47 protein-coding genes and 2 pseudogenes (1 of these 49 cut by a window edge) are annotated in these 52,474 nt (G+C 57.1%); 24 read left to right on the forward strand and 25 right to left on the reverse strand.

Annotation, left to right across the window (positions count from 1 at the left end; genetic code table 11):
- Positions 1 to 983: the 3' portion of a complex I NDUFA9 subunit family protein gene (locus tag ACG74X_RS03865; protein WP_411232816.1), read on the forward strand. It extends 10 nt beyond the left edge of the window; 983 of the gene's 993 nt are visible here — the last part of the coding sequence; the start codon falls outside the window, past its left edge; it ends in the stop codon at positions 981 to 983.
- A gap of 24 nt (positions 984 to 1,007) precedes the next feature.
- On the opposite strand, the gene ACG74X_RS03870 is transcribed toward ACG74X_RS03865, so the two are convergent.
- From ACG74X_RS03870 to ACG74X_RS03880, 3 genes are all read right to left on the reverse strand, one after another.
- Positions 1,008 to 1,274 (reverse strand): DUF6455 family protein, encoded by a 267-nt coding sequence (locus ACG74X_RS03870; protein ID WP_411232817.1) that lies wholly within the window; start codon positions 1,272 to 1,274, stop codon positions 1,008 to 1,010.
- 270 nt (positions 1,275 to 1,544) lie between these two features.
- Positions 1,545 to 1,796, reverse strand: coding sequence for a DUF6455 family protein (locus tag ACG74X_RS03875; RefSeq protein WP_411232818.1), 252 nt, complete (start codon positions 1,794 to 1,796; stop codon positions 1,545 to 1,547).
- A gap of 77 nt (positions 1,797 to 1,873) precedes the next feature.
- A complete protein-coding gene (locus tag ACG74X_RS03880; RefSeq protein WP_411232819.1) occupies positions 1,874 to 2,593 on the reverse strand; it encodes a M48 family metallopeptidase in 720 nt (239 codons plus the stop codon).
- A gap of 131 nt (positions 2,594 to 2,724) precedes the next feature.
- Here ACG74X_RS03880 and ACG74X_RS03885 point away from each other — a divergent pair, with 131 nt between their 5' ends.
- Positions 2,725 to 2,973, forward strand: coding sequence for a hypothetical protein (locus ACG74X_RS03885; protein ID WP_411232820.1), 249 nt, complete (start codon positions 2,725 to 2,727; stop codon positions 2,971 to 2,973).
- On the opposite strand, the gene ACG74X_RS03890 is transcribed toward ACG74X_RS03885, so the two are convergent.
- A complete protein-coding gene (locus ACG74X_RS03890; RefSeq protein WP_411232821.1) occupies positions 2,961 to 3,215 on the reverse strand; it encodes a DUF167 domain-containing protein in 255 nt (84 codons plus the stop codon). The two genes, ACG74X_RS03885 and ACG74X_RS03890, sit on opposite strands and share 13 nt — an antisense overlap.
- Before the next feature lie 79 nt (positions 3,216 to 3,294).
- On the opposite strand from ACG74X_RS03890, the gene ACG74X_RS03895 reads away from it, so the two are divergent.
- Positions 3,295 to 3,873, forward strand: coding sequence for a nitroreductase (locus ACG74X_RS03895; RefSeq protein WP_411232822.1), 579 nt, complete (start codon positions 3,295 to 3,297; stop codon positions 3,871 to 3,873).
- Positions 3,870 to 4,571 carry an EI24 domain-containing protein gene (locus ACG74X_RS03900; protein ID WP_411232823.1) on the forward strand — a complete coding sequence of 234 codons (702 nt, stop codon included), beginning with the start codon at positions 3,870 to 3,872 and terminating at the stop codon, positions 4,569 to 4,571. The genes ACG74X_RS03895 and ACG74X_RS03900 overlap by 4 nt, the downstream gene beginning before the upstream one ends.
- Here ACG74X_RS03900 and ACG74X_RS03905 read toward each other — a convergent pair.
- A complete protein-coding gene (locus ACG74X_RS03905; RefSeq protein WP_411232824.1) occupies positions 4,525 to 4,821 on the reverse strand; it encodes a DUF1467 family protein in 297 nt (98 codons plus the stop codon). The genes ACG74X_RS03900 and ACG74X_RS03905 overlap by 47 nt on opposite strands.
- A 35-nt stretch (positions 4,822 to 4,856) precedes the next feature.
- Positions 4,857 to 5,261 carry a methylmalonyl-CoA epimerase gene (gene mce / locus ACG74X_RS03910; RefSeq protein ID WP_411232825.1) on the reverse strand — a complete coding sequence of 135 codons (405 nt, stop codon included), beginning with the start codon at positions 5,259 to 5,261 and terminating at the stop codon, positions 4,857 to 4,859.
- A gap of 129 nt (positions 5,262 to 5,390) precedes the next feature.
- Between mce and ACG74X_RS03915 the strand changes: the two genes are divergently transcribed.
- Positions 5,391 to 6,104: a response regulator gene (locus ACG74X_RS03915; RefSeq protein WP_411232826.1), complete on the forward strand. Its 714-nt coding sequence runs from the start codon at positions 5,391 to 5,393 to the stop codon at positions 6,102 to 6,104.
- Between the two features lie 116 nt (positions 6,105 to 6,220).
- Here the strand turns inward: ACG74X_RS03915 and aspS are convergent, their stop codons facing one another.
- Positions 6,221 to 7,999, reverse strand: coding sequence for an aspartate--tRNA ligase (gene aspS / locus ACG74X_RS03920; protein ID WP_411232827.1), 1,779 nt, complete (start codon positions 7,997 to 7,999; stop codon positions 6,221 to 6,223).
- Between the two features lie 174 nt (positions 8,000 to 8,173).
- Here aspS and carB point away from each other — a divergent pair, with 174 nt between their 5' ends.
- Positions 8,174 to 11,506 (forward strand): carbamoyl-phosphate synthase large subunit, encoded by a 3,333-nt coding sequence (gene carB, locus ACG74X_RS03925; RefSeq protein WP_411232828.1) that lies wholly within the window; start codon positions 8,174 to 8,176, stop codon positions 11,504 to 11,506.
- Positions 11,507 to 11,655: 149 nt separating this feature from the next.
- Here the strand turns inward: carB and ACG74X_RS03930 are convergent, their stop codons facing one another.
- Together ACG74X_RS03930 and ACG74X_RS03935 are read right to left on the reverse strand one after the other, a co-directional pair.
- Entirely contained in the window at positions 11,656 to 12,291 is a 636-nt protein-coding gene (locus tag ACG74X_RS03930) for a flagellar hook assembly protein FlgD (protein WP_411232829.1), read from the reverse strand.
- A gap of 8 nt (positions 12,292 to 12,299) precedes the next feature.
- Positions 12,300 to 13,631, reverse strand: a complete 1,332-nt coding sequence (locus ACG74X_RS03935) for a hypothetical protein (protein ID WP_411232830.1) — start codon at positions 13,629 to 13,631, stop codon at positions 12,300 to 12,302.
- Between the two features lie 277 nt (positions 13,632 to 13,908).
- Between ACG74X_RS03935 and ACG74X_RS03940 the strand changes: the two genes are divergently transcribed.
- From ACG74X_RS03940 to ACG74X_RS03960, 5 genes and pseudogenes are all read left to right on the forward strand, one after another.
- Positions 13,909 to 15,180, forward strand: coding sequence for a flagellin (locus ACG74X_RS03940; protein WP_411232831.1), 1,272 nt, complete (start codon positions 13,909 to 13,911; stop codon positions 15,178 to 15,180).
- Between the two features lie 62 nt (positions 15,181 to 15,242).
- Positions 15,243 to 15,608, forward strand: a complete 366-nt coding sequence (gene flaF / locus ACG74X_RS03945) for a flagellar biosynthesis regulator FlaF (protein WP_411232832.1) — start codon at positions 15,243 to 15,245, stop codon at positions 15,606 to 15,608.
- Positions 15,605 to 16,009 carry a flagellar biosynthesis repressor FlbT gene (locus ACG74X_RS03950; protein ID WP_411232833.1) on the forward strand — a complete coding sequence of 135 codons (405 nt, stop codon included), beginning with the start codon at positions 15,605 to 15,607 and terminating at the stop codon, positions 16,007 to 16,009. The genes flaF and ACG74X_RS03950 overlap by 4 nt, the downstream gene beginning before the upstream one ends.
- Before the next feature lie 368 nt (positions 16,010 to 16,377).
- On the forward strand, positions 16,378 to 16,500 hold the full coding sequence (locus ACG74X_RS03955; protein WP_411232834.1) for a hypothetical protein: 123 nt from the start codon (positions 16,378 to 16,380) through the stop codon (positions 16,498 to 16,500).
- Between the two features lie 99 nt (positions 16,501 to 16,599).
- A pseudogene (locus ACG74X_RS03960) lies at positions 16,600 to 16,767 on the forward strand (integrase core domain-containing protein); the annotation flags it as partial.
- A gap of 682 nt (positions 16,768 to 17,449) precedes the next feature.
- On the opposite strand, the gene ACG74X_RS03965 reads toward ACG74X_RS03960, so the two are convergent.
- The 6 genes from ACG74X_RS03965 to ACG74X_RS03990 all read right to left on the reverse strand — a co-directional run bounded on the left by ACG74X_RS03965 (position 17,450) and on the right by ACG74X_RS03990 (position 23,669).
- On the reverse strand, positions 17,450 to 18,115 hold the full coding sequence (locus tag ACG74X_RS03965; protein ID WP_411232835.1) for a class II aldolase/adducin family protein: 666 nt from the start codon (positions 18,113 to 18,115) through the stop codon (positions 17,450 to 17,452).
- A 12-nt stretch (positions 18,116 to 18,127) separates the two neighbouring features.
- Positions 18,128 to 19,249 (reverse strand): Tm-1-like ATP-binding domain-containing protein, encoded by a 1,122-nt coding sequence (locus tag ACG74X_RS03970; protein ID WP_411232836.1) that lies wholly within the window; start codon positions 19,247 to 19,249, stop codon positions 18,128 to 18,130.
- Between the two features lie 3 nt (positions 19,250 to 19,252).
- Positions 19,253 to 20,188, reverse strand: coding sequence for a carbohydrate ABC transporter permease (locus ACG74X_RS03975; RefSeq protein ID WP_411232837.1), 936 nt, complete (start codon positions 20,186 to 20,188; stop codon positions 19,253 to 19,255).
- A 4-nt stretch (positions 20,189 to 20,192) separates the two neighbouring features.
- Entirely contained in the window at positions 20,193 to 21,107 is a 915-nt protein-coding gene (locus ACG74X_RS03980) for a carbohydrate ABC transporter permease (protein WP_411232838.1), read from the reverse strand.
- Between the two features lie 114 nt (positions 21,108 to 21,221).
- A complete protein-coding gene (locus tag ACG74X_RS03985) occupies positions 21,222 to 22,550 on the reverse strand; it encodes an ABC transporter substrate-binding protein (protein WP_411232839.1) in 1,329 nt (442 codons plus the stop codon).
- A 30-nt stretch (positions 22,551 to 22,580) separates the two neighbouring features.
- Positions 22,581 to 23,669: an ABC transporter ATP-binding protein gene (locus ACG74X_RS03990; protein WP_411232840.1), complete on the reverse strand. Its 1,089-nt coding sequence runs from the start codon at positions 23,667 to 23,669 to the stop codon at positions 22,581 to 22,583.
- 117 nt (positions 23,670 to 23,786) lie between these two features.
- On the opposite strand from ACG74X_RS03990, the gene ACG74X_RS03995 reads away from it, so the two are divergent.
- Genes ACG74X_RS03995 through ACG74X_RS04015 form a run of 5 tightly spaced genes read left to right on the forward strand, consistent with a single transcriptional unit; the run spans position 23,787 to position 28,576 of the window.
- Entirely contained in the window at positions 23,787 to 24,443 is a 657-nt protein-coding gene (locus tag ACG74X_RS03995; protein ID WP_411232841.1) for a GntR family transcriptional regulator, read from the forward strand.
- A gap of 60 nt (positions 24,444 to 24,503) precedes the next feature.
- Positions 24,504 to 25,466, forward strand: a complete 963-nt coding sequence (locus tag ACG74X_RS04000) for an N-acyl homoserine lactonase family protein (protein WP_411232842.1) — start codon at positions 24,504 to 24,506, stop codon at positions 25,464 to 25,466.
- Positions 25,467 to 25,470: 4 nt separating this feature from the next.
- Complete coding sequence (locus ACG74X_RS04005; RefSeq protein ID WP_411232843.1) at positions 25,471 to 26,319, forward strand: TIGR01459 family HAD-type hydrolase; 849 nt, start codon at positions 25,471 to 25,473, stop codon at positions 26,317 to 26,319.
- A 2-nt stretch (positions 26,320 to 26,321) separates the two neighbouring features.
- The gene (locus ACG74X_RS04010) at positions 26,322 to 27,290 is read left to right on the forward strand and encodes a class II aldolase/adducin family protein (RefSeq protein WP_411232844.1); all 969 of its coding nucleotides are present in this window, start codon (positions 26,322 to 26,324) and stop codon (positions 27,288 to 27,290) included.
- Positions 27,287 to 28,576 carry an FGGY-family carbohydrate kinase gene (locus tag ACG74X_RS04015; RefSeq protein ID WP_411232845.1) on the forward strand — a complete coding sequence of 430 codons (1,290 nt, stop codon included), beginning with the start codon at positions 27,287 to 27,289 and terminating at the stop codon, positions 28,574 to 28,576. The genes ACG74X_RS04010 and ACG74X_RS04015 overlap by 4 nt, the downstream gene beginning before the upstream one ends.
- A gap of 37 nt (positions 28,577 to 28,613) precedes the next feature.
- Here ACG74X_RS04015 and ACG74X_RS04020 read toward each other — a convergent pair whose 3' ends face one another.
- On the reverse strand, positions 28,614 to 28,907 hold the full coding sequence (locus tag ACG74X_RS04020) for a hypothetical protein (protein ID WP_411232846.1): 294 nt from the start codon (positions 28,905 to 28,907) through the stop codon (positions 28,614 to 28,616).
- Here ACG74X_RS04020 and ACG74X_RS04025 point away from each other — a divergent pair.
- Positions 28,863 to 29,434, forward strand: a pseudogene (locus tag ACG74X_RS04025) (IS6 family transposase). The gene ACG74X_RS04020 and the pseudogene ACG74X_RS04025 overlap by 45 nt on opposite strands.
- Positions 29,435 to 29,609: 175 nt before the next feature.
- A complete protein-coding gene (locus ACG74X_RS04030) occupies positions 29,610 to 35,483 on the forward strand; it encodes a DUF4347 domain-containing protein (RefSeq protein ID WP_411232847.1) in 5,874 nt (1,957 codons plus the stop codon).
- A gap of 92 nt (positions 35,484 to 35,575) precedes the next feature.
- On the opposite strand, the gene ACG74X_RS04035 is transcribed toward ACG74X_RS04030, so the two are convergent.
- The 3 genes from ACG74X_RS04035 to ACG74X_RS04045 all read right to left on the reverse strand — a co-directional run bounded on the left by ACG74X_RS04035 (position 35,576) and on the right by ACG74X_RS04045 (position 38,470).
- Positions 35,576 to 36,913 carry a TRAP transporter large permease gene (locus ACG74X_RS04035; protein WP_411232848.1) on the reverse strand — a complete coding sequence of 446 codons (1,338 nt, stop codon included), beginning with the start codon at positions 36,911 to 36,913 and terminating at the stop codon, positions 35,576 to 35,578.
- On the reverse strand, positions 36,906 to 37,391 hold the full coding sequence (locus tag ACG74X_RS04040) for a TRAP transporter small permease (RefSeq protein WP_411232849.1): 486 nt from the start codon (positions 37,389 to 37,391) through the stop codon (positions 36,906 to 36,908). Before ACG74X_RS04040 ends, ACG74X_RS04035 begins: the two co-directional genes overlap by 8 nt.
- 74 nt (positions 37,392 to 37,465) lie before the next feature.
- Positions 37,466 to 38,470 carry a DctP family TRAP transporter solute-binding subunit gene (locus tag ACG74X_RS04045; protein ID WP_411232850.1) on the reverse strand — a complete coding sequence of 335 codons (1,005 nt, stop codon included), beginning with the start codon at positions 38,468 to 38,470 and terminating at the stop codon, positions 37,466 to 37,468.
- A gap of 181 nt (positions 38,471 to 38,651) precedes the next feature.
- Here ACG74X_RS04045 and ACG74X_RS04050 point away from each other — a divergent pair, with 181 nt between their 5' ends.
- The 4 genes from ACG74X_RS04050 to ACG74X_RS04065 are packed head-to-tail and all read left to right on the forward strand — an operon-like array spanning position 38,652 to position 43,142.
- Entirely contained in the window at positions 38,652 to 39,524 is an 873-nt protein-coding gene (locus tag ACG74X_RS04050) for an IclR family transcriptional regulator (protein ID WP_411232851.1), read from the forward strand.
- Positions 39,521 to 40,690 carry an acetyl-CoA acetyltransferase gene (locus ACG74X_RS04055; RefSeq protein ID WP_411232852.1) on the forward strand — a complete coding sequence of 390 codons (1,170 nt, stop codon included), beginning with the start codon at positions 39,521 to 39,523 and terminating at the stop codon, positions 40,688 to 40,690. Before ACG74X_RS04050 ends, ACG74X_RS04055 begins: the two co-directional genes overlap by 4 nt.
- Positions 40,690 to 42,297, forward strand: a complete 1,608-nt coding sequence (locus ACG74X_RS04060) for an acyl-CoA synthetase (RefSeq protein WP_411232853.1) — start codon at positions 40,690 to 40,692, stop codon at positions 42,295 to 42,297. Before ACG74X_RS04055 ends, ACG74X_RS04060 begins: the two co-directional genes overlap by 1 nt.
- Positions 42,297 to 43,142 (forward strand): hypothetical protein, encoded by an 846-nt coding sequence (locus tag ACG74X_RS04065; RefSeq protein ID WP_411232854.1) that lies wholly within the window; start codon positions 42,297 to 42,299, stop codon positions 43,140 to 43,142. The genes ACG74X_RS04060 and ACG74X_RS04065 overlap by 1 nt, the downstream gene beginning before the upstream one ends.
- Positions 43,143 to 43,256: 114 nt before the next feature.
- On the opposite strand, the gene ACG74X_RS04070 is transcribed toward ACG74X_RS04065, so the two are convergent.
- From ACG74X_RS04070 to ACG74X_RS04095, 6 genes are all read right to left on the reverse strand, one after another.
- Positions 43,257 to 44,585: a TRAP transporter large permease gene (locus tag ACG74X_RS04070; RefSeq protein WP_411232855.1), complete on the reverse strand. Its 1,329-nt coding sequence runs from the start codon at positions 44,583 to 44,585 to the stop codon at positions 43,257 to 43,259.
- Positions 44,582 to 45,148 carry a TRAP transporter small permease subunit gene (locus tag ACG74X_RS04075; protein ID WP_411232856.1) on the reverse strand — a complete coding sequence of 189 codons (567 nt, stop codon included), beginning with the start codon at positions 45,146 to 45,148 and terminating at the stop codon, positions 44,582 to 44,584. The genes ACG74X_RS04070 and ACG74X_RS04075 overlap by 4 nt, the downstream gene beginning before the upstream one ends.
- Before the next feature lie 82 nt (positions 45,149 to 45,230).
- A complete protein-coding gene (locus ACG74X_RS04080; RefSeq protein ID WP_411232857.1) occupies positions 45,231 to 46,283 on the reverse strand; it encodes a C4-dicarboxylate TRAP transporter substrate-binding protein in 1,053 nt (350 codons plus the stop codon).
- A gap of 45 nt (positions 46,284 to 46,328) precedes the next feature.
- A complete protein-coding gene (locus tag ACG74X_RS04085) occupies positions 46,329 to 48,710 on the reverse strand; it encodes a xanthine dehydrogenase family protein molybdopterin-binding subunit (RefSeq protein WP_411232858.1) in 2,382 nt (793 codons plus the stop codon).
- Positions 48,707 to 49,207, reverse strand: a complete 501-nt coding sequence (locus ACG74X_RS04090) for a (2Fe-2S)-binding protein (protein ID WP_411232859.1) — start codon at positions 49,205 to 49,207, stop codon at positions 48,707 to 48,709. The genes ACG74X_RS04085 and ACG74X_RS04090 overlap by 4 nt, the downstream gene beginning before the upstream one ends.
- The gene (locus tag ACG74X_RS04095) at positions 49,204 to 50,037 is read right to left on the reverse strand and encodes an FAD binding domain-containing protein (protein ID WP_411232860.1); all 834 of its coding nucleotides are present in this window, start codon (positions 50,035 to 50,037) and stop codon (positions 49,204 to 49,206) included. The genes ACG74X_RS04090 and ACG74X_RS04095 overlap by 4 nt, the downstream gene beginning before the upstream one ends.
- Positions 50,038 to 50,163: 126 nt before the next feature.
- Between ACG74X_RS04095 and ACG74X_RS04100 the strand changes: the two genes are divergently transcribed.
- Together ACG74X_RS04100 and ACG74X_RS04105 are read left to right on the forward strand one after the other, a co-directional pair.
- Positions 50,164 to 50,811 carry a TetR/AcrR family transcriptional regulator gene (locus ACG74X_RS04100; RefSeq protein ID WP_411232861.1) on the forward strand — a complete coding sequence of 216 codons (648 nt, stop codon included), beginning with the start codon at positions 50,164 to 50,166 and terminating at the stop codon, positions 50,809 to 50,811.
- A 395-nt stretch (positions 50,812 to 51,206) separates the two neighbouring features.
- Positions 51,207 to 52,474: type VI secretion system Vgr family protein (locus tag ACG74X_RS04105; protein ID WP_411232862.1), on the forward strand; the 1,268-nt coding region annotated here is incomplete at its 3' end.

Here is a 52,474-nt window from a genome sequence, read left to right on the forward strand (position 1 = left end):
TCGTCACAATTTACGGCGGTTCGGGGTTTATCGGCCGTTATATCGCCCGGCGTTTGGCGAAAGCCGGATGGCGTATTCGTGTTGCGGTCAGACGCCCGAACGAGGCGATCTTTGTAAAGCCGTATGGGGTTGTTGGTCAGGTTGAGCCGATTCTCTGCAACATTCGGGATGATCAGAGTGTCCGTGCCGCCATGCAAGGAGCGGATGCGGTTGTGAACTGTGTTGGCATTTTGGCCGAAGCGGGCAAAAACACCTTTGACGCTGTTCAGTCTGAGGGGGCTGCCCGGATTGCCCGGATTGCGGCGTCTGAAGGTATTGAAACTTTCGTGCATATTTCCGCCATTGGCGCGGATGCAGACGCCGACAGTGCGTATCAGCGCAGCAAAGCCAAAGGCGAAGCGGCGATTCTTGAACACATGCCGAACGCCACAATTCTGCGTCCGTCGATTGTGTTTGGAGCAGAAGACGCCTTCTTTAACCGGTTTGCTGGCATGACACGCTTTGGACCGATTTTGCCAGTGGTCGGGGCCGACACCAGGTTTCAGCCCGTGTATGTTGACGATGTTGCCAAGGCGGCCTGCATGGCGCTGGAGGGTGATGCCGAAGGCGGGATCTATGAGTTGGGCGGACCCGAGGTGAATACCTTCCGCGAGCTTATGGAGCAAATGCTGACAATTATCCGCCGGCGGCGGCTGATCATGAACATTCCGTTTTTTATGGCAAGCATTATGGGGGCCGTATCGGATCTTGTGAACAAGATCAGCTTTAGTCTGATACCCAGTATGATAACCCGGGATCAGGTTAAAAACCTGCGCAATGACAATGTCGTGTCAGGGCAGGTCAAAACATTTGAGACCTTGGGAATTCAGCCTGTCACCCTTGAATCGGTGCTTCCTGAATATCTGTGGCGGTTCCGTCCATCTGGCCAGTATTCAGAAATCAAGGAAAGCGCCAAGAACCTGCGCAGCTCTGATAAGGCGTGATCGGGGGAACTGGCCTGACCGCGTTCAATGCGGACGTGCGAGGATTTCGAGTGTTTTGGCGTTGATGCACCCCGGAGGCGCTGACTTTGCCACGTTTGCCTGATCGCCAAGCCACCCCTTACAAGTTTCAACAAGAGCACATCCCCGGCATTCTGTGACAAGGCCTGCATAGTCTTGCGGCGTTAACCGATCATTGGCCATCGCCTCTGAAAGACTGACCCCCATCGCGCGTGCAACGCTTCGGGTGAGCCAAAAGTGTAATTCAGCATCTCCTAGGTTCTGAGCCATCATTATGTCCGTCCTTCTCTCATCTTTTCAGGGCTTTCTGCGGGCACACATTTCAAAATGGCACCGCACCAAAGCCGGTGTTTCCCCTGTTTGAATACCGGTGGGGTCGGCTTGTTTGATCCGCACTGACCACGTGGTCCTGGCACATTATGCCAAGGCTTGCGGTCTTTGGCGGTGCTGGCGCGGCGTGACTGTGCCGTATCGTTCACCAGCTTGTCTGTTTGTTGGCTTGCCCGTGCAAAAGCGGACGTCATGGCCCGCTGACGGTCATCGCTATGATTTCAGAGACGCGAACACATCGCCGTTTCTGCAATAGTCTGGCAGGCTGACATTGCTTTCTTCGCTGTCCAGTAATTTGCGGCATGCGTCGGGGTGTGTGCAGCCGACACACCTGTCTATCGCGTCGTCCAGTTGTTCCTCTGAGAATTCGGCCCGCATGAACAGGTCCGTCAAATCAAGATTTTGACGGTCCGCCATATCAAGAACGAGTTTCGTATGTTGGGCACGTTTGTATTCTGTATGCATGACAAAGCTCCCTTTGTGATGTCCTCAGGGTAGGGAGTGACTGGAGTTTGAGCTTTGATGCAGGTCAACCGGGCGGATTAGAGCCCGGCGGCCGTTCGCCGAACGGTTTCCATACGCGCAGCGTTGGGGGGGTGGGTTCCAAGGAAGCGATTTCCAGGATCGGGAATTCTGTTAAAGAATTCAGCGCCCCGAACGGGATTATAACCCGCGCGTGCGGTAATTATCGTCCCCAGTTCATCTGCTTCGAGTTCGAAATTTTTTGAGTAACGCCGTGCGCCGAGTGTCGCGCCAATCTGCTCTGCAGATTCAACCGCGGCCGAATCTGCGCCGCCCAAGGCAGCCAGACCTGACAAAATGACAGCCCCAACCGCCGCGTTTTGCTGGGTGCGGCCCAGATGCCCCAAAATGTGATGCGCGGCTTCATGGCCCATGACAAACGCAAGCTCGTCAGCATTGCTTACCGATGCGATCAGGGCAAGGTTGAAGGCGAGGATCGGACGGCCATTGCGATCTACCGTTTGAAATGCGTTGGGTGGTTGATTGGGTCGATCATCCACAACGATCTGAAAATCACAATTGGCACGGGGGATACGCCGACGACATTCGCGTTCGGCAACCGGTTCGACCGTTTCGACCACGGTGACGAACTGGCGCGCTGCTGCGCCAGCGCGTGCGCGCACTGTCCGGTCATCAAGGGCGGGTTGGGTCGTGGTCGGGCGTTGCGGTACGGGCGCGGATACGGGCGCAATATCGCATGCCACAAGGGCGGTGCATGCCAATACAAGTAGCCAGCGCATAAACGTCTTCCCCGAATAGATCGGCTATCAAATAGGGCGATCCGGCCAGACCTGCCAGTCCCGATTTCGGACCGGTGGATTTTCGCAGATGCGGCTTGGCAAGGCCCCGAACCGCGCGGTACGCTCTGCCAATGTTTAGCATCGAACACGAATTTGACTCGACCGTTGTCACACTGGTCGATGAAGGCACTGCCCCGCTGCAAGAAGACGTTGTTGTGAATGGCTTCGAGGAATGTATCACCGTCGAACAATACGACCCGCGCACGGATCGGATGAACAAAATCACCTTTTCTATATCGCAAATGCGGGATCTTGCCGCTGCGCTGTCCTTGCCAGAAGGAGTGTATCTGCGTCGGGCTGACGACGATCAATCAAGCTGAAACACCTTGTACCGGCTTTTGTGGCCACGTTTTAATGTGAGCCGCGATTTCGCGACGCCCAATACCTTTGCCAGAGTTTGAACCACTGCTTTGTTCGCGCTGCCATTTTGTGCCGGGGCGGTCACACTGATCTTGATTGTCTCTGCGTCCATCTCCACCTGTGTGCGACGGGCGTTCGGAGTTACATAGACCTGATAGCGGGCACCTGGTTGGGCACGGGACGCAAGACTGTTCTTTGACATCCCAAATCCCTATCACGCAAGACACTGTATCCAAAGCTGTGCGGCGGATACGCAAAGTCAGATCACGAGAGGAGGCGTCATGCCTGAGGCCAATGCAGCCGTTCTGGAATTTTTGCAAACCCGCCGATCCCGTCCGGCCAAGCTTCTTCGCGGGCCAGCCCCGGACCGCGAGGCGCTTTTGCCGTTGCTGACAGCGGCAGGGCGCACGCCGGATCATGGCAAACTGGAGCCTTGGCGATTTCTGGTCTTGGAAAAGCCGGCACTAAAGCGCATCGCCGAAGCCGTGGACAGCCGCGCAGTTGCGAAAAATATGCCAGCCGATGACATTGCCAAGGCGCGCAGCCAATTTGACGACACCCCGTTATGCGTCGGTGTCATCGAAGTGCAAAAACCGTCAGAGAAAATACCGGCAATCGAACAGACCTATTCGGCAGGCGCGGTTTGCCTGGCCTTGTTAAATGCGGCTTTGGCATCGGGATGGGGTGCGAATTGGCTAAGCGGGTGGCCTGCGCATGACCAAGCGTTCTGCAAAGAGCATCTTGGGCTGGCCGATCACGAACGCGTCGCGGGGTTCATACATATCGGTACGGCATCCTCTGCTCCCCCAGAGCGCCCCCGCCCGAACATCGCAGATATCACAACCTGGGTTGATGCATGATCCTGCGCAGCCTTCTTCTTACCATGGGTCAATTGGGTGATGCGCGGTTCCGCCGCGTCCTGTTTCTTGGGGTTGGATTGGGCTTTGTCCTGCTTGTTGTGTTCTTCGCCGCGCTTTTGTGGGGCGTGAATGCGTTTCTTGGCCCCGAGGCGACATTGCCTTTCATTGGTGAAGTGACCTGGCTTGACGATTTGATCAGCTGGACTGCGTTTATTTCCATGATCATTCTGTCGGTTTTCCTGATGGTGCCCGTGGCCTCTGCCATGACATCCCTGTTTCTCGATGATGTGGCAGATGCCGTCGAAGACAGGCACTATCCGCATCTTTCGCAGGCACCGCGCGTGTCTTGGGGCGATGGTCTGCGCGACACGGTGAATTTTCTGGGCGTTCTGATTGGCGCAAATATTTTGGCGCTTGTTCTTTACGTCCTGTTTCCGCCTTTTGCGCTTTTTATCTTTTGGGGGTTGAACGGATTCCTGCTTGGGCGGGAATATTTCACACTGGCCGCCATGCGCCGGGAAGGGCGCGCCGGGGCGCGCGCCTTGCGAAAACGTCATATGGGGAAGATCTGGTTGGCGGGTGTTCTGATGGCGATGCCATTGTCACTGCCTTTGGTGAATCTGGTGATCCCAATTCTTGGGGCCGCAACCTTTACCCACCTGTACCACCAAATTCAGGCGCAGGCCCCATCCGGTTGAAGAAGTCGATGTCGCGGACCGTGATCCAGCCAGACAGGATGATCCCTGCAATCACAACCCACAGAGCCAAGCCAACCCAGGTGGTGATCCATGCCTTGCGCTTGAGGTTATGCACCTCTGGCGAGCCCGCATGGGTGCCGGGAACAATTTTACCGACGTCCCCCTGTGTCTGAAGCCGAACCGGGATCACAATGAGAAATACCATAAACCAAATGACGGCATATAGAACGAGCGCGGACGTAATAGACATGCAGGTACTCCTTTAGACCCCTATGTGGGGCATGGTTACACTTGTTCCAGTTCGACAAGGCAGCCATTGAAATCTTTTGGATGTAAAAACAGCACGGGTTTGCCATGCGCGCCGATTTTCGGAGTACCATCACCCAAAACCCGCGCCCCGGTGGCTTTCAAATGATCCCGCGCGGCCAGAATATCATCTACCTCGTAACAGACATGGTGAATCCCGCCTGATGGATTTTTTTCAAGAAACCCATTGATCGGGCTGTCTTTGCCCAGTGGATAAAGCAATTCGATTTTTGTGTTGGGCAATTCAATAAAGACAACGGTGACACCGTGATCTGGTTCGTCCTGCGGGTCTCCAACCTTGGCCCCCAAAGCGGTGCGGTATTGGGCGGCGGCTGCCTCAAGGTCCGGCACGGCAATAGCCACGTGATTCAAACGTCCGATCATCTGCGTCTCTCCAACAAGAACTGTGCGCCGTTTATCCCCCGAGCAGACAAAGCAGACAAGAGGTCTGGCGATGTTAACGACCTGTTAGCCAACCCATCGCAAAGTAAAGCGACTCACGGAGGGCGAACGATGGATGAACACGCATTGGACCAGTTTCACAAACCAACAGTCACGCGACCGTTGTTGGGGCTCACGCTCCTCGCGGTTGAGGACAGCCGATACGCATGTGACGCGCTTAGGCTTATGTGTGTTCATAGCGGTGCCCGACTGCGACGTGCAGATTGTCTGAAATCCGCGCGACGTCATCTACAGGTATACCGCCCTTCTGTTGTTATCGTGGATATGGGGCTGCCTGACGGGAGCGGTGCAGACCTGATTTCGGAACTGTCGAGCTGTTTGCCACGGGTGTCGGTCCTTTTGGGAACAAGTGGAGACAGTTTTTCCGAAGATGTGGCGTACGCCGCCGGGGCGGATGGGTTCCTGGCCAAGCCGGTTTCCAACCTTGGCGTTTTTCAGAACGCGATCCTGCAACATCTTCCGCAAGAAAGGCAGCCAAGTGGTTTGCGCGCGGTTCATAGCGAGCCAATTCAACCCGATCCCATCGCATTCCGGGAAGATATGGCACATATGGCCGAAATTCTTGATGGGCCGGTGGACGACCGCACCGTCGATTATGTCGCCTTGTTTTTGCGTGGTGTTGCACGCGCCGCCGAAGACAATGTGTTGGAATCTGCGGCAACTGATCTGGCCCGCGCCCGAGCGCAGGGTGTTCCTTTGCGGGGACAGGTCATGCGGATCACCGGCCTGGTCGAGGCGCGATTGAGTGATGCGATCGCTGTCTGATCACGGTGGAACGATGCCCCAGAATCTTCTTTTCATAAATATGCTGAGGGGTTTGGGGGGCCAGCCCCCCAATGCATCGGCTTGTTTTACAGTGATCGCTTCACTGTAAAGCTGTCTCAGTCGTCCTCTGGTATCACGCGCAGCCGCAGTTCCATCAACTGGTCCGAGCTCGGCTCAGACGGGGCGTCCATCATCAAATCCTCAGCGCGCTGGTTCATCGGGAACATGATCACTTCGCGAATGTTCGCAGTGTCGGCAAGCAACATCACCATCCGGTCGATTCCGGCAGCACACCCACCGTGGGGCGGTGCGCCAAAGCGGAATGCATTGACCATGCCGCCAAAGCGTTTGCGCACTTCGTCTTCCCCATAGCCGGCAAGTTCAAACGCTTTGAACATAATCTCGGGTTTGTGGTTCCGGATGGCCCCAGACACCAGTTCATACCCGTTGCAGGCCAGATCATATTGATAGCCCAGCACATCCAAAGGATCGCCCTGCAAAGCATCCATACCGCCTTGTGGCATCGAAAACGGGTTGTGGCTGAAATCGATTTTACCAGTTTCCTCGTCGGCTTCGTACATCGGGAAGTCAACAACCCAGCAGAAGGCAAACCGATCAGTTTCGGTGAGACCAAGTTCATCGCCAATGGCAACGCGTGCTTTGCCAGCAATTGTTTCAAAGTTGGACGGTTTGCCACCCAGGAAAAACGCCGCATCGCCGACGCCCAGACCCAATTGCTGACGGATGGCTTCTGTACGTTCCGGGCCAATGTTCTTGGCCAAGGGACCAGCGGCTTCCATGCCGTTGCCCTGATCGCGCCAGAAAATATATCCCATTCCGGGCAAGCCTTCTTTCTGTGCAAACGCATTCATGCGGTCACAGAATTTGCGGCTGCCGCCACCCGGTGCGGGAATAGCGCGGATTTCGGTGCCGTCCTGTTCCAACAGCTTGGCAAAAATCGCAAAGCCAGAGCCGCGGAAATGCTCGGAACAGTCCTGCATCTTGATCGGGTTGCGAAGGTCGGGCTTGTCCGTGCCGTACCAAAGCGCCGCATCGCGATACGAGATCTGAGGCCACACAGCATCGACTTTTTTGCCGTTGCTGAATTCCTCGAACACACCTTGCATCACAGGCTGGATCGTGTCGAAGACATCCTGTTGCGTGACAAATGACATTTCCAGGTCAAGCTGATAAAAATCAGTCGGCGACCGGTCTGCGCGTGGATCTTCATCGCGGAAACATGGGGCGATCTGGAAATACTTGTCAAAGCCTGACACCATAATCAGCTGTTTGAACTGCTGTGGTGCCTGCGGCAATGCGTAGAATTTGCCCGGATGCAATCGAGACGGCACCAGGAAGTCGCGCGCACCTTCGGGAGAGGATGCCGTGATGATCGGGGTCTGATATTCACGAAAGCTCTGATCCCACATGCGCTTGCGGATAGAGGCCACCACATCCGAGCGGAGCGTCATGTTGTTTTGCATTGCCTCGCGGCGCAAATCCAGAAAACGATACCGAAGACGGGTTTCTTCCGGATATTCCTGATCGCCGAATACGATCAAAGGCAGCTCTTCCGCCGCCCCGAGCACTTCCATGTCGCGCACGAAGACTTCGATCTCGCCGGTTGGCAACTTGGGGTTTACCAGCCCTTCATCCCGTGCCTTCACTTCGCCGTCGATGCGGATACACCATTCTGAGCGAACCTTCTCGACCTGGGAAAAAACCGGGCTGTCGGGATCACACAGAACTTGCGTCACGCCGTAATGGTCGCGCAAGTCTATGAACAATATGCCTCCATGGTCCCGCACGCGGTGGACCCATCCCGACAAGCGGACGGTTTCTCCGACGTTTTTCGCCGTAAGATCGGCGCAGGTGTGAGAGCGAAAGGCGTGCATGATAGGTATCCTCGGGCGGAGAAATTTGGCCCGATACACCCTCTACGCCTTGGGAAGTCAAGCCGTGCCCCGGTTGCGTGCCCCGATGCAGTGCAGAAAAAACAAATGTAGCCTGCTTGCAGTCGCCCACGCCATGCCTATAACGCATCCAGTTTGCATAGTGAGGGCCATCCAATGCCAAAACGCGACGATATCAAATCTATCATGATCATCGGAGCCGGGCCCATTGTCATTGGCCAGGCCTGTGAATTTGACTACTCGGGCGCGCAAGCGTGCAAAGCGCTGCGTGAAGAGGGGTATCGGGTCATTTTGGTGAATTCGAACCCGGCTACGATCATGACAGACCCCGAATTGGCAGACGCAACTTATATAGAGCCGATCACACCCGAAATTGTCGCCAAAATCATCGAAAAAGAGCGCCCGGACGCTCTTTTGCCGACAATGGGTGGGCAAACCGGGCTGAACACCTCTCTGGCCCTGGAAGAGATGGGCGTACTGGACAAATTTGGTGTCGAGATGATTGGCGCAAAGCGCGAGGCCATTGAAATGGCCGAGGACCGTAAACTGTTCCGCGAGGCCATGGATCGCATCGGTCTGGAAAACCCCAAAGCGACGATCATCACGGCACCAAAAAATGATGACGGTGTCACAGATCTTGATGCCGGTGTTCAATTGGCCTTGAACGAACTTGAAGATATTGGACTGCCAGCCATCATTCGCCCGGCGTTTACCCTTGGTGGGACGGGCGGTGGTGTTGCCTATAATCGCGAAGATTTTGTGCATTTTTGCCGGTCCGGTATGGATGCGTCTCCGGTCAACCAGATCCTTGTTGATCAATCTCTTTTGGGTTGGAAAGAGTTTGAAATGGAGGTTGTTCGCGACAAAGCGGATAATGCGATCATCGTCTGTGCCATTGAAAACGTCGATCCGATGGGGGTGCATACCGGCGATTCGATCACAGTTGCACCTGCGCTGACCCTGACGGACAAAGAGTACCAAATCATGCGCAACGGATCGATCGCCGTTCTGCGCGAGATTGGTGTCGAAACCGGCGGATCGAACGTCCAATGGGCGATCAACCCCGAAGATGGCCGGATGGTTGTGATCGAAATGAACCCCCGCGTCAGCCGATCTTCGGCACTGGCCTCTAAAGCGACGGGATTTCCGATTGCGAAAATCGCCGCAAAGCTGGCTGTCGGCTATACACTGGACGAGCTTGACAATGATATCACCAAAGTGACGCCCGCGTCATTTGAGCCGACAATTGACTATGTTGTCACGAAAATACCAAAATTTGCGTTCGAGAAATTTCCGGGATCAGAACCGCATCTGACCACCGCAATGAAGTCGGTTGGCGAAGCCATGGCGATTGGCCGAACCATCCACGAATCCTTGCAAAAGGCGCTCGCCTCAATGGAATCCGGTTTGACCGGTTTTGACGAGGTTCACATCGAAGGTGCCCCGGAAAAGTCTGCGGTGATCAAGGCCATCAGCCAGCAAACACCTGATCGGATGCGCACCATCGCACAAGCGATGCGACATGGTTTGAGCGATGATGAAATTCATGCCACAACTATGTTCGACCCCTGGTTTCTGGCCAGAATCCGCGAAATCGTTGATGCGGAGGAAGACTTGCGGGCCAATGGCCTGCCGTCAGACGAAGCATCCATGCGCGCTATCAAGATGCTTGGCTTTACCGATGCCCGTTTGGGTCTTTTGACCAACCAATCCGAAAAAGCCGTGCGCGCGCAAAGGCTTGGGTTGAACGTCAAAGCAAGTTTCAAGAGGATTGATACATGTGCCGCGGAATTCGAGGCCCAGACGCCATACATGTACTCGACCTACGAAGCCCCAATGATGGGAGACGTGGAATGCGAGGCGCGGCCGTCGGATCGCAAGAAAGTTGTTATTCTTGGCGGTGGCCCCAACCGTATCGGACAGGGAATCGAGTTTGACTATTGCTGCTGTCACGCCTGTTTTGCACTGACTGATGCCGGGTATGAGACCATCATGGTCAATTGCAACCCCGAGACAGTTTCAACAGATTACGACACGTCAGACCGCCTTTATTTCGAGCCTTTAACATTTGAGCACGTTCTTGAGATCCTGCGTGTTGAGCAGGACAACGGAACCTTGCACGGTGTGATCGTCCAGTTTGGTGGTCAAACGCCCTTGAAATTGGCCAACGCGCTTGAAGCTGAAGGCATCCCGATCCTTGGAACAACGCCAGACGCAATTGACCTTGCCGAAGATAGAGAGCGTTTCCAAGCCCTTGTGAATGAGTTGGGTTTGAAGCAACCGCATAACGGCATCGCGTCGAGCGATGAGGCAGCTTTGGCGATCGCAGAGGATATCGGTTTTCCACTTGTGATCCGCCCTTCCTATGTTTTGGGCGGGCGCGCCATGGAAATTGTTCGCGATATGTCCCAGCTTGAGCGATATATTAAAGAAGCGGTCGTTGTCTCCGGTGACAGCCCTGTTTTGCTCGACAGCTATCTGTCTGGCGCGACCGAGTTAGACGTGGATGCGCTATGCGATGGGACGCAGGTGCATGTGGCGGGTATCATGCAACATATTGAGGAAGCTGGCGTCCATTCGGGTGACAGTGCCTGTTCCCTTCCGCCTTATTCTTTGTCGGATGAGCTGTTGGCAGAGGTTAAACGCCAAACAGAGGCTTTGGCTCTGGCCCTCAACGTGCGGGGCCTTATGAATGTACAATTTGCGATTAAAGATAACGAGATTTATCTGATCGAGGTTAATCCACGGGCGTCTCGAACCGTACCGTTTGTGGCCAAGGCCACTGATTCAGCCATCGCCAGCATAGCAGCGCGGGTTATGGCGGGCGAACCCCTAACCAATTTCCCTTTGCGCGCACCCTATCCGGTGAATGCCGATTACGACACAGATTTGCCACTCGCCGATCCAATGACATTGGCTGATCCTAAGATGCCTTGGTTTTCGGTCAAAGAAGCCGTCCTACCATTTGCGCGGTTTCCCGGCGTTGACACAATATTGGGACCAGAAATGCGTTCAACCGGAGAAGTTATGGGGTGGGATCGGTCGTTTCCGCGTGCATTTCTTAAAGCGCAACTGGGTGCCGGGACACATTTGCCGACGAGTGGAACCGTTTTCTTTTCTATCAAAGACGATGACAAAACACCGCAATTGGTCGAAACTGCGAAAATTCTAACCGATCTTGGTTTCGCCATTGTCGCCACTGCTGGAACCGCAGTGTTTTTATCTGAACATGGCCTTGCCTGTGAAACCATCAAAAAGGTGTATGAGGGACGTCCGAATGTCGTCGACCTGATGAAAGACGGCGGTATTGATCTGGTGATGAATACGACAGAAGATGCCGCCGCAGTCACAGATAGCCGAGAGATCCGGTCCGTCGCGCTTTTTGATAAGATACCGTATTTCACCACTGCCGCTGGTGCCCATGCCGCGGCCCAGGCTATGCAAGCACGAGAAGATGGAGATCTTGTGGTGAAATCGCTTCAGGCCTGACATCATCGTAGGTGTTCCCTATCCTGGATCGGTTTCTTTCGATGTGCTGTAAACTGTTGCATCAATGTAACGTCGGCTCTTTTGTCTCGTTATGTCACAACGCTGTTATCCTTACCGGATTGGTAGACTCTGATACGATCAGCATTACACTATCGCAGCCTTGCAATGCTGGTTTCCGGGATTATCGTGCCATCTGACAGCAACAGTTCCGGTGCCCCTTCACCAAAGCGTACTTCTTCCACTGAACCAGATGTAAAAACGGGGACATGCAGCGGTTGCGCATCAGAGCTACTCTGCAATTGGGCCGAATACTGCCCTATCTCAAGTGTCGCGCCCTCGTTACTTAATCCGTCCCAAATAAGTTTGTGAGCGCCCCCAGTGCCGTCCAATTCGCGGACTGTGCGCCCGTTTTGATCACTTATGATCAGCTTGGTATCGCTGTTTAAAGGGTCTTCGACCTCAAACTCTATTGGTGCGCCTAAAAATTGAAATGAGTCCGTATGGAGAACTTGACGCCCAATCATGTTAGCCGAACTGAATGCCTGACTGTTCGCGAGCGCATCAACCAGAGAGTTCAGCTTTTGATTGGCTAGAGTCTGTTGCTCTACCATGGAAAATTGTGCCAGTTGACTTGCAAAAGCCTCCGACTCCATCGGGCTGAGGGGATCTTGATTTTGAATCTGCGTTGTCAACATGCGTAGAAAGGTCTCAAAATCACCTTGGACTCCAAGGTTTTGGGTTTTTGGCGGATTTGATTCTAAAGTTGGAGTTGGTTCAATTTGCATGGTAGTTCCTATATTCTAATATCAACGTTGTTATCCTTTTGATCTAATTTGCTTATGTCGACACTGCTATTTTTATCGATATCAGAGTAAGTAATCTCATGATCATTGGACCTTTTGGAATTTTCTTCCGCATTCGGCCGATGGCCATGAAATGAGAAGGATAGATCAGACAGACCAATAGAATTCATCTCTGATGCCAGCTGCTTATCGTGCTTTTCCAAAGCATCAAGTACGGCTGTGTTTGCCGAATAAAATCTAAGGTCCAGATCGTTACCAGAAGAAAATGCATCAATGAGGATATTTGAATTAAAGGTATTGTGAGGCTTTTGGGTGCTGTCAAAAGCGCGATTTGCAAAAAGACCAAGACTTGCGTGTGGAGTAGAAATGTTTTTAAGGTTTAACGAAATATTCTGCAGACTCTGAAGTATTGTTGTACGCTCGAGACTTTCAGGGGGCTGTATCGTTTGTAATAACGAATTTGCGATCTCCTGTCTTCCAGCCAATGAAAATCTTTCTCCTTCAGTATTAGCAAGCCTGTTCAAAATACGCTGTGTGTAGTTTTGAGTAAAGCTATCTATTGTTTCAGAGTTCTCTAATGTTATGGAAGGTGAATTCATTAAATCAAAATGCAGCTTAGTAGAAGAACGTATGTTCGGGCGCTGAGTTATATTGACTAACTCTAACAAGCTAGAGTTGTCGAAATTTTCCGCTCCATACGTCTGCGTGATATTTTTTGCTATAATACCTTCCGTCTTTATGTGGTTGTTCTTTATTTCGATGCTTTCTAATGGCATAGCGCTAAGGGGGTTAAAGCCCTGATGTATGTTTACTTTAAAATTGTAAGAAGCTGAACCTTCGGATTGACTAGCTAATACTAAAACTGATTTCAGATTTTTTTGACTCTCATTAAATATATCTAAAGTATTGCTAATTTGGTACGCGTAATTATGAAAATAGGGAATCAGTTCATTAGAAGTTTTGGTTATCAACTCGTCGTTGATTGGCTTTGAGCCGAGGGTATTTCCATTAAATTCAGATTTATTAGAAGTATCTATATTGGTATGAGTGCAAGATTGCCTTAAATTCGGAGAAGTATGATTTTGTTTTTCTTCTTCTTTATCTTCTCTAAATTGAGACTTGTCAGATTCTTGAGTGATTTGATTTGAATCTTGAGGGTTAATAGCAATACTTGATTGATATATTTTGAAAAAAATGGAATTCACGCAATCATTTTGGTACCTGCTTACGGCTGGTGCTGCACTTTCCATGCCAATGTTCTGTCTATCGAACGATTTTGCCATACTGCAATGATCCATGAGTCCGTTTGTAGAGCCAGCCATGCCCGGTAAGTACATGTTTATCTTCCCATTACTTGCCAAAATATTCTTGCGGCTAGGTGTTTATTATAAGCTAAGATGTGATAAAAAGTTCCGATAATTTTATTAATTAAGTCGCTCACGTTAATATACTTTTCATGATTTTCTTTCAAGGTCGAATGGCACTTTCAAAGTGGCGCGGCGTTAATGTCAGCAAGAGCCAGTACGGCCATTTAATCCGGACAATGATACAGTCGTATCTTGTTGAAATATTGTGCAAAGCACATCAGAAAGGAATACGATGTCAAGTATTTTGACAAATAATGGCGCTATGGTTGCATTGCAGACCTTAAAATCGATCAACTCGCAGCTTGGGGCCACGCAGAATCAAATCTCTACTGGTAAATCCGTTGCGAACGCTAAGGATAATGCAGCGGTTTGGTCGATTTCGAAGGTGATGGAATCCGATGTAAAAGGTTTCCAAGGCATATCTGATAGCTTAAATCTTGGTGAATCTACCGTCGCTGTTGCCCGCAATGGTGCAGAAACTGTTACAGATTTGCTGACAGACATGAAGGGAAAAATCGTTGCTTCGCAGGAGCAAAATGTTGATCGTGCAAAGATTCAGACTGATATTGTCGCACTGCGCGATCAAATCAATGCTGTTGTCGGCGCGGCCCAATTTAATGGTTTGAACCTGCTATCGAATAGGGAAGTTGACGCTGGCTCGGGGAGTGTAAATGTATTAGCATCGCTTGATCGATCTTCTACAGGAGTCGCAGCCAGTGATATTTCAATTGCAAAGAAAGACTTAGGTACTGACGCGAGTTCGGTGGTTGGCGGAACTGTAGCGAATCTAACTGGCGCTGCAACACTCAATGGCACACAAACCGCAAGCCTTGTAGTTACGGCACCTGCATCAGCCGGGCAGGTTTATAGCCTTGGTATTCTTGGCACCGACGCAAACGCGAGTAACTTTACTCCCGCCGATTACACAACTGGTACAGCAGCGGCTGACGCGCAGAAAATTATGTATATTGCCAGAGACGGTGATACTGCAGGTGATGTGGCTAAAGGCCTAGCCCAAGCCTATGCCATTTATGCTCTCGAGGAGGGACTTGATACCGACGTTTTTAACGTATCAGCGTCGGGTGAAACACTTAATATAAGTTCGACGGTGACTGACGCAACTGATACCATTGCGGCACGTATTGACACATTAACATCACCAACCAGCGTGACAATAGGTGGGGGTTTGGAAAAGCTCAATGATATTGACGTCACAACTGATGCAGGGGCAGATGCTGCTCTTGTGTCAATTGAATTTATGATTCAAAATGCTATTGATTCCGCAGCATCTTTTGGATCTGCGCAAGGACGTATTGAAACGCAAGCGAACTTCATTTCGAGTTTAACGGATTCCCTTAAGTCGGGTATCGGCACAATGGTGGATGCTGATATGGAAGAAGCGTCAGCGCGTTTGCAAGCGTTACAAGTCCAGCAACAGCTGGGTGTGCAGGCGCTATCTATTGCAAATCAGGCTCCACAATCACTTCTATCGCTTTTTAGATAAAAAGAGCTGGGGTCGCTACGGCGACCCCTCCTAAATTTTATGAAATAAATTGAGGCTTTTCTATGACCGCGACTCAAGCTACTTTGGATGCATATAAAACTGTCAGAGTTGATAAAGATGTTGAAAGTGCAGCGATACTAGAAGTTACGAGACGGCTTAAAACGGCCTATTTGAATAGAGTAAAAGATTTTCCAGCTTTTGTTGATGCGCTACATGAGAATTGTCGTTTGTGGATCGTTCTTTCATCGGATGTAGCTCTTAAGGAGAACGGACTATCTCCGGATTTGAAGTCGAAAATATTTTATCTAGGTGAGTTTGTTCGACAGCATACAAAAGAAGTGCGTAACGGTCTTGAAGACTGTCAAGTTTTGATTGATATTAATTTATCTATTTACTGTGGGCTTTCTATGAAGGATGCATCAAAATGAGTGGATTGGTCCTCAAGCTGTCACCCAAAGAGAGAGTATTGATAAATGGCGCAGTGATTGAAAATGGAAGTCGTCGCTCAACAATTACAATTATGAGTCGAAACTCAAAAATTCTCAGGTTGAAGGATGCTATACATCCGGATGATATCAATACACCAATTCGACGTGCATGTTATCTTGCTCAGTTACTATTGACCGGTGAAGGCAATTTGATAAAAATAAAGGAAAAGCTGTTGGGTGAACTCAATGAGCTTGATCATGTTTTCAAAAATACAGCTTACTTGGAAGTATTAAGAAGCTCGCAAGTTTTTCTGGAAGACGAAAATTATTATCTGTGTCTCAAGTCGCTTCGAAAACTGCTTTTGGTTGAACCGGAAATGTTACTAGCTGTCCGCAACTGAATTTACTTTGGTCGCTATTGGCTTCCCCTGTGATCAAGGCCGGTTTGATCTGGGATCTTCGCGATTGCGTTTAAGTGTTTAGACTTTGCACTTCGGTAACGGGGCCGTTTGTGTCAAGGGATTTTGGGCAAAGGAGTTAAACCGCCAAAGCGGAGCTTTTTGTTCGTCTTGTCTGTTGTGCTTTATCTTGCGGCTTTCGGTGAAGGTTTGAGCTAATGGGATGAACTGTGAGCTACCCCCCGAAATTCGTACACTGACGTAAGCTACGCTTCGCCGTCTGCTGATCTTCAACGAGAAGGAGATCACAGATGTTGAAACGCAAGTAGCACACGCCCGAGCTGGCGAGCCGGTCCGGGGTACATCCGAGGATGATCCTCCATTGGAAAGGTCCGTTTCTGGAGGGCGCGTCCGCGGTGTTCGAGGGCGGGGGCCGCAAGAAACCCGAGATCGACAGGGAGTCGGCAAAGGAACTCGACGCCAAGATCGGGTGAATTGGCGGGTGAACGCCATCGGTCAGAGAGTCCGCCAATGCGGTGGCCAACTCTTCTTTGGAACGAAAGCTCAAGCCCTTGCCCTGGGGCGTGAAGTGATCCGGCGTGCGCGTCTCAATGGATGGAAAAGGCCGGTTCCTCGACAACATCTTCATCGAGCGGCTGTGGCGGATGCTGAGATAAGAATGCGTTTACCTACATGCCCAAGTGACGGAATCGGAGGCAAAGGCTGGGATTCGAAAATGGATGTGCTTTTACGACCATCAGTAGCCGCACTCCGCACTTGGCGGCAGGCCACCAGCCATCGTCTATTGGCAGCAAAATGAAACTACCAACCCCGATCAGCAGGGGCAAAGAGTAGCTTGAAAAGCGCCAGATCCTGTCCAACAATTGCAGAGTAGCTCAGGAGGCTTGCAACGCGGAGCGCTGGACTGCGTTGTGGCGCGCTTCAGGTGGAACGGGTTTTGGCGCGGCGGCACTGTCATGGTGCGCCGAGGCGACGGCCGTTGAGGTCTGGGACCTTTGGCGCGCAGCGGACCCACCACTGGTGCGGACAGCGGACTTCATCCGTCCCACGCTGCTTCTGTCGCCACACGTCGCTCCATCAAGCACGATGCTATCAGATCTGGCTCAATTCGCTGAAGACGAGGGACTCGTCCTTTGTGTTCAGGTGATGGCGGTTGGCCCCGCGATCGAGCTCGATCTGCCAGAGCAGCAACCGCGATCTGCAGATCCCCAGATCGCTGATTTCCTCAGAACCGCGGTAGGTATACAGCAATGGCCGTCACAAAAGAAGGCGTCGCTACACAAGTTCTGGAGCGCACGTCAAATCGAATACAAGATGGTAGTTCGATGACAGTGAAACCACTTAAGGTGTGCGGTGTAGCATCCGAGCAGCATAACCCCACGGTTTTGAACGATCCCGTAACAACATCAGTCTCGTTTTGATTTATCCTGAAGCAGCCCTCGCATCAGCGGCCGTGCCATAGCTTGGCAAATCGGCTGCGGTTTTGCCATGTGCGGCCATCAGAGTGTCGCGGACATATGCAACATGCGCCGTTTCCTCAATGATTTCAGAGAGGTACTGCGCAGCCATCAGCGTCTTTCCCACTCCGATGGTCCCGTGATTGGCCAGCACAGCGGCGCGGATATTCGTGTCTTGAAACACAGGGCTGATCTCAACCTCGGTCTGCGGACCACCGTTTGACGACAGCGGGATCAGCGGCATGCGACCGATCTTTTCGATGGTCTGGACTGTGAGGCACGGGATTTCGATACCGGCACTGGCATACCCCGTGGCCCAAGGGCTATGGCAGTGAACGATGGCGTTGATGTCGTCGCGGATGCGGTAAAGGTCGAGGTGAAAGCTCAAATCCTTGGATGGCTTCAGACCTTCAGCACAGGGCAGGATGGTTCCATCAAGCTGAACAACTTGCAGGTTGTCCCGCGTGCATTCATTGAACCCCACGCCGGACGGTTTGATGACAATGGCATCGCCTGCATCAAGACGCACAGACAGGTTGCCGCCCGCATTGGTTTGCAAACGCCCGTCAAAGCATCGTTGTGCCATGGCAATCAGGGCATCTTTCTTTTCGTTCAGATCGGCATGGGTCATGGGACTGGTCCTTCAAAGGTGATCGCGCAGGGCGGCAACAGCGGCCTTGGCAGTGTTTGGGTCATTGATGTGATCGGGAAGCTGCGTGACGGTGTAGGCGCGGGCCTGTTCGTTCAGGATCTCGGCGGTGATGGCACGCAGTTCGCTGTCTTCTATGGCACCGCCGGGGCGGTCTTCGTGGCTGAAACCGCCCATGGGGATCAGGACGTGACAGGGTGCGATGCTGTCGTTCAGAATTGCGGCTAAGCGCTTTGCCTGTTCAGACATCTCGTCTTTGGTCAGCTTTATATGCGTGAACTGTTGCGTATGGCAGTAGTGCGGGCGCTTAAGGTGCGCATTGCTAACCGTCTCTAACGCACTTAAGCCAAGGAAGTTCAGCGCGCCGGGCAGCACCACGCGGGGGAGCGACGCCGCAGAGGAGAACCGGGTCGGCATGGACACATGGGCTCCCGCAAGATGAATGCGGCCCAGTTCATGCACGTTCATGTCGATCACGCCCTGGACGTGGCCTTCCTCAACGAACCGAGAAAATGCGGCGCCGCCGTAGCCGTTGGCGTGAAAGACCGTTGGCTCAAGGTTGGCCTCGGTCAGCACGCGCGCGATGTTGGCCCCTGCGGCCCCTGTCGCGCCCAAAGTGGTCACGGCAACGGTCTTGCGGTCGTCCCTGACGATCGGCTGCGCTTTGGTGAGGCCTGCGATGGCGGCGGCGGCGTTTTCGAACACCTGGCGCAGTTGCGTGTTCAGACCTTCGATATCGCACAGCGTCGGAATGATCGTAATGGCGCTATCGGCAAGGGCAGGCCGGGGGTCAAACGCCAAGGTGGTGATCAGGATCTTGGGATAGGTGGCAGGTAGGGCCTTCATCGCAGCCAGGACAATCTCACCTCCGGTGCCCCCGCCAACGCCGATAGCGACCTGACAATCCGTGCAGTGCGCCCCAACATCGGTAGCCGCGGCTTGCGCCTTTTCCGTCATACGCGCCAGCTTTTCCTTCCCGGACCAGACCGCGCCTTTCGAGCCAAGTGAGACGTCCAGCATAGCAACATCCAGCCCGTATCGGCCCAATGCGTCGCGTAGATAGCCTAGCTCGGCTTGCTTGGTCTCTAATGTCCCGATCAGCAAAACACGCGCCATGGGTCAGCCCTTTACCGCCCCGGCAGTCATACCCGTGATGATTTGGCGGGACGCGAACAGCGTGAACAGGATCGGCGGGATCGCGAGCAGCATGCCAGTGGCAAAGATGGTGCCAAGGCCATCGAATTCGGAAGCATTGTTCACGATCAGGATCGGCACTGTCATCGTGTCCCGGTCAGCGAGGGCGGAGGCAAGTAGATATTCGTTCCAAGCAATACGAAAAGTAAAGATCGACGCGGCGGCGAGGCCAGGTTTGATGAGCGGCAGCACGACAAGGAAGAACGTCTGAAATGGCCCCGCGCCATCGACACGCGCGGCTTCTTCCAGTGAGGGCGGGACTTGTACGATAAACGATTGAAGGATCCAGATCACGAAAGGCAGGTTCATCGCGACGTAGATCAGGATGATCCCGCCATGTGTGCCCGCCAGACAGACGTCACCACGCCCGCCAAACGTGTCGCGGATCCACATGCCCAGCCCGTAATCGTTGTCGAGGCAGAAGGCGTTGTTCCACAGACCGAAGACCGGCACCAGCAGAACCGCCGGGGGTATCATGCGCACCGCCAGCGTGCTGAGCGACAGGCTATCGCGGCCCATGAATTTGAACCGCACCAGCGCGTAGGCGGCCATGCAGCCGAACACCAGAGTCAGCACGGTCGACACTAATGCGATAATGATCGAGTTGATGAACGCGCCGCCAAAGCGGATTTGGCAGAAGCGCAGGTGTTCCGGTTCGTACCACAGGATATCGCAGAGCGCGGTTTCGTAGTTGCGGATCGTCGGCATGAACAACAACCCGCCCGCGCCGCTGGTGATGTCCACATCCAGTTTAAGCGAGTTGACGAACAGCAGGATCACAGGGCCCACGGACATAAAGATCAGCAGCGCGATAATCGCGTAAAAGGCGGGGTTTTGGCGGTCGTGGGTGGTGTCGGCCATGGTCTTAACCCTCTTCTGCAGCTTGTGCGAACTTGGCACGGCGGGCGCGGGCCTCTTGCCAGCGGGTGAAGGCGAACATGCCTAGCGTGAGAACCATGAGCAGCATCAGAAGGTAATTCGACATCGCTGCCGCTTCGCCCAATTCACGGAATTCCCGCGCCGTTCGGGCGATGCGCAAAGCAAGGATTTCGGTGCTGAGCCCCGGACCACCACCTGTCAGAACAAGGATCACCTCAAGCACCTTAAAGGCGTCGATCAATCTTAGAAGCATGGTCACGATCAGAACAGGCATCATCAGCGGCAGCTTGATGTGAATGATCTGTTGCCAGCTTGACGCGCCATCAATGCGTGCAGCTTCCAAAGCAGAGCGCGGCAGCGATTGTAGGGCGGCGAGCGACAGGATGAAAATGAACGGTGTCCATTGCCAGATGTCGGCAATGATCACGGATAGCAGCGGATTTTGCCCCAGCCAATCGACAGTGGGCAGGCCGACTGCTTCAAGAAAACGGTTAAACGTGCCGTAGGTCTGATGGAACATATACCGCCAGACAAGGCCCACCACCACGGGCGCAATCATCATCGGTAGGATAAACATCGTGCGCAACACAGACATGCCGCGAATGTTGCGGTCCAGCAGCAGCGCAAGGCCGACACCGAGGATCATTTCAACCGTGACAACTGTGAACGCGAAGACCAGCGTGACCCAAAAGGACGTGTGGAATGCGGGATCGACCAGCAGTTTGGCATAGTTGGCAAGGCCGACAAATTCGGTCTCGGATAGGCTCTGGCTTGGGTCCCAATCGCGAAAGCTGCCCCAGATCATGTAGCCGATGGGATAAAACAGCGCGAGGATCATGACGACGCCGGCAGGGGCGACGAACATGTACGGTGTCAGGCGATTCAGACGTTGCGTCGACACGGGGCGGCGTCCTCGAAGCTTGGGGGAAGACCCGGGGCCTACCGCTGGCAGACCCCGGATGCAGGAGGAGGTCCAGGCCGAAGATGGGGCAAAGGCGTGGACCGGTTTCTGGCGTTACTGCCAGATGTAGTAACCTTCTTCTTCCATCAACGCCCGCGTCCGCTCGGCCACGCCATCAAGCGCTTCCTGAACGTCGAGGTCTTCTGTCAGAACCTGGCTCATGGTTGTGCCGATGTCGGCGTTAATGCGACCCCATGCCGGGATAATCGGACGCCAGTCGGGATCCGCAAATTCGAGCGCTTCACCAAAGGTTGACGACCATGGCTTAGCTTCGTTCAGGGCCGCATCCTGATAGGTTGAGAACCGCGATGGGTTGCCGCCCGCCATTGCTGTCATCAGGTCGCCCTCTTTCGATGTCAGCCACTGAGCGAGCAGGAACGCCGCCTCTTTGTGCTCTGCGTTTGCAGGAATGCCGATCCCGAACCCACCCGTTTGCGATGCGGCACGGACACCCGCAGGGTGCGCAGCCCAGCCGACATTGCCAGCAACGGTGCTGCGGCTTTCATCCTCAAAAGTCGATGCAAACGCGATCGAGTCGAGGAACATCGCGGCCTGACCTTGGGCAAACGCGTTGGCCGCTTCTGCCGGGCCAAAGTTGGACGAGCCTTCCGGGCCGCAATCGACGATGGTTTTCAAAGCGTTGGCCGCTTCGACACCTGCCGCGTCATTGATGCGCGGGTTCCATGCGTCGTCAAACACGCGGCCACCAAGCGGTGCGAGGTGCAGCAAGAAGGCGTGCGATGCCTGATGACCGGATGCCGCGCGCGATGCGACACCGCCCATACCCGGCTCAAGCTCTGGGATTTGGCACGCAAGTTGGAGGAAGTCGTCGTAGTTCGTCGGCACTTCCAGCCCGTGCTTTTCAAAGATGTCCGTGCGGTAGTACAGCACCGATGTCTCGGACCCGAAGGGCAGACCGTAAAGCGACCCGGTCGGACCGGGCAGATAGCCCTTTTCGCCACCGGCCACACCGATGTTCTGGACATAGCCGTCAATCAGGTCTTCCGCGTCATAGTTCGGATCCGCAAGGCGCGGGTTCATGAAATACTTGGCAAGGTTCTCAAGCTGGTCGGCGTAGACATAGTCAGCCTTTGAGAACACGACGTAGGAAATCAGATCATACGCGCCTTCGTCCAGAGCCAGCTCAAGCGTCTGGCGTTCGCGCATGTCGAGGTAGGGCAGCATGTCTACCTCAACCTCGATGCCGGTCTGCGCAGTAAACTCCGGCAGCACTTCCATCACAGCGTTGTAGTGTGGGTGGGCGGGGAAGTTCACGACAAGCGTCGTGCCTTCATACGGCGCATACGGCCCTTCTTGTGCTGCAACCATGGACGCAAAGGCGGCCCCGGTCACGAAGGTCGTCGTTTTGAGTAGGTTCAGCATTGGTTCCTCCCGATCGCTGATCTTGAGACGCTAGAGCGCCTTCTCTGTCTTTGGGTCGAACAGGTGCAGCCCATCGGGGCGCACCGAAAAGCGCAGGGTTTCCCCCAGCGCAATGGGTGTCTCGGATTTCAATTCGACGGTGACGCGCGCTGCACCGCAATCACATATCAACACGGATTGCGCGCCGACATATTCAGACACGACCACATTGAGTTCGATCGAATGGGCGTCTTCGCCATCAGGCGTGTATTCAAGGTCTGACGGACGCAAGCCAAGGATCGCATGTTGCATCACAGCTTGACGCGCTCGCACCGCAAGTGCGTCGGGCAGCGCGAGCTTGAACCCGTCGCCTTGCGCGCAAAGCGTGCCGCCGTCATCGACAAGCGCGGCATCCAGAAAGTTCATCGGGGGCGATCCGAGGAAGCCGGCGACAAACTTATTAGACGGGTTTTTGAATAGCTCAGCTGGTGTGCCCTGTTGTTGGATATAGCCGCCATTCATAACAACAATCCGATCCGCAAGCGTCATCGCTTCGATCTGATCGTGAGTCACGTAGATCATATTCTTTTTGACGGTCTGCCGCATCAGGGCAAGTTCCGCCCGCATCTGGCCACGCAACTTTGCGTCAAGGTTCGACAGCGGCTCATCAAACAGGAACGTGCTGGCATCGCGGCACAATGCACGACCCATCGCGACGCGCTGTCGTTGGCCGCCGGACAACTCGCCGGGTTTACGATCAAGGAAATCCGACAGGCCCAGCATCTCGGCCACGTCGCGCACTTTCTTGTTGATCTCGGGTTGGGGCACTTTCTTGAGGCGCAGAGAGAACGACATGTTCTTGGCGACATTCATATGCGGATAAAGCGCATAGTCCTGAAACACCATCGCGATGTCGCGATCCTTGGGATCAACGGTGTTCACCGATCTGCCACCCATGAGGATTTCGCCCTCCGAGACGGATTCAAGCCCCGCGAGCATGCGCAGGGTCGTGGATTTCCCACAGCCGGACGGACCAACGAGCACAGTAAATTCGTGCTCCTCCATTGCAAGATCGATGCCGTGCAACACTTCAACGGCGCCATAGCGCTTCACCAGATTCTCAAGACGTATTTCCGGCATCGAATCCCCATTCCTTCGAATTGCAGCTTATGTATACAAAAATGATTGTAAATATCCAAAATTGCATTTGCGGATGCTCTTTGGTACATATGGTCTGCTGAAAGCAAGAGGCACGCCATGAAAGATCAACCCGAACGAGCGTCGCGCGGCACCACCGTTCAACGGATTGAGGCCGCTCTGATGGACGACATCGCAACGGGTATCCTCAAACCGGGCGAACGTCTGGACGAGGTAAAGCTCACTGAACGCTTCGGCGTCTCGCGCACACCAATCCGCGAAGTGCTTAGCCGCCTGACAGCACAGGCCATTCTTGTACCCGGCGAAAAGCGCGGGGTGCGCGTGGCCGAGTATACACGTGAAGAATTGGCGCAAATCTTTGAAGCTATGCATGAAATCGAAGCCACATGCGCGCGTATCGCGGCGCAACGTATGACGCTTTTGTCCCGATCAGAGATCGAGCAGGCACAGGCACAATGCGTAGAAGCCGCGCAAAGCGGTGACATGCACGCCTACATGCGTGCCAACGAAGCGTTTCACCACACCATTTACCGCGCCACAGGCAATCCCTATATCGCCGAAATCGCATCAGATTTTCGCCGCCGCACCGGCCCGTTCCGCGCCAAGAAGTTTGGCAGCAAAGCCGATCTGATCGCCTCTGCCGAAAGCCATGAAGACTTGATCGCGAGTATTTTTTCAAAGGATTCGGAAATGGCCTCAGACGGGATGCGTGCCCATATGACCAAGAGTTTTTTGCAAACTCTGAATGCGAACTAGGCTCAAATTCAGAGTTTTGCCTTGCATCTGCATTCTTAATCATATTTTTGTATACAAAACATGATTCAGACGAATGGGAGTGCCGGGATGGGCGTGAACGAAACCAAGATTTACCCGATCAACACAGGATGGCTTGAGGCTGACCTTGGCACCTACACATTCTGGAAAGGCCCCGCAGGGAAGAAGTTCTGGAACCCCGTATACTGTCATTACGTCGACACCGGTACGCATAAAATCCTGATCGACACCGGCCTTTGCGATGAAGAGCGCGCAACCAAGTATCACCACAAATGCCAAAAACGCGGCTGCCTCGAGGTTCACGAACACCTTGAGCAAAAACTGGGCGTGCATCCCGATGAAATCGACGCAATTGTCTTCACGCATCTGCACTGGGATCACGTGCAGAACATGAAGAAGTTCAAGAACGCCCGCTACATCGCGCCGAAGGCCGAGATCGAAATGGCATATAACCCTTTGCCACTTTACTACCGCACGTATGAAAGTGGCTATTGGGGCATTGAACCCGCCTATGCCGGATGTGTGTTGGAGGCGGTCGAAGACGAGTGCGAGGTGCTTCCGGGCATCACGATGTTCCACACACCTGGCCACTCGGTTGGCCATATGGCCGTGACCGTCGCGACGTCTGCAGGCGACATTGTCCTCGCGGGCGATGCCATTTTTCAGGAGCGTAACCTTGAACCCTGCGAAGCCGAAGGCTGGCGCTATTGGGTGCCTGCTCGATTCGTGAACAGCTTTGAAGGTTGGCAATCCGTGGAAGAGCTGGACAAGCGTGCAGATGTGATACTGCCCTGCCATGACGAAGCGGCCAATGCGCGATCCGACGTGTTCCCCTATGAGGGCATGCCGTTGCGCAAGCGGCGTCAGTTCATCCCCGGCTTCCAGTTTTACTTTGGCGATATGCCCGATGGTGCCGCCGCGAAAGCCGCACCTGCCATGGCCAAGGAAGACGTTCCCGCATACCTCGCCAGTTTGCGCGACCCAAAGGATATGGCTGAAAGTTAGGACAATGGTAAAGCGGCTTGAGACACTTCTTGACGTGGCTGACCGCTTTGATGCCATCGTTTTCGACCAGTATGGCGTGCTGCATAATGGCACGTCCGCCTATCCCGAAGCGGTCAGCGTGCTAGCGGAGTTGCGCGCGTTTAAGTGCGAATTGGCCGTTTTGACTAACTCAGGCAAACGGTCGGCGCTGAACCATTCACGTATCACTAAAATGGGGTTTCCGGCAGACACGTTTAAACATGTCATGAGCTCGGGCGAGGCGGTCTGGTGCGACCTCGAAACACAAAGAGAAATTACATCGCTTTATCCGATCACCGCTGCCGCAATTGACGCGCAGGACTGGGCAGGTGATCTGGATGTCACGTTTTGCGATGATGTCGCGGATGCGCAGGCTGTGTTGTTGATGGGATTGCCCGACTCCGGGAACCATGACATCGCACACTCAGCGCTTGATCAGGCGCAAAAGCTTGGCCTGCCCGTGTTGTGTGCCAACCCGGATCGGGCTGCACCGCGGGCGGATGGGAAAAAAGTGATCTCTCCCGGCACGCTTGCCCATGCCTATGCTGATGCCGGAGGAGCGGTTACGTTCTATGGTAAGCCGCACACGCCTGTATTCCGTGCGCTACAAGACGCGCTTGGGATCGACGACCCAAGCAGCATCCTGATGGTTGGCGATAGCCTTGAACATGACGTTGCCGGGGGCATTGCCGCCGGTTGGTCCACGGCGTTCATCGAAGGCGGTCTGCACGCCAATCGTTTTGCACATGCGGATGATTCCTTGGATGCCTTACGCAGTCTCGCAGCCGCCGAAGGCGCGGGATTGCCAACCTTTACCCTTTCAATACTGAGGTAGCCATGCACCCGCCCGCCGCGCTTGATGCGTTCCGCAATTTGTCTGCACGCCTTGGCCAAAACCCGCTGCGTGTTCAGGGCCCCGGTGGAAACACGTCTTACAAAGATGGCGAGGTTTTGTGGATCAAAGCATCCGGGACGGAACTGGCCGATGCGGAAACGTCCCACATCTTTGTACCGGTAGATCGCTTTGCTGCATTGGCCGAGGCCCGCCAAGAGGCGGGGGATGGATCGTGCAAGACAACCGTGTTGGATCCCGATAATCCGTTGCGCCCCTCGATTGAGACAACCTTTCATGCCGCGCTGAAGTGGACTGTTGTGGCGCACACTCATTCCATTGCAACGCTGGTCCACGCGATTTGTCCGGAAGGGCGGGTGGCGGCAGAGGCCAAACTGTCGGGCCTTCCCGTTGCCTTTGTGCCTTACGCCAAACCCGGACTGCCCCTGACCCGAGAGATCCTTGCAAACGCATCGCCTTCAACACAGGTGTTCGTGCTTGAAAACCACGGTCTGATCGTATGCGGGGAAACCGTTGAAGACGTCGATGCGCTGACGGAAGAGGTGGAAGCACGTCTGGCCATGTCAGCCATTGCGACAACACACTCCTTGCCGGAACATGCGCCGCCGCCCGGTTACGTGTGGACACCGGAAAGCTGGATCGCGCACAAAACGCGGGCGTGCTCCATCGCTAAAAGCGGGTCATTTTACCCCGATCATGTCGTATTCCTTGGTCCGGCCTTGCCTGCAACGGACCATGATGGCGAACGCCCTGCTTTGCTCATCGAAGGACATGGGACTGCCCTTCGCGACGGTGCCACATCTTCACAGAAAGCCATGTTGCGCTGTCTTTCCGACGTCTTGTCACGACTTCCCGAAGACTGGACTCCGGAATCCATTGGTCCCAACGCCGAAGCTGATCTGCTGAATTGGGACGCCGAGAAGTATCGTCAGGCCTTGGCCGCACGGTCATGATGCAGCTGGCACTTGGAATAGACCTTGGCACCTCCGGGGTGCGCTCTGCAGTTATCGCTGCTGACGGGACGGTACTTAGCATGGCCCGTGGCAGCTACGGTCCAAATGTAGACGACCGTCGCGACCCAGAATGCTGGTGGAAGGCGGTGTCTGAATGCCTTCATGCGCAGATGCAAGCTTTGCGGGACGACGGGCATTCGCCGTTCGACATCGCTGGCCTTGCCGTCGATGGAACCTCAGGCAGTCTGGTGCTGACCGATGCTGCCCTGCGTCCTGTCAGCCGCGCGTTGATGTATGATGACGGTGGGTTCGTTGATGAAGCTGTTATCATCGCACGCCACGCGCCCACCAGTCATGTCGCCAACGGCCCGGGGTCAGCCCTTACCCGCGCGCTAAAACTGGTTTCCGAAGATACCGGAAAGCAGGCTGTCCACCTATTGCATCAGGCAGATTTCATCGCAGCGCGCCTGATGGGCCAAGGTGGCCACACAGACGTCAACAACGCGCTTAAAACCGGGTTAGATCCTGAGACAGGCATGTGGCCAGACTGGATGACAGGCTTGCCACTACCCTCTGCGCTGCTGCCCAAGGCGCACCGCCCTGGTGAGGTGATCGCCACCGTATCCGCTGAAAAGGCGCGGGCGTTCGGGCTTTCGTCCGCACTGAAAGTTCATGCAGGCACCACTGACAGCATCGCTGCGTTTCTAGCGGCAACCGATCCTGCACCGGGCCACGCCGTGACTTCCCTTGGAACAACCCTCGCGGTCAAACTGATGTCAACGCGACGCATAGATGTCCCTGGTCTTGGACTATATGCGCATCGCCTGGGCGACGGCTGGCTCGTTGGAGGAGCATCTAACACCGGAGGCGGCGTCTTGCGCCAGCTTTTGCCCCAAGCAGACCTTGGCCAGTTGTCCACACGCATCGACCCAGCTGTTTCCAGTTCTTTGGACTACTATCCACTAGTCAAACCCGGAGAACGCTTTCCCATCAACGACCCCAGCCTTCAACCCCGCGTCACACCGCGCCCCGATGACGATGCGCATTTTCTGCACGGCTTACTTGAAAGCATGGCCCGCATTGAACGCGATGCTTACGCTTCCATTGTCGAACACGGCGCTACTGCGCCCAACATGGTTTATACTGCAGGTGGCGGAGCATCGAACTCTGTTTGGACCGAAATCCGAAGTCGCGTGCTTGGGCTTAATATTGAGACCACCCCTCACACAGAAGCTGCGGTAGGGGTTGCAAAGCTAGCTCAGAAAGAGCTTCGGTCGACACTATAACTTACCGGCTCTGGGCTGGACTGTAACCGCCCCATTGTTACCGCGGCGATTTAGTTTTGATGCGCGTCACCAGATCGGTGTCATCCACGAAGTCACCAAGGACCTCATGCCAGGTTTTGGTGGAGAACCGCCCTTCGGTTCGTTGCGCATTCTGCCATGCGGCCTCACCGCGGCGCAGCACCTGGCATCCCGGTTTGCCCGCCTCGCGAGCACGTCCGGTTCTGTCGCAACCTTTGGCGCGATGGTCGCTCAGTCGAGATGATTTGTGAAAGAGGTCTGTTAAACGGTGTCGTTCAAAGGTGCGCAGTTTCCGAAAAAGGTCATCCTGCATGCGGTCTTTGTCTACCTGCGTTACGCCGTTTTCCTACCGCGACCTTGAGGAGATATTAGCCGAGCGCGGCGGCGCGGTGGAAGGCTCCAACAGGGCCGTCCTGGCGTCTTGACGAGACCTATGTCACGGTTCGCGGCAACTGGTGTTACCTTTATCGCGCTTTGGATCGCAATGGGCAAACTCCTGATTTCATTCTGTCCGAGCATCGGGACGAAGCTGCAGCGTTGCTGTTTCTAGCCAAGGCGATCCCCTGCAATGGGCCGCCAAGGTCTTGCGCGATCGACAAAAGCAGAGCGAACACCGCCGGCTTGGCGGGGATGAACGATGCTCTGCGTAGGATTGGGTCAGACCGTAGGAACAGGGTCTACCGGTCGACGTATCTCAACAACATCATGGAGCAGGACCATCGGGGGGTGAAAAGACGGATCAAGCCGATGATGGGTTTCAAGTCCTTCGGATCAGCAACAGCAACCATAGACGGAATTCAGACCGCGCACATGATCAAAAAAGGCCAACTGGGCGCATGACGGCCGTTCCGAGACGGCAAAGGTTGGCTGTTGTATCAAACCAGCGCGATGGAGGCCGTCGTTTGGCGTTGACCCCTGTGTCGGCTGACACGGTTTTATAAGAGCACTTCCGGTACATTTTTTGTGCGAACAGAACAGCGGCGCACGCTGGCTCTTGCGGTACAGGAAAAATCACATGCACAGATCGTCTCTTGTCGTCCTTGATGGGGCAGTGTCCGAAACATTTTCGATTGCCTCTCGCGCTGCGGCGCTTGGGATGGACGTGTTGTCGCCTTGCGGCACGCTTGCCGATCTGGCCGAGCGTCTGACGGCACGGGCCTTCGCGGCGGGGCCGCTGGGCGATCTGCATGTGTTTTGCCACGGCAGCTCTGGCGCGGTGCGTCTGGGCGGGCAGATCCTGACACGGCAGGACCTGCCGCAAATGGCGGGGGCTCTTGGCGCAATCGGGGCCTGCGTGACGGGCGATGTGCTGGTCTATGCCTGTGAGGCGGGGCAAGGTGCCGAAGGGCGGGCCTTTGTCGCGGCGCTGTCGCAGGCCCTGGGGCGGCCGGTGTTGGCCAGTGAAACGCTGACCGGGGCGGCGCGGCTGGGGGGCGACTGGTCACTGGCGGCAAGCGCCGGCGCGGTGCGCGCGCAGCCGATGGCGGTGCCCGAATTTGCCGGTGTGCTGGCGACACCAACCTTGACCGGCGAACCTGCGGATTTCACCACCGTGGAAGACGCGACCACGGGTTTGGATCTGAGGGCTTACACGGTCACGGCTTCCGGGACCGATGAATTTCGCCTGAAGATCGAGGCAGCGGAAGGCAAGGTGTCCATGCTGACTGGATCTGGAGACGCTAGGGCCAGTGTAATTGGTGACGTCGGCTACATAACTGGCACCGCAGCAGCCATAAACACGTATTTGCAAACACTTGGCTTGGTCAGATATGAGGCCACCTCACCCACTGCCGTTGCAGACACTTTAACGATTACGCTTTTAAACAGTGACCTAAGCCCCGTCGTCCCGGACACGTCGGATACCATTGGGATCACCATTACCCCGGTGAACGACGCCCCTGTAATGCCTGGCAATCCCCCTCCGACGCTCAACCCGATCGCTGAGGATGACACCACGAACTCGGGCACCACCGTTGCCGATATGGTGGCCAGTGGGTCCATCACCGATCCCGACCTTGGCGGTACAGCCGTGCCAGAGGCGATTGCGGTCATCGCTGTGGGCAATGAAAACGGTGTCTGGCAGTTCTCCACCGACAATGGGACCAGTTGGACCGATTTTACCGCCGACAATAACGACTATCGCTTGACCCCGGGTTCCGCTCGGCTTTTGGACGGGACATTGACGGGGGGCGCGACGAACTTGGTGCGGTTTGTCCCTGATGCAGATTTTCATGGCACTGCCAAAATTACCTTCCGCGCATGGGACAAGACCAATGGAGCTACTCCAGGGGATGTGGTGGATACCGGCCAAGGCGGGGGATCAACCCCGTACTCCAATAGATATGTCGATGGCTTCATCACCATCAACCCGATGAACGACGCGCCGGTTCTTGGTGGCACGCCGGGCGATGTGACCGTGACTGAGGATGTGGCCGCCGCCGTGGACCTGTCCGCCTATAACGTAAGCGATGTCGAAGGAGACGCAATCATCCTCAAACTGGCGGTAGATCGCGGAACGCTGGCGGCAAGCAACGCTGGCGGCGTGACCGTGGCCGATTCCGGCACCGCCTCGATGACGCTCTCTGGCAGTGCGGCGGACCTCAACAGCTATCTTGACGTCACCTCCAACGTTACCTTCACCACCGCCGCCGACGACACCACCGCCGCGACACTGACGGTGACACCTGCTGATGCTGATGACGGCATTGCGGATACCGTCACGCTGGCTGTCACACCGGTGAACGACGCGCCGGTCTTGACGGACGCCACGCCAACGCTCACCGCGATTGATGAGGACCCGGCCACCAATCCCGGAACGACCGTGGGCGCTCTCGTGGGGACTGCGATCACCGATCCCGACGGCACGGCGGCAAAGGCCATCGCGGTCACGAATGTCGATAATACCAACGGTGTCTGGCAGTTTTCGACGGATGCCGGGACCAACTGGACAGATTTCAGCGGTACAAAGGGCAGTGCAGTTGACCTGTCCTCCACCGCGCGGCTTCTTGACAGCACCAATCTTGTCCGTTTTGTGCCCAATGCCGAGTATAGCGGGACCGCTGGAATCACCTTTCGCGCCTGGGACACGAGTTCCGGCACGGCGGGGCAGACCGCAGACACGGGCACCAATGGGGGCGGCACGGCCTTCTCCAGCGCCACTGACACGGCTTCCATCACCGTCACGCTGGTGAATGATGCGCCGGTGATTGGCGACCTGAATGGTGACGCGGTCGCGGCGGTGGAAAACGGCGGTGCCGTGCGCCTCGATGCGGGCACAGCGCTGACCGTGACGGATGTCGATAGTGCCAATTTCGATGGCGGGACTTTGACGGTTTCGGTCACAAGCGGCGCTGATACGGCGAGTGATCTGCTGACCCTGGATGCCTCGGGCACAGTGGTGCTGGCCGGGACCACCACAGGATCAAGCGTTGCTGTGGACGGTTCGCAAGTGGGCACGCTGGGCGGCCCAATCGCAAACGGGTCCGATCTGGTGATAACCCTGAATGCCGCCGCGACGCCTGCGCTGGTGCAGACCCTGTTGCACGCGGTGCAGTTCGAGGTCACCGGCGAGCACCCGGCAGAAGGCGCGCGCACGGTGACGGTCACGCTGACCGACGCTGCGGCGGGCTCTGCTGCAACGGCAGCGGTCACGGTGAACGTCACGGCAGTGAACGATGCGCCGGTTCTGGACCTTTCACAAACCTTCACCTTACCGGCCATTGCGGAGGACCCGACCTCCAATTCCGGAATAACCGTGGGCGCTCTGGTGGTGGATGGCTCCATCACCGATCCCGACCTTGACGGTACAGCCGCGCCGGAGGCGATTGCGGTCAGCCAGGTCGACAATACCAACGGGTCCTGGGAATACTCCATTGATGGCGGGACCACCTTCACCCCCTTCAGCGCTTCATCCGTCAATGTGATCCTGGGTACCAGCATCCGTCTGTTGGACAGCGCCGACCTGATCCGCTTTGTGCCGAACGCCGACTTTAACGGTACGGCAGAGATCGCCTTTGGAGCCTGGGACAAGTCCACCGGCACCGCCGGCGGCATCTGGGACGGGGTGTCCTCTGCTGTGTCGCTGAGCAACTCCCCGCCCGCATTCGCGCAGATCACCGTCACGCCCGTGGAGGACATCCCCTACATTGTGGTGCAGGCGGATCGGCAGACGCCTTTCAACACGCCCTTCACCTTTGCCGCCAGCGACTTCGGCTATCAGGACGCCGACGGTGATGCGCTGGTCAGCGTGCGGATCGACACGCTGCCCGCTGTTGGTTCGCTTGAACTGAGCGGCACAGCGGTTGTGGCAGGGCAGGTGATCGCGGTGGGCGATTTGCCCCAGCTGGTCTTTACCCCTGCGCCGGGGGCGTCCGGTGATGACTATGCCAGCTTTTCCTACGCGGTCAGCGACGGAAAGGCATTTTCCGCTGCGCCCGGCACGCTGACAATAGATGTCGCGGCACGGCCCCGGCCTCCGGCGAACGATCCCCCGGCAAATGATCCGCCCAAGCTGACCGGTACACCTGCGGATGTTACGGTGACAGAGGATGTTGAGACAGCGATAGATTTATCGACCTACGATGTCAGCGACGCGGACAGCCAGACCATCACCCTGACCCTGGAGGTGGATCGTGGCACATTGGCCTCTGTGGATGGAAACGGCCCTGTATCCGGCGTCGTGGTGTCCAATTCCGGTACAGCGTCCATGACCTTGCGCGGCACTGCGTCAGACCTCAATGCGTATCTGGATGATGCCAGCAAGATCATCTTTACCACAGCCGCCGACGATACGGTGGCGGCGACGCTGACGGTCACGCCGAATGACGGCAAAGCAAACGGCACCGCCGACACAGTTGCCCTGACCGTCACGCCGGTGAACGACGCGCCGGTTCTGGACCTTTCACACACCTTCGCCTTACCGGCCATTGCGGAGGACCCGACCTCCAATTCCGGAATAACCGTGGGCGATCTGGTGGTGGATGGCTCCATCACCGATCCCGACCTTGACGGTACAGCCGCGCCGGAGGCGATTGCGGTCAGCCAGGTCGACAATACCAACGGGTCCTGGGAATACTCCATCGATGGCGGTGCCACATTCAGCGCCTTCAGCGACCTATCCGTCAATGTGAATCTGATCGACAACGTGCGTCTGTTGGACAGCGCCGACCTGATCCGCTTTGTGCCGAACGCCGACTTTAACGGTACGGCAGAGATCGGCTTTGGAGCCTGGGACAAGTCCACCGGCACCGCCGGCGGCACCTGGGACGGGGTGTCCTCAGCTGTGTCGCTGAGCGTTGACGCGCCAGCAACAGCGCAGATTACCGTCACCTCCGTAAATGATCTGCCCACAATCCCCGCCATGGCGGATCGGCAGACGCCTTTCAACACGCCCTTCACCTTTGCCGCCAGCGACTTCGGCTATCAGGACGCCGACGGTGATGCGCTGGTCAGCGTGCGGATCGACACGCTGCCCGCTGTTGGTTCGCTTGAACTGAGCGGCACAGCGGTTGTGGCAGGGCAGGTGATCGCGGTGGGCGATTTGCCCCAGCTGGTCTTTACCCCTGCGCCGGGGGCGTCCGGTGATGACTATGCCAGCTTTTCCTACGCGGTCAGCGACGGAAAGGCATTTTCCGCTGCGCCCGGCACGCTGACAATAGATGTCGCGGCATGGCCCCGGCCTCCGGCGAACGATCCCCCGGCAAATGATCCGCCCAACATCGCCCCGCCCGTGGATGATGCGCCGGGTTCGGATGATCACACGCCCCCGACCGGGCCGCAGACAGAGGAGATTTCCGGAACGGCGACCGTGACCCTGCCGGCAGGCGTGTCGGTCGATATGTCCGGTCCCGGTGTTGCGGCAAGCCGGGAAGCCGCCGAAGCGGATCTGCGCGCACAGGTGGCCGAACCGGGTGCAGAGATTTTCGACGCCATGACCGTGTTCCTGGAGGGGCTGCCGCAAGGCGTTCAGCCCGATGTGCGCACGTTGGTCCTGAGCGGAGCCGATGCCGACGCGGGGCCGATCGTGATTTCGGGCAGGCCGGGTGCAACCCCGCCAGAGGCCTTTGTGATCGACGCTACCAGCCTGCCTGCGGGAACCGCGCTGATTCTGGATGATGTGGAATTCGCGGTGATCCTTGGCCCCGTGACCGTCACCGGAGGCGCGGGCGAGAACCAGGTGGTTGGCGGCGGCCTTGCCCAAAGTATCGTGCTTGGCGCGGGTGATGATCTTTTGCGCGGCGGTGCCGGTGATGACACCGTGGGGTCGCAAGGAGGGGACGACCGGATTTTCGGGCAGGGCGGGCAGGATACCCTGTTTGGCGGGACCGGGCAGAACATCCTGCATGGCGGCATGGGCACTGACACGGTGGCTTATGACGGGGATAAGGCCAGTTACGTCATCGCGTGGGACAATGGCCAGACCATCGTGACGTCTTTGGACGATCCCGATCTGCGCGACACGCTGGTCAATGTGGAAACCCTTCGGTTCGCCGATGGCCAGTTGGAAATCGAAACCCCGCGCAGCGATGCAGTGATCGCCACCCTCTATCAGACGATCCTGGACCGGCAGCCCGACCTTGCCGGGTTCCAGTTCTGGACCGGCCTGGCAGACAAGGCGTACCCATTGGGGATGATCGCCCTCAACATGCTACGCTCGGCGGAAAACACGCAGCAAAACGGTATGGCCTTTGAGGTTCAGCCCCCTGCCGACAGGATTGAACTGCTGTATGCAGAGATACTGGGCCGCGCTTCGGACGCCGCGGGCAAAGCCTTTTGGGTCGGCAAGCTCCAAGAGGAGCACCGGATCGAGACATTGGTCGATGCGTTTCTTGACGTGCCTGAGATCACGGGTCAGGCCCTGCCGCTGGAGCAGTGGGACTTTGTGTTGTAAGTGGGCGCAGCGCGTCGTCTTGCGGGTTTTATGGGGCATGGTGTGCTTCAAATGGTGCCCCTGTCCCGTCCGGCGGACCGGGATCGCCTGTTTCAGTTCATCCAGGCGAGCAGCACACCCGAAAGGCCGGGCAACACCGCTATGAGGGCAAGACCGATCAGGCTGGCTGCCAGGAACGGCATGACACTGCGCGCTACGCGTTCTATCGGAAGGCGCGTGACATTGGCCGCTACATAGAGGTTGATCCCGACCGGCGGTGTGATCAGGCCGATGGCCAGATTGACCATGACCAGCACCCCGAACCAGACCGGATCCCAACCCAGTTCGCGCACCACCGGCAGGATTATCGGCAAGGTGATGAACATGACGGTGACCGCATCCATGAACATCCCGGCCACCAGCAGGATAAGCATGATCACGGCCAGGATGACAAATTCGTTCCCGCTCAGCCCCAGCAGCGCGGTCGAATAGCTGCCGACGAGATCCTCGACTGTGACCACCCAGCCGAAGAGGCTCGCATAGGCCACCACGAGCATCACCACCGCCGAGGAAGCGGCGGCATCGCCGAGCGCATCGTAAAGCCCGCGTAAGGTCAGGGTGCGGTAGGCAATGGCCCCTACGCCAAGCGCATAGACCGTTGCAACGAGCGCCGCCTCGGTCGGGGTGAAGATGCCGGAATAGATCCCGCCCAGGATGACAACGGGTGTCATGAGGCCCCAGAAACTGTCCCGGAACGACCGCCAGAGGCGTGCGCCATAGCTTTTCCCGGCATGTTCCACCGGGCTTAACGCATCGAGGCTGGGGCTGCGCGTGGGCAAGCTGCGCGTTCGGGTGGCAAAGGGCAGAACCGTAATCATCGCCGCGCCCATCACCAGCCCGGGCAGGATGGCGGCGATGAAAAGCTGGGAAATGGAAGTTTCGGCGATCACGCCATAGATCACCAGCCCGATTGATGGCGGAATGACAATCGACAGGGCTGCACCTGTGCAGACCAGCCCCGCCGCATAGGCGCGGGGATAGCCGTCTTCCTCCATGCCGCGAATGATCATCGGACCGATTGCCGCCACAGATGCGGGGCCGGACCCGCTGACCGCGCCCCAGAACAGACAGACCACCGTGCCCACCGCGCCCATGCCTCCGGGCAGATCCCCGACCAGAACGCGGAAAAACCGGATCATCCGCTCTGCGATGCCCAATGAACCCATCAATGTTCCGGCCAGTATGAAAAACGGGATCGCAAGAAGCGAGAATTTGGTGATGCCAGCGGCAATTAGATCGCCGGCAAGATCGAACCCGAACCCGATCAGCCACATTGCATAAATTGCTGACAGACCCAGAGAGAAGGCAACGGGTACGCGCAAGGCCATCAGCAGAAAAAACGCGATCACCATCTGCGTGCCTGCCGGAATGTCGGTGATGAGATCAGACATCCGGTATCACGTCGCGCGCCCGACCCTTGAGAACCTCAACCGCGTGTTGAACGTAGCGCAGGATGATGAGGGCAAAACCGAAAGGTACGGCGGCTTGATAATACCACGCCGGAAGCCCCAGCGCGTAAGACCGCATGCCGTTTGAGAAAAGATTGGCCAGCGTCGCCCATGAAAACCAGGCCGATATGGCAAGCAACCCAACCGATAGCGTGGCAGACAGAAGGAACACCGGACGCCAGAGCCATCGCGGCAAGCTGTCGTGGACAAGTGTCACCGCAAGATGTTCACCGCGCCGCGCGGCAAGCGCGGCCCCGAAAATGGTCAAAAGAAGAAAACCGTTGGTCAACAATTCCTCGGTTGCGGCGAACGACATGTTTGTCGCGTAGCGCACAAAGACATTGGCAAAGCCAAGCCCCGTCATTCCAAGAAACAGCGCCGCGCAAATGATCTTTTCCGCATCGCGCAAGACATGACGCATGTTTGGACCCCTTCGGAATAAGGCGATAGCTGCCGGACAAGCCCGAGCAACGGGCGTGTCCTCTTTTACATGGGTTACTGGCTTTCGGCGATGGTTGTCTGGAACGTGTCGACGATATCGGTTCCGACCTTGGCGGCCCATTCGTCGAAAGCCGGCTGCGTTGCGGCACGGAACGCGTCCAGTTCTTCGGGCGACGGCTCGTAGATCTCCATGCCCTTTTCGCGCAGGAAGGCGATCCCGTTTGTCGTGCCCTCGCGGGTGATCTGCCGCTGATAGGCCATCGCCTCGTCCGCGGCCTCCTGCATGGCGGCCTGTGTATCGGCGTCCATCTCGTCCCATTTCGACTGGGCGACGCCAAGGAAGATCGGATCGTAGGAATAGTGCCACGTTGTGAGGTATTTCTGCACCTCGTAGACCTGCTGCGGAATGATCACTGCGCCGATCGGGTTTTCCTGGCCGTCGACGACGCCTTGTTGCAGCGCGGTCATCGTTTCGACCCATTGCATCTGCTGCGGGTTCGCACCGAGCGCATTCATCACGTCGATATACATCGGCCCCGCGACACGCATGTTGAGGCCCTTCATATCCTCCGGCGTCCTGACTGGGCGGACGTTGTTCGTCACCTCGCGAAACCCGTTTTCGCCCCAAGCCAGAACCTTGATGCCCTTTTCGGCAAGGATCTCCGACAGCATCTCGCCCGGCGCGCCCTGGGTCGTGGCATCGACCTGATCGTAATTCGCGTACAGATACGGCAGCGAGAAGACCGCCATTTCAGGCACGAGCGGCGTGACGTTGATGGCCGAGGTCAGCACCAGATCGAGCGCGCCGCGCCCGACCATTTCGGCCTGTTTCATCTGGTCGCCGCCCGAAAGCTGCGCGTTCGGAAACACCCGCACGTCGAGCGCGCCGCCTGTCTTTTCGCTTAGCAACTCGCCGAACTTCTCGGCACCTTGATGCCATGTCGTTGCATCGCCGGTATTGTGCGACAGACGCAGCGTTTCGGCCCCCACCGGCCCGGCCAGCGCCGCAGCTGCAAAGACCGTCAAAGCCGCCGCGCGGCTGAAAGTGATGAAACCCATTGTGATCCTCCTTTGTTGATCGGCCCGCGTCCGGCATTCCGTAACCCGTGCCTGCGCCGTGGACCTGTGATGCTGTTCACATCATGGACCTATTATTTTTGCACTGACAAGACCAATTTGTTTATCAGACATCCGGAAATGGACTATGTCAGCCCGCTGAATTGGTCTAATATGAAATTCCTTGACGCGCTTCACCATTGAGGTTCACATCGTGGAACTATACTCCGAGGCTGTTCCGCTTCGCGGCGCCCAAAGCGTCGACCGCGCGCTCAGCCTGCTGCGCCACATCGGTCATGCGGGCCAAGACGGCATCGGGCTTTCTCGGCTCGCTCAGGGTGCGGCGCTCAACAAGGCCACGACACGACGGCTGCTTCTGGCGCTCATCCAGTCGGGGATGGTTGAACAATGCCCCGAAACCCGCAGTTACCACCTTGGCGAAGAGGTATTTCTACTGGGTCAGATGGCGACAACGCGTCATTCGCTGTTGGGTCTGGCAATGGACATCCTGTCCCGCCTTGCAGGCAAGACCGGGGATGCCGCGTTCCTGTCGATCAGGCGCGGTGGATTTTCGGTCTGCCTGCACCGCGAAGAGGGTGACCATCCCGTGCGCACCTATGCGCTGATGCCGGGGCACAGGCACCCGCTTGGGGTGGGCGCGGGATCGTTGGCGATGCTTGCCGCCCTGCCTGATGCCGAAGCCGCAACCATCCTGCGTGACAACCGCGATCTCCTGACCCGCGAGTATCCCCAGATTGATCCCGGCGCGCTCTCGAACAGGCTGAACGAGGTGCGATCAACCCGCGTCGCGCTTAATCCGGGGATGGTCTATGCCGAATCCTGGGGGCTGGGCGTTGCGCTACGCTGGCCGGATGGGCAACTTGCGGGGGCGCTTTCGCTTGCTGCGGTGGCAAGCCGGATGCAGCACCCAAGACGCGACGCGCTGTCCGCGCTTTTGCTGTCCGAAGCCGACAGGATGGAGCGCCGATTGGCGCGCGGCCCCGCTGATGAAGCGGACCATGCACACCCCCGCCAAACCGAAAGGAACGCGATATGACCAAGGCACAGATTGTCGGATGGGCCCATAGCCCTTTTGGCAAATCGGAACATCCCGACACGGAAACCCTGATGTCCGCCACCGTTCCCGGCGCGCTGGATCATGCCGGGATCGAAGCCGAGGATGTGGACGCGATCTTTGTCGGTGTCTTCAACAACGGGTTTTCGAAGCAGGATTTTCAGGGCGCGCTGGTGGCGATGGGGGACGACCGCTTCGCACATACGCCTGCCACCCGCTATGAAAACGCCTGCGCGACGGGATCGGCGGCGCTGCATGGGGCCATGGATTTCATCGAAGCTGGGCGCGGCCGGATCGCGCTGGTCGTCGGGGCCGAAAAAATGACGGCCACCCCGACCGCCGAGGTCGGAGACATCCTGCTTAGTGCGTCTTATCGCAAGGAAGAGGCCGATATCGAGGGCGGGTTTGCTGGCCTGTTTGGACAGATTGCTGCGGGGTATTTCCAGCGCTATGGCGACAAGTCCGAAGAGCTTGCGATGATCGCGGCCAAGAACCACCGCAACGGGCTGGACAATCCGCTGGCGCATATGCGCAAGGATTTCGGCGTCGATTTCTGTAACCGGATCAGCGATAAAAACCCTTATGTCGCCGGTCCGCTCAGGCGCACCGATTGTTCGCTGATTTCCGACGGGGCGGCGGCGCTCGTTCTGGCCGACGAGGACACCGCTGCGCAGATGGCACGCGCCATCGGGTTCCGCGCACGGGCGCATGTCAACGATATCATGGCGCTGTCGCATCGCGACGCGCTGCAGTTCCGCGGCGCGGCGATGGCGTGGAAGGCCGCGCTTGGCGATGCCGGGATCACGCTGGACGATCTTTCCTTCGTGGAAAGCCATGATTGCTTTACCATTGCCGAGCTTCTGGAATACGAGGCGATGGGCCTTGCCGAACCGGGGGAGGGGGGCCGCGTGATGCGTGACGGGATCACCGCAAAGGATGGCCGTTTGCCGGTGAACCCGTCCGGAGGATTGAAATCCAAGGGCCACCCCATCGGGGCGAGCGGCGTGTCGATGCATGTGATGGCCGCAATGCAGCTTGATGGCAAGGCGGGAGACATGCAAATCCCCGACGCCCGAATGGCGGGTGTGTTCAACATGGGTGGCGCATCGGTCGCGAATTATGTCTCGATCATGGAAAAGGTGCGCTGATGGCGAAAGATGTGTTTGGCGGCATGGGTCCGGTATCCACCCGCGTGATGAACCTGTCACATTTTCTGACTGAAACGGCACGCCGCCACAGCGCCGCCACTGGTTTTGTCTGGGGCGCGCAAAGCTGGAGCTGGGCCGAGATGGAGGCCCGTGCGACCGCTTTTGCCCATGCGCTTCGGGCCGAGTTCGGAGTATCCAAGGGCGACAGGATTCTGGTGCAATCCGAGAACTGCAACCAGATGTTCGAAGCTATGTTCGCCTGCTGGCGCCTGGGCGCGGTCTGGGTTCCGGTGAATTTCCGGCAATCGCCGGACGATGTTGCATGGCTTGCCGCGTCTTCCGGCGCGCGCGGCATGATCTGTGGCGCGCGTTTCAGCGACCATGCGGCGGCCTGCGCCGGGTCGGTGGATTTCACCATCTCTATCGGCGTTACCGAGTTCGCGGAAGATTACGAGACGCTATTGGCGCGCCATGTCGGGCAGCCCTGCGCGACCGCCCCGGTCGACCGGGACGATCCAGCATGGTTCTTTTTCACCTCTGGCACGACCGGACGGCCCAAGGCGGCGGTCCTGACACATGGCCAAATGGCGTTTGTTGTGACCAACCATCTGTGCGATCTCATGCCCGGCACCGGCCCGGACGATGCGTCGCTGGCGGTCGCACCCTTATCTCATGGCGCGGGCGTTCATCAGCTGGCGCAGGTGGCCCATGGGGTAAAGACCATCCTTCCGGCGCAGGACAGGTTCGATCCGTCCGAGATCTGGCATCTGGTCGAAAAATGGCGCGTCACCAACATGTTCACCGTGCCGACCATTGTAAAGCTGTTGGTCGAGCACGAGAGCCTTGGAACGGTCGATCACTCCTGCCTGCGATACGTCATCTATGCCGGCGCGCCGATGTACCGGGCCGATCAGGTGCGCGCGCTCAAGGCGCTTGGGCCGGTTCTGGTGCAATATTTTGGCCTTGGCGAAGTGACGGGCAACATCACTGTCCTGCCGCCCGCACAACATCATATCGACGATGGGACCATGCGCGTGGGCACCTGCGGCTTTGCACGCACCGGGATGCAGGTTCAGATCCAGACCGACACAGGTGAGGAATGCGCGCCCTTTGACACTGGCGAAATCGCCGTCATCGGTCCGGCGGTGTTTGCCGGCTATCACGATAACCCGCAAGCCAATGCCAAAAGTTTCCGTAACGGCTGGTTCCTGACCGGCGATCTTGGCCATATGGACGATCAGGGCTTTGTCTATCTGACGGGGCGGGCGTCAGACATGTATATCTCGGGCGGCTCGAACATTTATCCGCGCGAGATCGAGGAAAAGCTGCTGATGCATCCGGCACTGTCCGAAGCTGCCGTTCTGGGTGTGCCCGATCCGGTTTGGGGCGAGGTTGGGATTGCGGTCTGCGTTGCCCGGACCGGCGAACGGCCTGACCCGCAGGCGGTGCTGGACTGGTTGGCAGACAGGATAGCGCGCTACAAACTGCCACGACGCCTTGTCTTCTGGGACGAGATGCCGAAATCGGCCTATGGCAAGATCACCAAAAAGACGATCCGCGAGGAGCTTTTCGCGCGTGGAGAGATCGCGCGCCCGCCGGTATCCTGATGCACAGGCCGAAGATCGTTCATCCCGGCCCGAAACATGCGGCGCGGCGGGTCGCCGTACCTTGCCACGCGCAGCGCGTCACCATCACTCTGCGCGAAGGGCAGAGTTTTGGCGTGGCTGTGGCACAGGGCTTTGCCGAACTGGGGGCCACGGCGGGCTATCTGAGGTTGCGCAACATCCCGATGGAGCGTGTGTGCTTTGTCAGGCCCGCCCCCGCGCCGGGCGATGGCCATGTCGCGTGGTACAGCGTTACGCACGAAAATCCCGGCGCGGCGACAATCGTGGACGGCGGCACCCATCTGGGGTGGCGCGACGGTGTGCCGTTCACCCATACGCATGGAATTTGGCAGGGGTCGGACGGCGTTGGACAGGTTGGCCATTTGTTGCCCGAGACCAGCATCATTGCCCGCGATACGTTGGTCGACGGCTGGGCTTTGACAGGCGCGCATCTGGTCGCGCGGCCCGATCCCGAAACCCAATTCACGTTGTTCGCACCCGAGCCGACCAAAACCGCACCGACTGTGCCAAATGCCGTTCTGTGCATCCTGCGTCCACATGAAGACATCACAGGCGCGTTGCAAACGCTTGCCGATACGAATTTCGTTGGTCCGGTGCAGATCGAAGGCATCGGAAGCCTGATCGGAACGCATTTCGAGGATACGACAATCCAGTCTTACGCGACAGAGATCCTGCTGACAGACGGGCAGACCGGCGGTAGACGACCTTCTTTACAGGCGCTCTCTGTCGGATTTGACGGAGGATATGCCCAGGGCGTGTTGCGCGCAGGCGAAAATCCGGTGCTGGTCACAGCGGAAATTCTGCTGATCGCCCGCACCACCGGATAGAGGTGGTGCTATTTTCCAAGCGCACCATTCGTGCAGGCGCTGGCCATCGTGCCGATCAAGAACACGCAACCTGCAATCTGTTGGGACCGCGAAACGATGCTCTGAGCCGCTTTATTACAAGAACACGGTCACGGTTTCCGGAACGAGCGCCACGATCACCAGCACGAGCATCATCACAGCGATAAAGGGCAGTGTTGCCGCAAAAATCTGTTCTACCGAGACATCCGGATCATTAAGCGTGTTATGCACTGTGAACACCGATATCCCGAAAGGTGGTGTCAGCAACCCGATCTCAACTGCAAGCACTGTGACAATGCCGAAATGCATAAGGTCAATACCAAGGCCTTGCGCGATTGGGGCGGCGATGGGCACCATGATCAGCAGGATTGATGTGCTGTCCAGGATCATCCCCATCAAGAGGATGATCACCGCATAGAAGAACAAGAATCCCATCGGGTCAAAGCCAGAATCTGTCACCAAACCCGCAATGGCGTTCGGCAAGCCGGCAATCGCCAACATTCGGGAATAAAAGGACGCCGCTACAAGCAACAACAGAATAGAGACCGAGATCACACCGGTCTGCTTCATCACTTGCCAAAGCTTGTGGCGATCAAGGCTGCGACGCGACAGTGCCACGATCAATGCGCCAAAGGCACCAATGCCGCCAGCCTCGGTCGGGGTGAAGAACCCGGTGTAAAGACCCCCCAGCACAAGGATGACCAGCAGAACAATTGGCACCAGTTTGAGGATAAGAACCCCAAGCGGCATAGGCGTGAAATCACGGTCCAGCCGCCGTTCGCGCGCCGCGTCGGGATCGTTCAGAACAAACTTGGGAAACGCGATGGTGATCATGATCAGCATGGCGACAAACCCAAGTGCCAGCATCAGACCAGGGATAATGCCTGCGATGAACATGCCCCCGATCGAGACTTCGGCAAGGACACCGTAGATAATCAAAAGCAGCGAAGGCGGGATCAGCATGCCCAACACCGAAGACCCCGCAACCGTGCCCGCAGAGAACGCAGGGCGATACCCATGGCGCGTCATCTCTGGCACGGCGACGCGGGTAAAGACCGCCGCGGATGCGATCGACACACCAGTGACCGCAGCAAAGATGGTATTCGCGGCAACTGTGGCGACGCCAAGCCCGCAAATCATCCGGCGCAACAGTTCTTCGGCGACTTCAAACGTGTCGCGCCCGACGTTGGACACGCTGACCAAGAGTCCCATCAGGACGAACAGCGGAATTGTCGCAAACAGGTAATCCGCGATCCCGGAATAGGCCGTCAGTTCCAGCATCCGGAAAGACAGATCGATATTGCCGCGAATGATCCAGATCCCAAGGAAGGCAACCCCGAATAAGGCATAGGCGATCTGCATGCCCAACAGCACCAGACCGATCAGCACGGCGATCAGGATGAACCCGATGGTCAGCGTGGTCATGCCGTGCTCCTCACGCGGCGAATTTCGTCACGCGCTCTGTAGAGGGCGGCCAACGCCGCCACGATGCAGCCCAGAAGGGTGATGCCACGGAATGGCCATGTCGGAATGGTCCAGACGCCCTGGACGCCAAAGAACTCGGCACTTTGCCACGCGCTGAGGAATTTCGGCCAAGACGCCCAAAGGATCAGTGCAAAGACAATCGCACCGGCAAGGCAGAACAACGCCTCGAGCCACGCCACCAGGCGGGGGCTGGATTTCTGAAGCCTGCGAACCAGGAAATCGGCCCGGGTCAACCGCAGTTGCAGGATCGCTGCCGGGACTTGCAAAAAGACAATGGCAACAACGGTGCGGGCGGCGATTTCGGACACACCAGTGATCGGCGCATCCAGAAAGTTGCGTCCGATCACGTCTGCCACAATCAGCAGCATCAGCGCGCCGATGCTGGCGGTGCCGACCGCTGACATGGCGGCGGCAACCGAACCGAGCACCGCGCCGTAAGGAGCTTCGGAAAAGGCCGGGACAAATCGGTCCTCCTGCAGCTCGGTTGTGTCTTCTGTGGTCATGACCGGGGGGTGTCCTGCTGGCAAGGATACGCCCGCCCGATCCATATGGGTCCGGGGCGGGCGTTTTGTGCATCTTGCGATCTTAGAGACCTTCGTCCCAATTCCGCAGTGGTGTCGCGCCACGTTCGCGCAGAGCGGCGAAATAAGCCTTGAGCACGGTCTCGCCCGCCTCGCCTGTCTGCTCCAACCAGGGCTCAATGATATTTGGCAGGCCGTTGACCCACGCCGCCTTTTCTTCATCGGGCAGTTGGTGAATCGTCAAACCTGCTGCCTGCATCTCTTCCAAGGCGCGCTCTGCGAGATCCGCCACGTAATCACCATGTGCGATAGACGTGGCTTGCGCTGCTTCGCGCATTGCCTGCTGAACAGGCTCTGGCAAGCCGCCGAAGAAATCCTCGTTCGCTGCGATCCCACCGAAATACATTGATCCGATGCCAACGCGGGTCAGTTCGGGGGCCACTTCGTAGACGCGGGTGGGCAGGATGCCCGACGCAAAGGACAGGGTGCCTTCGGTCACTCCGGTCTGGATGTTTGTGTAATACGTGGTCAATGCGCCATCGACGGGTGTGGCACCCGTGTCGCGCAGCCAATTGGCCGACGTGCCCGGCGCGTTCAGCTTGCGGTTTTGCAGATCAGCAAGCGAATTGACGGGGAATGTCCCGTAAATATCATAGCTGTCTGTAATCAGGGACGACAGGTGAACCATGCCGTTTTCAGACCAGCTGTTTTTCAGCTCGGGCAGGTTTTCGGAAAGATCGTCAAAGATTTCGATGATCATGCGGTGATCTTCGGTGGCGAACGGTGTGAAGTAGGTCACGTTCTGAAGCGGCATGTTCGCGCCTTCCCAAACCGTGCCGACCATGCCGATATCAACGATACCGTCCATCACCGCTTCGCGCGTGTCAGTGAACTTGTAAAGCGTTCCGGCATAGTTTTCGGACCAGTTCACCTGATACTCATTGCCATTCTCAGCTAGGATCCGGTTCACCTCGGGCTGGAACGTGTTTTTCATCGCGTATACCCAGATATTGGCCTCTGGATGCGACGAGCCGATGTTCACGGTGATGCTTTGCTGCGCAAAGGCCGCGCTGCCCATCAGCATCGCACCGATTGTTGTAAGTGCTGTGAGTTTCATGGTTGTCCTCCCTTTGACGGGCGCACTCCCCGGCGCCCTTTTGATTCAGTCGTCGATTTTACTCAAAGCCCGCAGGATGCGTTCCGGTGTAAAGGGCATTTCGGTCACCTGCGCCCCAAGCGGGCGCAGAGCATCGTTGATGGCGTTCATGACGGCGGCCGGTGCACCAGCCGTGCCAGCCTCGCCGGCACCTTTGGCCCCTAATTCGCTTTCCTGTGTCGGTGTTTCCACGTGCGCGACCTGCATATCCGGCATCTCGGCCGCCATTGGCACAAGGTAGTCCGCCATTGAGCCATTCAGCAGCTGACCGTCCTCGTCGTAATGGATCTCCTCGTAAAGCGCGCCGCCAAGGCCTTGAACGATCCCTCCGCGGATCTGTTCATCCACCAGTTGCGGGTTGATGACGCGGCCGCAATCCTCGACGCACCAATGCTTGAGAAGGGTCACCACGCCTGTATCGGTGTCGACCTCCAGGTACGAGGCTTGCACACCATTGGTAAAGGCGAAAGGATATTCCATCGTGATAAAGTGCCGGGTCTGGACCAGTTCACGCGGCAAATCCTTGGGTAATGTATCACCCCGGAAATAGACAATCCGCCCCAGTTCCTCGAGCGGCATACGCTTTTCGCCCGTGTCGGCATCGACGATCTGTCCATCTTGGATATCAAGCTTTCCAGCGTCTGCTTGCAACATCGCTGCGGCCACCTCGAGGATAGATTCGCGCAGCGCTCGCGCTGCCTGCAAAGCAGCCTCTCCGCCAATGCCCGCGCCGCGCGAGGCCCATGTGCCCCCGCCATAGGGCGTGACCTGCGTATCGCCTGTGATCACACGCACGTTGGATGGGTTTACGCCGACCCCTTCGGCCACGACCTGACTAAGCATCGCCTCCGTCCCTTGGCCCTGTTCGGTCACTCCGGACAGCGCCACCACCGACCCGTCCGGGTCCATCCGCACGGTGCAGCCATCCTGCGCCGAGATGCGCGCGCCACCGATGCCGTACATAAACGGTGACGGGTTGGTCAGTTCGATAAAAGACGCAATGCCGATGCCGCGATACTTGCCCTGCTTACGCGCTTCGGCCTGATCGGCGCGCAGCGCGTCGTAATCCATCATCTCTATCAGCTTGTCCATCGACGCGTGGTGCGACAGGCCTTCGAACTTCATCTTGGCGGGCGATGTGACCGGATAGGCATCGTCTGCGTACATATTGCGCCGCCGGATTTCGACCGGGTCCATCCCAATCGCCGCCGCCGCCATATCAACCAAACCTTCGGTGATGGCGACCGCAACGGGATGCCCTACGGCGCGATATTGGCAGGTTGGCGTCTTGTTCTGAAAGACAACCGTGGTCTGCGCCCGGTAATTGGCAAAATCATACGGACCACCGCACAGGTTCACGACCTGATTGCCCTCGATCGCCGAGGTGCGGGGATAGACCGAATAGGGCCCGATGCCGGTCCAGTCATCGACGTCCATCGCAAGGATCTTGCCATCCGCATCCACCGCGATTTTGGCTTTGATTTCGTGGTCACGTGCGTGAATATCGGTGGTATAACTTTCGAGCCGGTCGGCGATAAATTTGACCGGACGCCCCATGACCTTGGCAATGGCCGCTGTCGCTACCTCGTCAGGGTAGACATGTACCTTGATGCCATAGGACCCGCCCACATCGCCGCAAACCACACGAACGCGGCTTTCAGGAATGTCGAGATGTTTGGCCAAGACGGTCTGCATCATGTGCGGGGCCTGTGTTGCATGATAGGCCGTCATTTGCCCTTCTGCCGGGTTCCAGTCGACGAGGATCGACCGCGGCTCAAGCGTAACGCCCGTATGACGCGCGGTGCGGAAACTGGCTGACACGACCTTGTGTGCAGTCTTGAACACTTCGTCGACGTCGCCTTCTTCGTGCAGTCGGCGAAATGCGAGGTTGTCACCCAGATCGGGATGAATGACAGGTGTGTCCTGGTCGAGCGCGGTCATGGTGTCCGTAACGATGGGCAGATCGTCGTAGTCGACCATGACCAGCGACGCCGCCTCCTCCGCTGCCGCGCGCGTGGTGGCGACAACCGCCACAACAGGCTCCCCAACCCAACAGGTGCGGTCCACGGCCAGCGGGTGTTCGGGCGGGGATTTCAGCCCCTTTAGATGTGCCAGAACCGCGACCCAAGGTGTGCATACCTCAGTCAGATCTTGGCCGGTAAACACGCGTAAGACACCTTTGACGGTCTTGGCTTCCTCCAGATCGATCTCACCTATTTTTGCGTGCGCAACGGGCGACCGCGAAAACGCGACATGCAGCATACGCGGCAGCACGATGTCATCAACATAGCGGCCACGGCCCTGCACAAGTTTGGTCGCATTCGGACGTGGAACGGTTTTGCCGATATAGGAATTCGGGCGGTCAGGGTTGTTGAACGGTATCGTCATGCTTGTCCCTTTCCAGCGCGCTGCTGCGCGACACGTTCCACGGCATCAATGATGGCCTCGTAGCCCGTACAGCGGCAATAATTGCCTGACAGATGTTCCCGGATTTCGGCCCGGCTTGGCGTTCCACCTTTGGACAGCAGCTCTTCGGCTGAAACCAGCATACCCGGCGTGCAGAACCCACACTGCAATGCGTTGCGCGCCACGAAGGCATCCTGCAAATCGCTGATTGCGTCGGTGTCGGTCAGGCCCTCTACCGTCCAAACCTCGGCCCCGTCCGCCTGGGCCGCCAGCATCAGGCATCCGCGCACGGCGTCACCGTTAACGCGGATCGTGCAAGCGCCGCAGACGCCGTGTTCGCAACTGGCATGCGCGCCGGTCAGCCCCAATTCCAGGCGCAGAAAGTCAATCATGTGTTGTCCGGCTGGCACACGGGCCTCGACCGGTTCGCCATTGACCGTCAGGGACACGTCGACCTTGTCACGAAACATCTCGATCATGCGGCGTCTCCTTCAAGACGGGCGAATGCGCGGCGCAGCAGAACGTCAGCCAAATGGCGGCGATATGCGGCACTGGCCTGGGTGTCAGACGGTGGGTCGATTTCGGTGCTCAGCGCATCAACAGCGGCATCCAGATCGCCGGCATCCAGAGCGGCCATGGCCCCAGTTGCCAGAACGGGCTTCGGCCCGACCGAAAATAGCGAAATCCGATGTCCTGCCTTGCGCTTGACCAAGCACAAACCCACCAGCGCATAGTCTCCCGACCGGCGGGCGACCTCTTCGATGATCTGCAATTCGCCATACTCGGCAATTGGCAGCGTGATCGCAGTCAGGATTTCGCTCTCGTCCAATGCGGTCGTAAAGACATCTTCGAAAAAGTCCTCAGCCGCGATGGCGCGCGTGCCGTCTGGTCCTTCGGCATGTATCGTCGCGCCAAGCGCCAAGGCGCAGGCCGGAAATTCGGCCGCAGGATCAGCATGCGCCAGCGCACCCCCGATTGTGCCGCGATTACGAATGGCCGCATGTGCGATATGCGCGACCGCGTCCGTCAAAAGCGGCGCATGGGTATTCACACTTGGATCGGCACCAACTTCGGCGTGACGGGTCAGCGCGCCAATCCGCAGAGTGTCGTCGTCTACAGTAATACCGGACAGATCACGTATCTTCGAGATATCAACCAACAAATCCCCGACGGACAGACGCATGTTCATGGCTGCGATCAAGCTTTGGCCGCCTGCCAACACGCGCCCCTGACCATCTGATCCGGCCAGCAATTCAAGCGCATGTCCCACGCTCTCAGCCCGGGCATAGCCTCCCGCCGCTGCCTTCATGGCGTTCTCCCCTCTTTTTCGATCCGCACCTGATTGAGCACTTGATCAATCTTATTGAGCAGATGATCTTTAAAAGCGAGTCGTTGCAAGTGGAAATTTTTGCGACTACCAAAACTTTGAGGGCGTATGATGGACGGACAGACCGAAAAACCCGCCCGCGATGGCGAAGACGGTGCCACGCGAAAGCGTCTGCCCCCGGCTGAACGCCGTCAACAAATCCTCGACGAAGCTGTGCGCTTCTTTGCAGAGGTTGGGCTGGAGGGTAAAACGCGCGACTTGGCCAGACGTCTTGGTGTCACGCAATCCCTGATTTTCAACTATTTCGCTACTAAGGATGACTTGATCGATGCGGTCTATGAAAAGGTTTATATCGGTCGCCTATCTCCCGACTGGCCAGAACGCCTAACCGACCGCAGCGTACCCCTACGGAAACGCCTCCTTGCCTTTTACAGCGAATACAGCGCCCTGATCTTCGAGCGGGAATGGATGCGAATTTTCATGTTCTCGGGACTGGCTGGTGCATCTCTCAACCGCCGCTACCTCAAACACTTGGGTGACGTCATCCTAAGCCCGCTTTTGGCGGAAACCGAGGTGCTGGCCCGCACGGACAAATCTCCGAAAATGGAAGATGTTTGGAACTTGCATGGCGGGATAGTCTACATTGGGATACGCCAGCATATCTACCGCATGCCGGAGCCCGCCGAGCCTCAAGAAGAGATTGCACGGGCGATCGACAAGTATCTTCAGTTCTTCGATATCGGCACTGACGACTAAGACTAGGTGCCAACGACGGGCTTCCGTCTTGTCCGGACGAACTTGGATAATCTGCAATTACCGAACCGAACTTTGGTTACGGGATCAAAACATCTCATCAGATACGCCCCGAATACGCAGAGACAGGTCCAACATGGCCAAAGTCTGACACGGGCGTGTCAGCTCCGTCGGAAAATCCCTCGATGTTCACCGCGAAAAGCTAGACGGCTATGACAAACTCCTCAAAGAAAAGCTTAGCGAAATGACAGACGCCCAATTTTTTCCAACCGGGCCAGAGGCCGGGTGATCGGCGGAATTTCGCAAGGTGCGGAAAGGCATATGTGACTCTGCGGCAGGACGATATACGATTTTTGTTAATGTGACACGTGTAGCGATTGATCCCCGGAGCCTGCCTTATGAATGCCGAAGCTGACTTCATTCAGGCCGAGCGGATCTTGCGGATTGAAAGCCCGTTGGGCGCGGATGTGCTTCTGGCGCAGAAGCTGAGCTTTCGGGAGTCGATCTCGGAGCTGTTCGAGGGGCAGGTCATTGTCCGGTCCAAGACGCCCGATCTGGTGCCGCAGGATCTGCTGGGCAAAGCAGTGGATGTCAGCGTCGAGCTGGGCGGCGGCGAGCGGCGGAGCTGGAATGCCATCGTCACCGATCTGCGAGCAGGGCCGCGGCAGACGCGCGGCCTGCGGGAATACACGCTCACTTTGCGGCCCGATCTGTGGCTGCTCAGCCAGACCTCGGATTGCCGCATCTGGCTGGACAAATCCGCCCTCGACATTGCCGAAGAGCTGCTGGGCGAGCATGGCATTGCCGCCCCCGAGACGGCGGGCGTGGTCGAACCGGTGCCACCGCAGCACTATTCGGTGCAGTGGAACGAGACCGATCTGGACTACCTCACCCGCAGGCTTGAAGAGGACGGTCTGTTCTACTGGTGGACCCATAAGGCGGGCGCGCACCGGATGCACATCGCCAGCCATGCGGCGGGCTATGTCGGCGGCGAGGACGTGCGCTTTTCGCATGGCTCGACCGACCGCAACCACATCTCGCGGTTCGACACGACCTTCCGCTACATCCCCGGCGGCCATGCCGGGCGGGACTGGAACTTCACCACCCCAAGCACGGTGCCCGGCGGCGACACGCCCAGTGCGATCAGCCTGCCGAAGAACGGCAATTACGAACGCTACAGCTATCCGGCGCAGGCCGGTTACGGCCCGGGCAGTCGGGCGTCCGAGGGGATCGAGAACGCGGCGGTGGAGCGTGTCACGCGGCTTCGGATGCAGGTCCAGGAGGCCGAACACGCCCGTGTGGAGGGGGACAGCACGGTGCGCACCCTGGCCGCCGGCGCGCGCTTCACGCCTTATGACGTGGCCAACCCGGACAATGTCTTCGATCCGCATGTGATCCTGGCGATCCAGCACGAGTCCGTCGACACCAGCTACGAGAGCGTGGAAAATCAGCCCGAATATGCCAACCGCTTTCTGGCGCTGCCCGCCGATGTGCCCGCCACCCCGCCAATGACCACCCCGCGCCCGCGCATCGACGGCACGCAGGTGGCGATCGTCGCGGGCCCCGAGGGCGAGGAGATCCACCCCGACGAATATGGCCGCATCAAGCTGTGGTTCCCCTGGGACCGGCGCGCGGCAAAAGACGGCACCGACACCTGCTGGGTGCG

This window comes from Marivita sp. S0852 (genome assembly GCF_046591575.1).
GTDB lineage: Bacteria > Pseudomonadota > Alphaproteobacteria > Rhodobacterales > Rhodobacteraceae > Marivita.

Bases quoted from the DNA above. Each gene is read 5' to 3' on its own strand.
- ACG74X_RS03870 (WP_411232817.1), bottom strand. From the start codon at position 1,274: ATGATGGCTCAGAACCTAGGAGATGCTGAATTACACTTTTGGCTCACC.
- ACG74X_RS03875 (WP_411232818.1), bottom strand. From the start codon at position 1,796: ATGCATACAGAATACAAACGTGCCCAACATACGAAACTCGTTCTTGAT.
- ACG74X_RS03880 (WP_411232819.1), bottom strand. From the start codon at position 2,593: ATGCGCTGGCTACTTGTATTGGCATGCACCGCCCTTGTGGCATGCGAT.
- ACG74X_RS03885 (WP_411232820.1), top strand. From the start codon at position 2,725: ATGTTTAGCATCGAACACGAATTTGACTCGACCGTTGTCACACTGGTC.
- ACG74X_RS03890 (WP_411232821.1), bottom strand. From the start codon at position 3,215: ATGTCAAAGAACAGTCTTGCGTCCCGTGCCCAACCAGGTGCCCGCTAT.
- ACG74X_RS03895 (WP_411232822.1), top strand. From the start codon at position 3,295: ATGCCTGAGGCCAATGCAGCCGTTCTGGAATTTTTGCAAACCCGCCGA.
- ACG74X_RS03900 (WP_411232823.1), top strand. From the start codon at position 3,870: ATGATCCTGCGCAGCCTTCTTCTTACCATGGGTCAATTGGGTGATGCG.
- ACG74X_RS03905 (WP_411232824.1), bottom strand. From the start codon at position 4,821: ATGTCTATTACGTCCGCGCTCGTTCTATATGCCGTCATTTGGTTTATG.
- mce (WP_411232825.1), bottom strand. From the start codon at position 5,261: ATGATCGGACGTTTGAATCACGTGGCTATTGCCGTGCCGGACCTTGAG.
- ACG74X_RS03915 (WP_411232826.1), top strand. From the start codon at position 5,391: ATGGATGAACACGCATTGGACCAGTTTCACAAACCAACAGTCACGCGA.
- aspS (WP_411232827.1), bottom strand. From the start codon at position 7,999: ATGCACGCCTTTCGCTCTCACACCTGCGCCGATCTTACGGCGAAAAAC.
- carB (WP_411232828.1), top strand. From the start codon at position 8,174: ATGCCAAAACGCGACGATATCAAATCTATCATGATCATCGGAGCCGGG.
- ACG74X_RS03930 (WP_411232829.1), bottom strand. From the start codon at position 12,291: ATGCAAATTGAACCAACTCCAACTTTAGAATCAAATCCGCCAAAAACC.
- ACG74X_RS03935 (WP_411232830.1), bottom strand. From the start codon at position 13,631: ATGGCTGGCTCTACAAACGGACTCATGGATCATTGCAGTATGGCAAAA.
- ACG74X_RS03940 (WP_411232831.1), top strand. From the start codon at position 13,909: ATGTCAAGTATTTTGACAAATAATGGCGCTATGGTTGCATTGCAGACC.
- flaF (WP_411232832.1), top strand. From the start codon at position 15,243: ATGACCGCGACTCAAGCTACTTTGGATGCATATAAAACTGTCAGAGTT.
- ACG74X_RS03950 (WP_411232833.1), top strand. From the start codon at position 15,605: ATGAGTGGATTGGTCCTCAAGCTGTCACCCAAAGAGAGAGTATTGATA.
- ACG74X_RS03955 (WP_411232834.1), top strand. From the start codon at position 16,378: ATGATCCTCCATTGGAAAGGTCCGTTTCTGGAGGGCGCGTCCGCGGTG.
- ACG74X_RS03965 (WP_411232835.1), bottom strand. From the start codon at position 18,115: ATGACCCATGCCGATCTGAACGAAAAGAAAGATGCCCTGATTGCCATG.
- ACG74X_RS03970 (WP_411232836.1), bottom strand. From the start codon at position 19,249: ATGGCGCGTGTTTTGCTGATCGGGACATTAGAGACCAAGCAAGCCGAG.
- ACG74X_RS03975 (WP_411232837.1), bottom strand. From the start codon at position 20,188: ATGGCCGACACCACCCACGACCGCCAAAACCCCGCCTTTTACGCGATT.
- ACG74X_RS03985 (WP_411232839.1), bottom strand. From the start codon at position 22,550: ATGCTGAACCTACTCAAAACGACGACCTTCGTGACCGGGGCCGCCTTT.
- ACG74X_RS03990 (WP_411232840.1), bottom strand. From the start codon at position 23,669: ATGCCGGAAATACGTCTTGAGAATCTGGTGAAGCGCTATGGCGCCGTT.
- ACG74X_RS03995 (WP_411232841.1), top strand. From the start codon at position 23,787: ATGAAAGATCAACCCGAACGAGCGTCGCGCGGCACCACCGTTCAACGG.
- ACG74X_RS04000 (WP_411232842.1), top strand. From the start codon at position 24,504: ATGATTCAGACGAATGGGAGTGCCGGGATGGGCGTGAACGAAACCAAG.
- ACG74X_RS04005 (WP_411232843.1), top strand. From the start codon at position 25,471: ATGGTAAAGCGGCTTGAGACACTTCTTGACGTGGCTGACCGCTTTGAT.
- ACG74X_RS04010 (WP_411232844.1), top strand. From the start codon at position 26,322: ATGCACCCGCCCGCCGCGCTTGATGCGTTCCGCAATTTGTCTGCACGC.
- ACG74X_RS04015 (WP_411232845.1), top strand. From the start codon at position 27,287: ATGATGCAGCTGGCACTTGGAATAGACCTTGGCACCTCCGGGGTGCGC.
- ACG74X_RS04020 (WP_411232846.1), bottom strand. From the start codon at position 28,907: ATGCAGGATGACCTTTTTCGGAAACTGCGCACCTTTGAACGACACCGT.
- ACG74X_RS04030 (WP_411232847.1), top strand. From the start codon at position 29,610: ATGCACAGATCGTCTCTTGTCGTCCTTGATGGGGCAGTGTCCGAAACA.
- ACG74X_RS04035 (WP_411232848.1), bottom strand. From the start codon at position 36,913: ATGTCTGATCTCATCACCGACATTCCGGCAGGCACGCAGATGGTGATC.
- ACG74X_RS04040 (WP_411232849.1), bottom strand. From the start codon at position 37,391: ATGCGTCATGTCTTGCGCGATGCGGAAAAGATCATTTGCGCGGCGCTG.
- ACG74X_RS04045 (WP_411232850.1), bottom strand. From the start codon at position 38,470: ATGGGTTTCATCACTTTCAGCCGCGCGGCGGCTTTGACGGTCTTTGCA.
- ACG74X_RS04055 (WP_411232852.1), top strand. From the start codon at position 39,521: ATGACCAAGGCACAGATTGTCGGATGGGCCCATAGCCCTTTTGGCAAA.
- ACG74X_RS04060 (WP_411232853.1), top strand. From the start codon at position 40,690: ATGGCGAAAGATGTGTTTGGCGGCATGGGTCCGGTATCCACCCGCGTG.
- ACG74X_RS04065 (WP_411232854.1), top strand. From the start codon at position 42,297: ATGCACAGGCCGAAGATCGTTCATCCCGGCCCGAAACATGCGGCGCGG.
- ACG74X_RS04070 (WP_411232855.1), bottom strand. From the start codon at position 44,585: ATGACCACGCTGACCATCGGGTTCATCCTGATCGCCGTGCTGATCGGT.
- ACG74X_RS04075 (WP_411232856.1), bottom strand. From the start codon at position 45,148: ATGACCACAGAAGACACAACCGAGCTGCAGGAGGACCGATTTGTCCCG.
- ACG74X_RS04080 (WP_411232857.1), bottom strand. From the start codon at position 46,283: ATGAAACTCACAGCACTTACAACAATCGGTGCGATGCTGATGGGCAGC.
- ACG74X_RS04085 (WP_411232858.1), bottom strand. From the start codon at position 48,710: ATGACGATACCGTTCAACAACCCTGACCGCCCGAATTCCTATATCGGC.
- ACG74X_RS04090 (WP_411232859.1), bottom strand. From the start codon at position 49,207: ATGATCGAGATGTTTCGTGACAAGGTCGACGTGTCCCTGACGGTCAAT.
- ACG74X_RS04095 (WP_411232860.1), bottom strand. From the start codon at position 50,037: ATGAAGGCAGCGGCGGGAGGCTATGCCCGGGCTGAGAGCGTGGGACAT.
- ACG74X_RS04100 (WP_411232861.1), top strand. From the start codon at position 50,164: ATGATGGACGGACAGACCGAAAAACCCGCCCGCGATGGCGAAGACGGT.